53 protein-coding genes (2 of these 53 only partly in view) are annotated in these 56,565 nt (G+C 71.6%); 38 read left to right on the top strand and 15 right to left on the bottom strand.

The window, feature by feature from the left end; all coding sequences use genetic code 11:
• Positions 1-671, top strand: the final stretch of a protein-coding gene (locus tag ABB07_RS18310) for a tyrosine-protein kinase domain-containing protein (RefSeq protein WP_244189412.1). Its footprint begins 904 nt before the window's first position; 671 of the gene's 1,575 nt are visible here — the last part of the coding sequence; its start codon lies beyond the left edge, outside the window; it ends in the stop codon at positions 669-671.
• A 34-nt stretch (positions 672-705) separates the two neighbouring features.
• Positions 706-1,236 (top strand): arsenate reductase/protein-tyrosine-phosphatase family protein, encoded by a 531-nt coding sequence (locus tag ABB07_RS18305; RefSeq protein ID WP_208899712.1) that lies wholly within the window; start codon positions 706-708, stop codon positions 1,234-1,236.
• 74 nt (positions 1,237-1,310) lie between these two features.
• Here ABB07_RS18305 and ABB07_RS18300 read toward each other — a convergent pair whose 3' ends face one another.
• The 3 genes from ABB07_RS18300 to ABB07_RS18290 form a co-directional block, all read right to left on the bottom strand.
• Positions 1,311-3,185 carry a DUF4012 domain-containing protein gene (locus tag ABB07_RS18300; protein ID WP_208899711.1) on the bottom strand — a complete coding sequence of 625 codons (1,875 nt, stop codon included), beginning with the start codon at positions 3,183-3,185 and terminating at the stop codon, positions 1,311-1,313.
• On the bottom strand, positions 3,182-3,670 hold the full coding sequence (locus ABB07_RS18295) for a hypothetical protein (protein ID WP_208899710.1): 489 nt from the start codon (positions 3,668-3,670) through the stop codon (positions 3,182-3,184). Before ABB07_RS18295 ends, ABB07_RS18300 begins: the two co-directional genes overlap by 4 nt.
• A gap of 240 nt (positions 3,671-3,910) precedes the next feature.
• Positions 3,911-6,178: a (Fe-S)-binding protein gene (locus tag ABB07_RS18290; protein ID WP_208899709.1), complete on the bottom strand. Its 2,268-nt coding sequence runs from the start codon at positions 6,176-6,178 to the stop codon at positions 3,911-3,913.
• Positions 6,179-6,351: 173 nt separating this feature from the next.
• Here ABB07_RS18290 and ABB07_RS18285 point away from each other — a divergent pair, with 173 nt between their 5' ends.
• The 6 genes from ABB07_RS18285 (at position 6,352) to ABB07_RS18260 (ending at position 12,253) form a co-directional block, all read left to right on the top strand.
• Positions 6,352-7,395, top strand: a complete 1,044-nt coding sequence (locus ABB07_RS18285) for an MraY family glycosyltransferase (protein ID WP_208899708.1) — start codon at positions 6,352-6,354, stop codon at positions 7,393-7,395.
• A gap of 94 nt (positions 7,396-7,489) precedes the next feature.
• Positions 7,490-9,337, top strand: coding sequence for a molecular chaperone DnaK (gene dnaK / locus ABB07_RS18280; protein ID WP_055705133.1), 1,848 nt, complete (start codon positions 7,490-7,492; stop codon positions 9,335-9,337).
• Positions 9,337-9,999: a nucleotide exchange factor GrpE gene (grpE, locus tag ABB07_RS18275; RefSeq protein WP_208899707.1), complete on the top strand. Its 663-nt coding sequence runs from the start codon at positions 9,337-9,339 to the stop codon at positions 9,997-9,999. The genes dnaK and grpE overlap by 1 nt, the downstream gene beginning before the upstream one ends.
• 36 nt (positions 10,000-10,035) lie before the next feature.
• Positions 10,036-11,205: a molecular chaperone DnaJ gene (gene dnaJ / locus ABB07_RS18270; RefSeq protein ID WP_208899706.1), complete on the top strand. Its 1,170-nt coding sequence runs from the start codon at positions 10,036-10,038 to the stop codon at positions 11,203-11,205.
• 5 nt (positions 11,206-11,210) lie between these two features.
• Positions 11,211-11,675, top strand: coding sequence for a heat shock protein transcriptional repressor HspR (locus tag ABB07_RS18265; RefSeq protein WP_208899705.1), 465 nt, complete (start codon positions 11,211-11,213; stop codon positions 11,673-11,675).
• 131 nt (positions 11,676-11,806) lie between these two features.
• Entirely contained in the window at positions 11,807-12,253 is a 447-nt protein-coding gene (locus tag ABB07_RS18260; protein ID WP_208899704.1) for a hypothetical protein, read from the top strand.
• Positions 12,254-12,313: 60 nt separating this feature from the next.
• Here ABB07_RS18260 and ABB07_RS41995 read toward each other — a convergent pair whose 3' ends face one another.
• Positions 12,314-12,799, bottom strand: coding sequence for a hypothetical protein (locus tag ABB07_RS41995; RefSeq protein WP_425264733.1), 486 nt, complete (start codon positions 12,797-12,799; stop codon positions 12,314-12,316).
• 295 nt (positions 12,800-13,094) lie between these two features.
• On the opposite strand from ABB07_RS41995, the gene ABB07_RS18250 reads away from it, so the two are divergent.
• Together ABB07_RS18250 and ABB07_RS18245 are read left to right on the top strand one after the other, a co-directional pair.
• Positions 13,095-14,201, top strand: coding sequence for a sugar ABC transporter substrate-binding protein (locus ABB07_RS18250; RefSeq protein WP_208899703.1), 1,107 nt, complete (start codon positions 13,095-13,097; stop codon positions 14,199-14,201).
• A gap of 361 nt (positions 14,202-14,562) precedes the next feature.
• Positions 14,563-15,609, top strand: coding sequence for a helix-turn-helix transcriptional regulator (locus tag ABB07_RS18245; RefSeq protein WP_208899702.1), 1,047 nt, complete (start codon positions 14,563-14,565; stop codon positions 15,607-15,609).
• On the opposite strand, the gene ABB07_RS18240 is transcribed toward ABB07_RS18245, so the two are convergent.
• Genes ABB07_RS18240 through ABB07_RS18230 form a run of 3 tightly spaced genes read right to left on the bottom strand, consistent with a single transcriptional unit; the run spans position 15,572 to position 18,547 of the window.
• Positions 15,572-16,561, bottom strand: coding sequence for a helix-turn-helix transcriptional regulator (locus tag ABB07_RS18240; protein ID WP_208899701.1), 990 nt, complete (start codon positions 16,559-16,561; stop codon positions 15,572-15,574). The two genes, ABB07_RS18245 and ABB07_RS18240, sit on opposite strands and share 38 nt — an antisense overlap.
• Positions 16,558-17,550, bottom strand: a complete 993-nt coding sequence (locus ABB07_RS18235; protein ID WP_208899700.1) for a helix-turn-helix transcriptional regulator — start codon at positions 17,548-17,550, stop codon at positions 16,558-16,560. The genes ABB07_RS18240 and ABB07_RS18235 overlap by 4 nt, the downstream gene beginning before the upstream one ends.
• A gap of 25 nt (positions 17,551-17,575) precedes the next feature.
• Entirely contained in the window at positions 17,576-18,547 is a 972-nt protein-coding gene (locus ABB07_RS18230) for a helix-turn-helix domain-containing protein (protein WP_244189774.1), read from the bottom strand.
• A 182-nt stretch (positions 18,548-18,729) separates the two neighbouring features.
• Between ABB07_RS18230 and ABB07_RS18225 the strand changes: the two genes are divergently transcribed.
• Together ABB07_RS18225 and ABB07_RS18220 are read left to right on the top strand one after the other, a co-directional pair.
• Positions 18,730-18,978 (top strand): hypothetical protein, encoded by a 249-nt coding sequence (locus ABB07_RS18225; protein ID WP_208899698.1) that lies wholly within the window; start codon positions 18,730-18,732, stop codon positions 18,976-18,978.
• Positions 18,975-19,310: a Rieske (2Fe-2S) protein gene (locus tag ABB07_RS18220; RefSeq protein ID WP_055707997.1), complete on the top strand. Its 336-nt coding sequence runs from the start codon at positions 18,975-18,977 to the stop codon at positions 19,308-19,310. The genes ABB07_RS18225 and ABB07_RS18220 overlap by 4 nt, the downstream gene beginning before the upstream one ends.
• Positions 19,311-19,468: 158 nt before the next feature.
• Here ABB07_RS18220 and ABB07_RS18215 read toward each other — a convergent pair whose 3' ends face one another.
• Positions 19,469-19,861: a pyridoxamine 5'-phosphate oxidase family protein gene (locus tag ABB07_RS18215; RefSeq protein WP_208899697.1), complete on the bottom strand. Its 393-nt coding sequence runs from the start codon at positions 19,859-19,861 to the stop codon at positions 19,469-19,471.
• Between the two features lie 118 nt (positions 19,862-19,979).
• Between ABB07_RS18215 and clpB the strand changes: the two genes are divergently transcribed.
• Complete coding sequence (gene clpB / locus ABB07_RS18210) at positions 19,980-22,577, top strand: ATP-dependent chaperone ClpB (RefSeq protein ID WP_208899696.1); 2,598 nt, start codon at positions 19,980-19,982, stop codon at positions 22,575-22,577.
• Positions 22,578-22,708: 131 nt separating this feature from the next.
• The gene (locus tag ABB07_RS18205; protein WP_208899695.1) at positions 22,709-23,248 is read left to right on the top strand and encodes a type III secretion system chaperone family protein; all 540 of its coding nucleotides are present in this window, start codon (positions 22,709-22,711) and stop codon (positions 23,246-23,248) included.
• Positions 23,249-23,263: 15 nt separating this feature from the next.
• Here ABB07_RS18205 and ABB07_RS18200 read toward each other — a convergent pair whose 3' ends face one another.
• The 3 genes from ABB07_RS18200 to ABB07_RS18190 all read right to left on the bottom strand — a co-directional run bounded on the left by ABB07_RS18200 (position 23,264) and on the right by ABB07_RS18190 (position 26,534).
• Positions 23,264-24,457 (bottom strand): hypothetical protein, encoded by a 1,194-nt coding sequence (locus ABB07_RS18200; protein WP_425264732.1) that lies wholly within the window; start codon positions 24,455-24,457, stop codon positions 23,264-23,266.
• 167 nt (positions 24,458-24,624) lie between these two features.
• On the bottom strand, positions 24,625-25,809 hold the full coding sequence (locus ABB07_RS18195; protein WP_208899694.1) for a pyridoxal phosphate-dependent aminotransferase: 1,185 nt from the start codon (positions 25,807-25,809) through the stop codon (positions 24,625-24,627).
• Positions 25,810-25,892: 83 nt separating this feature from the next.
• Positions 25,893-26,534 carry a hypothetical protein gene (locus tag ABB07_RS18190; RefSeq protein ID WP_208899693.1) on the bottom strand — a complete coding sequence of 214 codons (642 nt, stop codon included), beginning with the start codon at positions 26,532-26,534 and terminating at the stop codon, positions 25,893-25,895.
• A gap of 1,125 nt (positions 26,535-27,659) precedes the next feature.
• Between ABB07_RS18190 and ABB07_RS18185 the strand changes: the two genes are divergently transcribed.
• The 20 genes from ABB07_RS18185 (at position 27,660) to ABB07_RS18090 (ending at position 48,260) form a co-directional block, all read left to right on the top strand.
• Positions 27,660-28,184, top strand: coding sequence for a DUF2617 family protein (locus ABB07_RS18185; RefSeq protein WP_208899692.1), 525 nt, complete (start codon positions 27,660-27,662; stop codon positions 28,182-28,184).
• A 97-nt stretch (positions 28,185-28,281) separates the two neighbouring features.
• A complete protein-coding gene (locus tag ABB07_RS18180; RefSeq protein WP_208899691.1) occupies positions 28,282-29,919 on the top strand; it encodes a polyamine aminopropyltransferase in 1,638 nt (545 codons plus the stop codon).
• Between the two features lie 53 nt (positions 29,920-29,972).
• Positions 29,973-30,782, top strand: a complete 810-nt coding sequence (locus ABB07_RS18175) for an SRPBCC family protein (RefSeq protein ID WP_208899690.1) — start codon at positions 29,973-29,975, stop codon at positions 30,780-30,782.
• 114 nt (positions 30,783-30,896) lie between these two features.
• Positions 30,897-31,685, top strand: a complete 789-nt coding sequence (locus ABB07_RS18170) for an aldose epimerase family protein (RefSeq protein WP_208899689.1) — start codon at positions 30,897-30,899, stop codon at positions 31,683-31,685.
• 10 nt (positions 31,686-31,695) lie between these two features.
• Positions 31,696-32,244 carry an orotate phosphoribosyltransferase gene (pyrE, locus tag ABB07_RS18165; protein ID WP_208899688.1) on the top strand — a complete coding sequence of 183 codons (549 nt, stop codon included), beginning with the start codon at positions 31,696-31,698 and terminating at the stop codon, positions 32,242-32,244.
• A 144-nt stretch (positions 32,245-32,388) separates the two neighbouring features.
• A complete protein-coding gene (gene fbaA, locus ABB07_RS18160) occupies positions 32,389-33,411 on the top strand; it encodes a class II fructose-bisphosphate aldolase (protein ID WP_208899687.1) in 1,023 nt (340 codons plus the stop codon).
• 69 nt (positions 33,412-33,480) lie between these two features.
• Entirely contained in the window at positions 33,481-34,935 is a 1,455-nt protein-coding gene (locus ABB07_RS18155; protein WP_208899686.1) for an MFS transporter, read from the top strand.
• Positions 34,936-35,078: 143 nt separating this feature from the next.
• A complete protein-coding gene (locus tag ABB07_RS18150) occupies positions 35,079-35,492 on the top strand; it encodes a DUF3151 domain-containing protein (RefSeq protein WP_208899685.1) in 414 nt (137 codons plus the stop codon).
• A 151-nt stretch (positions 35,493-35,643) separates the two neighbouring features.
• On the top strand, positions 35,644-36,492 hold the full coding sequence (locus ABB07_RS18145; RefSeq protein ID WP_208899684.1) for a tryptophan 2,3-dioxygenase family protein: 849 nt from the start codon (positions 35,644-35,646) through the stop codon (positions 36,490-36,492).
• On the top strand, positions 36,485-37,669 hold the full coding sequence (gene kynU, locus ABB07_RS18140; RefSeq protein WP_208899683.1) for a kynureninase: 1,185 nt from the start codon (positions 36,485-36,487) through the stop codon (positions 37,667-37,669). The genes ABB07_RS18145 and kynU overlap by 8 nt, the downstream gene beginning before the upstream one ends.
• Before the next feature lie 172 nt (positions 37,670-37,841).
• Complete coding sequence (locus ABB07_RS18135) at positions 37,842-38,738, top strand: alpha/beta hydrolase (RefSeq protein WP_208899682.1); 897 nt, start codon at positions 37,842-37,844, stop codon at positions 38,736-38,738.
• A gap of 155 nt (positions 38,739-38,893) precedes the next feature.
• Positions 38,894-40,114 (top strand): alpha/beta hydrolase, encoded by a 1,221-nt coding sequence (locus ABB07_RS18130; protein ID WP_341845889.1) that lies wholly within the window; start codon positions 38,894-38,896, stop codon positions 40,112-40,114.
• A gap of 379 nt (positions 40,115-40,493) precedes the next feature.
• Positions 40,494-41,606 (top strand): acyltransferase family protein, encoded by a 1,113-nt coding sequence (locus tag ABB07_RS18125; RefSeq protein ID WP_244189411.1) that lies wholly within the window; start codon positions 40,494-40,496, stop codon positions 41,604-41,606.
• Positions 41,599-43,200 (top strand): sensor histidine kinase, encoded by a 1,602-nt coding sequence (locus ABB07_RS18120; protein ID WP_208899680.1) that lies wholly within the window; start codon positions 41,599-41,601, stop codon positions 43,198-43,200. The genes ABB07_RS18125 and ABB07_RS18120 overlap by 8 nt, the downstream gene beginning before the upstream one ends.
• The gene (locus ABB07_RS18115) at positions 43,197-43,877 is read left to right on the top strand and encodes a response regulator (RefSeq protein WP_208899679.1); all 681 of its coding nucleotides are present in this window, start codon (positions 43,197-43,199) and stop codon (positions 43,875-43,877) included. Before ABB07_RS18120 ends, ABB07_RS18115 begins: the two co-directional genes overlap by 4 nt.
• Positions 43,878-43,986: 109 nt before the next feature.
• Entirely contained in the window at positions 43,987-45,321 is a 1,335-nt protein-coding gene (locus ABB07_RS18110) for a sensor histidine kinase (RefSeq protein ID WP_208899678.1), read from the top strand.
• On the top strand, positions 45,318-45,983 hold the full coding sequence (locus tag ABB07_RS18105; RefSeq protein WP_208899677.1) for a response regulator: 666 nt from the start codon (positions 45,318-45,320) through the stop codon (positions 45,981-45,983). Before ABB07_RS18110 ends, ABB07_RS18105 begins: the two co-directional genes overlap by 4 nt.
• Before the next feature lie 42 nt (positions 45,984-46,025).
• A complete protein-coding gene (locus tag ABB07_RS18100) occupies positions 46,026-46,502 on the top strand; it encodes a hypothetical protein (RefSeq protein ID WP_208899676.1) in 477 nt (158 codons plus the stop codon).
• A gap of 2 nt (positions 46,503-46,504) precedes the next feature.
• Positions 46,505-46,993 carry a hypothetical protein gene (locus ABB07_RS18095; RefSeq protein WP_208899675.1) on the top strand — a complete coding sequence of 163 codons (489 nt, stop codon included), beginning with the start codon at positions 46,505-46,507 and terminating at the stop codon, positions 46,991-46,993.
• Between the two features lie 43 nt (positions 46,994-47,036).
• The gene (locus ABB07_RS18090; RefSeq protein WP_208899674.1) at positions 47,037-48,260 is read left to right on the top strand and encodes a cytochrome P450; all 1,224 of its coding nucleotides are present in this window, start codon (positions 47,037-47,039) and stop codon (positions 48,258-48,260) included.
• A 109-nt stretch (positions 48,261-48,369) separates the two neighbouring features.
• Here ABB07_RS18090 and ABB07_RS18085 read toward each other — a convergent pair whose 3' ends face one another.
• Positions 48,370-49,941, bottom strand: coding sequence for an ABC transporter permease (locus ABB07_RS18085; protein WP_208899673.1), 1,572 nt, complete (start codon positions 49,939-49,941; stop codon positions 48,370-48,372).
• The gene (locus ABB07_RS18080; protein WP_208899672.1) at positions 49,938-50,840 is read right to left on the bottom strand and encodes an ABC transporter ATP-binding protein; all 903 of its coding nucleotides are present in this window, start codon (positions 50,838-50,840) and stop codon (positions 49,938-49,940) included. The genes ABB07_RS18085 and ABB07_RS18080 overlap by 4 nt, the downstream gene beginning before the upstream one ends.
• A 74-nt stretch (positions 50,841-50,914) precedes the next feature.
• On the opposite strand from ABB07_RS18080, the gene ABB07_RS18075 reads away from it, so the two are divergent.
• A complete protein-coding gene (locus ABB07_RS18075; protein ID WP_208899671.1) occupies positions 50,915-51,403 on the top strand; it encodes a GbsR/MarR family transcriptional regulator in 489 nt (162 codons plus the stop codon).
• Between the two features lie 118 nt (positions 51,404-51,521).
• Here the strand turns inward: ABB07_RS18075 and ABB07_RS18070 are convergent, their stop codons facing one another.
• Both ABB07_RS18070 and ABB07_RS18065 read right to left on the bottom strand, forming a co-directional pair.
• Positions 51,522-53,033, bottom strand: a complete 1,512-nt coding sequence (locus ABB07_RS18070; RefSeq protein ID WP_208899670.1) for an APC family permease — start codon at positions 53,031-53,033, stop codon at positions 51,522-51,524.
• Positions 53,034-53,291: 258 nt separating this feature from the next.
• On the bottom strand, positions 53,292-54,119 hold the full coding sequence (locus ABB07_RS18065; protein ID WP_208899669.1) for a diacylglycerol kinase family protein: 828 nt from the start codon (positions 54,117-54,119) through the stop codon (positions 53,292-53,294).
• A gap of 212 nt (positions 54,120-54,331) precedes the next feature.
• Between ABB07_RS18065 and ABB07_RS18060 the strand changes: the two genes are divergently transcribed.
• From ABB07_RS18060 to ABB07_RS18050, 3 genes are all read left to right on the top strand, one after another.
• Positions 54,332-55,615, top strand: a complete 1,284-nt coding sequence (locus ABB07_RS18060; protein ID WP_208899668.1) for an adenylosuccinate synthase — start codon at positions 54,332-54,334, stop codon at positions 55,613-55,615.
• Between the two features lie 38 nt (positions 55,616-55,653).
• A complete protein-coding gene (locus tag ABB07_RS18055; protein ID WP_208899667.1) occupies positions 55,654-55,866 on the top strand; it encodes a hypothetical protein in 213 nt (70 codons plus the stop codon).
• Between the two features lie 174 nt (positions 55,867-56,040).
• A protein-coding gene (locus tag ABB07_RS18050; RefSeq protein WP_208899666.1) for a bifunctional metallophosphatase/5'-nucleotidase crosses the window boundary here: on the top strand, positions 56,041-56,565 show its 5' portion. Its footprint extends 1,293 nt past the window's final position; the window shows 525 of its 1,818 coding nt (coding positions 1-525); it begins with the start codon at positions 56,041-56,043; its stop codon lies off the right edge, out of view.

The following is a 56,565-nucleotide window of genomic DNA, read 5'->3' as shown; positions in this document are numbered from 1 at the left end:
AGTTCGCGCAGGTCGACGACCAGCCGCAGGTGATCGTCGTGACCAGCCCGGTGCCCGGCGAGGGCAAGACCACCACCTCCGTCAATCTGGCGCTCTCGCTCGCGGACGCGGGCATGCGGACCTGCCTGATCGACGCCGACCTGCGCCGCCCCTCCGTCGCCGACACCTTCGGGCTGGTCGCGGAGGCCGGACTGACGTCGGTGCTCATCGGCCAGGCCGGTGTCGAGGACGTGGTGCAGCAGGCCTGCGGCAAGCTGACGGTGCTCACCAGCGGTCCCCTGCCACCCAACCCGACCGAACTGCTCTCCTGCGGCCGGATGGCCGAGCTGTTGCGCGAACTCGCCGACACCTACGACGTGGTCGTCGTGGACAGCGCCCCCCTGCTGCCGGTCGCCGACACCGTCGGCCTCGCCCCGCTGGCCGACGGCGTCCTGCTCGTCGTACGGGCCTCCAAGACCGGCCGGGACCAGATCCGCAACGCCGCGGAGTCGCTGAACCGGATCGGCGTACGCGTGCTGGGTGCCGTTTTCAGCATGTCCTCCGCCTTCAAGGGCAAGGGCTACGGCTATGGCTACGGATACGCGGCGGCCGAAGTGCCCGTGCCCCGACCGCCGGCCCAGGGCGAGAAACCCGCCGAGGCCGCACCGCTGTCTCCCACCGGCGAGAAGTGAACCGTCCCACCGCCGTCCACGAGGTGAGGCTCCGGTGAGTGCCTTCGAAGTGCTGTTCATCTGCACGGGCAACCGCCATCGTTCACCGGTCGCGGAACGGCTCCTGGCCGCCGCGCTGCCGGAACACCGCTTCAGGGTCGGCAGCGCGGGCACCGACGCCCGGCCGGCCCGGCTGGACGCCGTGACGCGCGCGATCATCGCCGAACTCGGCGGCAGCACAGGGGAGTTCACCGCACGGCGGCTGGAGTCCGCGCATGTCGAGCGGGCCGACCTGGTGCTGGGCCTGGAGCGGTGCCACCGGGAGGCCGCGGTGCGGCTCTTCCCGGTGGCGCTGCGCCGGTGCTTCACGCTCCGGGAGTTCGTGCGGCTCACGGACGGAACCACGGCCCGTACGCCGCACGAGGCGGTCCGGATGGCCGCGTCCCGGCGCGGCGAGGCGGTTCCCGCGCCGGAGGAGAGGGACGGCATCGCCGACCCGGTCGGCGCCCCGCCGGACGTGCACAGGGCACGGGCCCTCGAGGTCCGAGAGGCGGTCCTGGCGCTGGCCGGGGTCCTGGCGCCCTGAGACCCGATGCACGAAGCGGCCGCTGCCGCCGCACCCCGGTTCGGGTGCGGCGGCAGCGGCCGCTTCGACGGTGCTCAGCTGTGGCAGGGTGCCGCGGGCTTCACCTCGGTCCGCAGCGGCGTCACCAGGGGCTGCCGCAGAATCGTCGGCGGGCGGTCGGCGTCCGGCTCGCGCAGCTGCAGCACGAGTGTCCGGCTGGACTGCCGGGGCAGCTCCAGATCGAGGGTGTACGCCGGGTGGCCGCGTTCGGCGCCGGTGACCGGGGTGACCGGGCGGCCGTCCAGAGCGGCCCCCTTCAGCCGGGCCCCCACACCGGCGTAGTAGGTCAGGAGCAGCCGGTTGTCGCCCGGCCGGGTCCGGTAGGGCGGGGCGTCCACTCGCTGGGTGACGTACTGGGGCAGCCCCGAGACCGGTGCCCGGTTGGTGAGGGTCACGGTCACGGTGACGGCACGTCCGTCGTCCGTGCAGGCACCCGGCGCCCAGACGAGGCCGCGGTCGAGGTAGTAGTCCAGCTTGGTGCCGGCCGCGTTGTTCACGACGAGTCCCGCGAAGGGTCCGGGGGTGTCGGGGAGCACGCCTGAGAACGGGCGTGTCTGGAGCAGGCGCTGTTCGTCCGGGTGCGCGCTCCACACCTGGAGCCGGCCCTCCCGCTGGACGTCGTGGACGGCACTCAGCAACGCGGGGATCATGTGCGGGTCGCCGGACGCCTTCATCAGCCGTCCGGCGGCGGCACGGGCGGTCTCCACGAAGTACGCCTTGCGCCGGGCGACGTCGTCGTACTTCGCATAGGCGGCCCGCTCGGTGGTGTCCACGGCGTTGTCGGCGCTGAGTTCGGTGCCGTCGGGCAGCCGGGCGGGCCCGGTCGCGCGGAGCAGGAGGCCGAGCCCCGAGGGATCGATGGCGATCGCACCGTCGAGGCGCTCACCGCTGCGGCTCTGCCAGTCCGCGGTCCAGATGCGGGCCGCGTACGGGAAGTGCGGGCTCATGTTGGAGTTGGCCCACAGGCTCTGGGGTCCGTTGTTCCCGTACTGAGCCGCGAAGTCGGCTCCGAGGTCGACGTCGGCGTGGGTGCCGTCCATCTCGGTGTTGTTGCCGAAGTGCTCGAAGGCCAGCCGGCCCCGGTCCGCCCGCAGCACGGCGAAGGCTCCGGGGAGACCTCCGGTGCCGCGCGCCTCCGCCGTGTTCTGGAAGGCGAAGAGGTAACGCCGCGGCCCATGAGCCCCCAGCATGGACGGCACCACACGGGCCGCGACGGCCACGTCACGGGTCTGCGGCACCAGGCGGTCCAGCTGGTCCGACAGCTGCGCTCGGGCGTGGTCGGCCGCCGGCAGCCAGGTGGAGCCGGGCAGGCGGTGGGCGTCGGACTGCACCTCGGACGCGATGCGCGACGCACGGGTGAACGCGGGGGCCTGGGCCTCCAGTTCGGTGAGGACATGCGGGATGCCGCCCGCGTGCGCGCCCGCCGAGAAGCGGGGTACGGCTTGCACGAGCGGCGGCAGCACGGCTCCGGTCAGCCGGTCCGAGAGCCGGGCGATGCCTCGTACGGTCTCGAAGGGCCTGCCGATGTACGGCAGTTGCGCGGCGGTGTACCAGGCGGGTCCGGTGGTCAGTTCATGGGCGGACGCGGCGTGTTCGGCCGCGGAACGCATCAGTCGCTCCTGCAGGGATTCCGCCGGTGCTCCCGCGGCGGCAGGGGCGGGGTGGGACGTCGCCGCTGTCGCGACCGACTTCCGGAGTGCGTCCAGGTCGTCCTGGGCGGCGCGCAGCTCGTGGTGGGCGAGCAGGCCGGTGACACCGATCCAGGCGACCGCCGCCGCTGGAACAGCGGCGGCGGCCAGCAGCGCGTTCCTGACCCGGGGGCCGGGAACGCGCTGATGTGCCCGGCGGGCGTCCGGCGTGCGACCGGGACGCTTCAGGGGCAGGGACAGCCGTGGTGCGGACAGCGTCATGAGTTGCTGCGACGGCGCGCGACCACCATGGTGCCGGCACCCGCTGCGATCAGGGCGGCGGCCACACCACCCAGGACCATGTCCCGTGTGTGGTCCTGGGCACCGGTGTGTGCGAGGTGCTGCCTCTCCGAGCCGCCTTCGCCGACGTCGTCGCAGTGCTCGTCGTGGTCGCCGTGCTCCTTGTGTTCGCCGTGTTCCTTGTGTTCGCCGTGATCGCCGTGCTCGTCGTGATCGCCGTGCTCGTCGTGCTCGCCGTGCTCGTCGTGGTCACCGTGCTCGTCGTGGTCACCGTGCTCGTCGTGGTCGCCGTGTTCGTCGTCGTCACAGTCGTGCGGCGGCTTCGGCGGGTACGGCGGCTTGGGCGGATAGGGCGGGTACGGCGTGTGCGTCGGATGCGGGGGGTAGGGATTGCCGGCGGCGTGCGCGGTCGCCGCGCCTGCCAGAGGTGCGGCAACGAGTGCCGCGACCACGGCGGCTGACGCCACGGCAGATCGCCATCTAGGCGATGTCGTCATCTTTTCCACTCTCCTCGACTTGGGACGCCCGGACTCGATGAGGGCAGCTCCAATACCTGGATAGTGGAATAAACAGGAAATCAGTGGCACAAATAGCATGAAGCCGCACATAAGCCACCGGATGGTGTAGCGGATGGGGAGCGCGGACAGCACACCGACGCCCCCCTGCCCGGTGCGGGCAGGGGGGCGTCGTACGGCGTGGAACCGCTGTTACTTGACCGGCTCGGGCTCCGGCTCGTTCTCGGCCTCCGCCTCGCCGGCCGGGTCGACCGGGGTCTTCACCGAGTCGAGGAGCAGCTGGGCCACGTCCACGACCTGGATGGACTCCTTGGCCTTGCCCTCGTTCTTCTTGCCGTTCACCGAGTCGGTGAGCATGACCAGGCAGAACGGGCAGGCCGTGGAGACGATGTCGGGGTTGAGGGAGAGGGCCTCGTCGACGCGCTCGTTGTTGATGCGCTTGCCGATGCGCTCCTCCATCCACATCCGGGCGCCGCCGGCGCCGCAGCAGAAGCCGCGCTCCTTGTGGCGGTGCATCTCCTCGTTGCGCAGGCCCGGGACCTTGCCGATGATCTCGCGCGGGGGCGTGTAGATCTTGTTGTGGCGGCCCAGGTAGCACGGGTCGTGGTAGGTGATGATGCCCTCGACCGGGGTGACCGGGACCAGCTTGCCCTCGTCCACCAGGTGCTGCAGCAGCTGGGTGTGGTGGATGACCTCGTAGTCGCCGCCGAGCTGCGGGTACTCGTTGCCGATGGTGTTGAGGCAGTGCGGGCAGGTGGCGACGATCTTCTTCGCCGACTTCGGCTTCTTGGTCGACTCGTCCTCGTCGTCCTCGCCGAAGGCCATGTTCAGCGCGGCCACGTTCTCCATGCCGAGCTCCTGGAACAGGGGCTCGTTGCCGAGGCGGCGGGCGGAGTCACCGGTGCACTTCTCGTCGCCGCCCATGATCGCGAACTTGACGCCCGCGATGTGCAGCAGCTCGGCGAAGGCCTTGGTGGTCTTCTTGGCGCGGTCCTCCAGGGCGCCGGCGCAGCCGACCCAGTACAGGTACTCGACCTCGGAGAGGTCCTCGATGTCCTTGCCGACGACCGGGACCTCGAAGTCGACCTCCTTGGTCCACTCCAGGCGCTGCTTCTTCGCCAGGCCCCAGGGGTTGCCCTTCTTCTCCAGGTTCTTGAGCATCGTGCCCGCCTCGGAGGGGAAGGCACTCTCGATCATGACCTGGTAGCGGCGCATGTCGACGATGTGGTCGACGTGCTCGATGTCCACCGGGCACTGCTCGACGCAGGCGCCGCAGGTGGTGCAGGACCACAGGACGTCCGGGTCGATGACGCCGTTCTCCTCGGCGGTGCCGATCAGCGGGCGCTCGGCCTCGGCGAGCGCGGCCGCCGGGACGTCCTTCAGGGCCTCCTCGGAGGCCTTCTCCTCGCCCTCCATCGTCTTGCCACCGCCGGCCAGCAGGTACGGCGCCTTGGCGTGCGCGTGGTCGCGCAGGGACATGATCAGGAGCTTGGGGGAGAGCGGCTTGCCGGTGTTCCAGGCGGGGCACTGCGACTGGCAGCGGCCGCACTCGGTGCAGGTGGAGAAGTCCAGCAGGCCCTTCCAGGAGAACTGCTCGACCTGGGAGACACCGAAGACGTCGTCCTCGCCGGGGTCGGTGAAGTCGATCGGCTTGCCGCCGGAGGTCATCGGCTGCAGCGCGCCCAGCGCGGTCGAGCCGTCGGCGTTGCGCTTGAACCAGATGTTCGGGAAGCCCAGGAAGCGGTGCCAGGCCACACCCATGTCGGTCTTCAGCGAGACCACGATCATCCAGGTGAAGGAGGCCGCGATCTTCACGCCGGCGAAGAAGTAGGTGAGGTTCTGGAGCGTGGAGACGTCCATGCCCTTCAGCCAGGACACCACCGGGTACGAGATGAAGAACGAGGCCTCGTAGCCGTCCACGTGGTGCTGGGCGCCTTCGAGGGCGTGCAGCATGAAGATGCAGACGCCGACGATGAGGATGATCGCCTCGACGAAGTAGGCCTGGCCGGTGTTCGAGCCCGCGAAGCGGGACTTGCGGCCCGGCTTGCCCGGCCGGGACAGCTGCCGGATGACGACCAGCGTCGCGATGCCGACCACCGTCATGGTGCCGATGAACTCGACGTAGACGTTGTACGGCGCCCAGTCGCCGATGACCGGCAGGATCCAGTCGGCCTTGAAGAGCTGGCCGAAGGCGTTGAGGATCGTCAGGAGCAGCGTGTAGAAGCCGATCGCGACGAACCAGTGCGCGATGCCGACGATGCCCCAGCGGTTCATCCGGGTGTGCCCCAGGAACTCCTTCACCAGGGTGACGGTGCGCTGGTAGGGGTCGTTGGTCCGGGACCCGGCGGGCACCGACTGGCCCAGTCGCATGAAGTGGTAGATCTGGAGGAGGGCGCGGCCGAACAGTGCCACGCCGACCACGATCAGGACCAGCGACACGATGATCGCGGCGAGTTGCATTGGGGCTCCTGAGGCGGCCTCGAACTTACTAAGCGGTAACTTATGCAGTCCGTCTGAGACTACCCCCATCTTCCGTCGGGATGCAGCTGAGCGCGGGGTGATGCGCATCATCCCAGGGTCATCGGATCGTGTTATTCGTACCGAATTGATACTTTCGCCCCTACCTTAGAGCCGTGCTCTACGGGATCGCCGCCGCCACCGCCTCCCTGCTCCTCGCCGCGCTGCTCGCGGCGCTGCTCAGGGTGCCCGCGCTGCGGGCGGGCATCCTCGACCGGCGCCGGCAGCGGCGGCTGCCGCTGCTCGGCGGGCTCGCGGTGGTGTCCGTCACCTGCCTCGTCGCCTGGGTGGGGCAGCGCACCGGGGTCGCGCAGCTCGGGGAGGGGGTCGTGCAGCTGCTGTACGCCGCCGCCGCGATGGCCGCGCTGGGCCTGGTCGCGGACATCTGGCGGCTCCGCCCGCGCGTGCTCTTCGCCGGTACGGCCCTGGCGGCGGCCTGGGTGGTGCCGTACGACGAGACGGGCGTGCTGGGCGGCCTGCTCGCCCTCGGCTGGATCGTGCTCGCCACCTTCGCCTTCAAGGGGCTCGACCACGCGGACGGGCTGGCGGGCACCGTCGGGGTCGTCACCGCCTTCGGGGCCGGGGCCTGCGCCGCCGCCGAGATCATGGACGGGCTCGCCGTGCTGCTGAGCGTCCTCGCCGCCGCCCTCACCGGCTTCCTGATGCACAACTGGCACCCCGCGCGGATCGGGCTCGGCGCCTGCGGCTCGCTGTTCACCGGCTTCCTGCTGTCGTCGTCCGTGGTCTTCACGCGCGCGGGGTACGCCCTCGCGCCGAGCGCGGCGGTGGTGTTCTGCCTCGCCGCGGTCGCCCTCGCCGACGCCACCCTGGTGGTCCTCGCCCGGGGCCTGGCCCGCCGTCCGCTGTGGAAGCGCGGCCCCGACCATCTCGCGCACCGGCTGCGAGGGCTCGGGCTCACCCCCGCCGGGACGGTCGTCCTGCTCGGTGCGGGCTCCTTCTCCGCGGTGCTCGTCGGGGTGCTCGTGCACACCGGGTGGACGGGGGAGGGGGCGGCGCTGTGGGTGGGCGCAGGGGCGCTGCTCGCCGTTCTCGTACTCCTTCGCATCCGTGTCCGTATCCCCGCCCAGGCGCCCCGGAGAGGGCCATCGACGCAGGTCAGGGGGCAGGTGACCAGCCAGTTGCGTGTAAGGAACGGATAAGACTTGAGCCCCGTCGACTCAGGTCTGTTGACCCCACGCGAGCCGTCATGCACACTTGAGTCCGTTCCACTCAAGTCAGCTGGAGGAATCAACCATGGCACGTGCGGTCGGCATCGACCTGGGCACGACTAACTCCGTCGTCAGCGTTCTGGAGGGCGGCGAGCCCACCGTCATCACCAACGCCGAGGGCGCCAGGACCACGCCGTCCGTCGTCGCCTTCGCCAAGAACGGTGAGGTGCTCGTCGGCGAGGTCGCGAAGCGGCAGGCCGTCACCAACGTGGACCGGACCATCCGGTCCGTCAAGCGCCACATGGGCACCGACTGGAAGATCCAGCTCGACGGCAAGGACTTCAACCCGCAGCAGATCTCCGCGTTCATCCTGCAGAAGCTGAAGCGGGACGCCGAGGCCTACCTGGGTGAGAAGGTGACCGACGCGGTCATCACCGTCCCGGCGTACTTCAACGACTCCGAGCGCCAGGCGACCAAGGAGGCCGGTGAGATCGCCGGTCTGAACGTCCTGCGCATCGTCAACGAGCCGACCGCCGCCGCGCTGGCGTACGGCCTCGACAAGGACGACCAGACGATCCTCGTCTTCGACCTCGGTGGCGGCACCTTCGACGTGTCCCTGCTGGAGATCGGCGACGGCGTCGTCGAGGTGAAGGCCACCAACGGTGACAACCACCTCGGTGGTGACGACTGGGACCAGCGCGTCGTCGACTACCTGGTCAAGCAGTTCCAGTCCGGTCACGGCGTGGACCTGTCCAAGGACAAGATGGCCCTGCAGCGTCTGCGCGAGGCCGCCGAGAAGGCGAAGATCGAGCTGTCCTCCTCCACGGAGACCTCGATCAACCTGCCCTACATCACCGCGTCCGCCGAGGGCCCGCTGCACCTGGACGAGAAGCTCACCCGGGCCCAGTTCCAGCAGCTGACGGCCGACCTGCTGGAGCGCTGCAAGACGCCGTTCCACAACGTCATCAAGGACGCCGGCATCTCCATCAACGACATCGACCACGTCGTGCTCGTCGGTGGCTCCACCCGTATGCCCGCCGTCGCCGAGCTCGTCAAGGAGCTGACCGGCGGCAAGGAGGCCAACAAGGGTGTGAACCCGGACGAGGTCGTCGCCATCGGCGCCTCGCTCCAGGCCGGTGTCCTCAAGGGCGAGGTCAAGGACGTCCTGCTGCTCGACGTCACCCCGCTGTCCCTCGGCATCGAGACCAAGGGCGGCATCATGACCAAGCTGATCGAGCGCAACACGACGATCCCGACCAAGCGCTCGGAGATCTTCACCACGGCCGAGGACAACCAGCCGTCGGTGCAGATCCAGGTCTACCAGGGCGAGCGCGAGATCGCGGCGTACAACAAGAAGCTCGGCATGTTCGAGCTGACCGGTCTGCCGCCGGCGCCCCGCGGCGTCCCGCAGATCGAGGTCTCCTTCGACATCGACGCCAACGGCATCATGCACGTCACGGCGAAGGACCTCGGCACCGGAAAGGAGCAGAAGATGACCGTCACCGGCGGCTCCTCGCTCCCGAAGGAAGAGGTCGACCGCATGCGCGAGGAGGCCGAGCGCTACGCGGAGGAGGACCACAAGCGCCGCGAGGCCGCCGAGGCCCGCAACCAGGGCGAGCAGCTGGTCTACCAGACCGAGAAGTTCCTCAAGGACAACGAGGACAAGGTCCCCGGCGAGATCAAGACCGAGGTCGAGGCCGCGGTCGGCGAGCTGAAGGAAGCCCTCAAGGGCGAGGACACCGCCGAGATCCGCACCGCCACCGAGAAGGTCGCGGCCGTCTCGCAGAAGCTGGGCCAGGCCATGTACGCCGACGCCCAGGCCGCGCAGGCCGCAGGCGGTCCCGAGGGCGCCGCCCAGGGCGGCAAGGCCGCCGACGACGACGTCGTGGACGCCGAGATCGTGGACGACGAGCGCAAGGACGGTGCCGCGTAATGACGGAGGAGACCCCGGGCTTCGAGGAGAAGCCCGACGTCCCCTCCGGCGCGACCCCCGACGACGCCGAGCCGAAGGCCGCTCCCGAGGAGGGGGCGGCCCCGGCCGGGGACGGAAACGAGAACGTGGGTCTGGTGGCCCAGCTGGACCAGGTGCGCACCGCGCTGAACGAGCGCACGCTGGACCTCCAGCGCCTCCAGGCCGAGTACCAGAACTACCGCCGCCGGGTCGAGCGCGACCGGATCGCGGTCAAGGAGATCGCCGTCGCGAACCTCCTGACCGAGCTCCTGCCCGTGCTCGACGACATCGGCCGCGCGCGGGAACACGGCGAACTGGTCGGCGGCTTCAAGTCGGTGGCCGAGTCGCTGGAGACCGTCGCGGCCAAGATGGGCCTGCAGCAGTTCGGCAAGGAGGGTGAGCCCTTCGACCCGACCATCCACGAGGCCCTGATGCACAGCTACGCGCCGGACGTCACCGAGACGACCTGCGTGGCGATCCTGCAGCCCGGGTATCGCATCGGCGAGCGCACCATCCGCCCCGCGCGGGTGGCCGTCGCCGAGCCGCAGCCCGGCGCGCAGACGGTCAAGGCCGAGGGCGCCGAGGAGAAGTCCGAGGCGGCGAAGGCCGACGACAAGGAGAGCGGTGGCCCGGACGAGGGCTGACGTGAAGACCACTGAGGGGAAGGAGGGGCGTCGGGGATGAGCACCAAGGACTTCATCGAGAAGGACTACTACAAGGTCCTCGGCGTCCCCAAGGACGCCACCGAGGCCGAGATCAAGAAGGCGTACCGGAAGCTCGCCCGCGAGTTCCACCCGGACGCCAACAAGGGCAACGCCAAGGCCGAGGAGCGCTTCAAGGAGATCTCCGAGGCGAACGACATACTCGGCGACCCCAAGAAGCGCAAGGAGTACGACGAGGCCCGCGCCCTGTTCGGCAACGGCGGCTTCCGCCCCGGACCGGGCGCCGGCGGCTCCTTCAACTTCGACCTGGGCGACCTCTTCGGAGGCGGCACGACCACCCAGGGCGGAGGCTTCGGCGGCGGACTCGGTGACGTCTTCGGGGGCCTGTTCAACCGCGGCGGCGCGGGTACGACCCGTACCCAGCCCCGGCGCGGCCAGGACATCGACACCGAGGTCACGCTGAGCTTCACGGAGGCCATCGAGGGCGCCACGGTACCGCTGCGGATGTCCTCCCAGGCGCCCTGCAAGGCCTGCTCCGGCACCGGCGACAAGAACGGCACACCGCGCGTGTGCCCGACCTGCGTCGGCACCGGCCAGGTCGCGCGGGGCTCCGGCGGCGGCTTCTCGCTCACCGACCCCTGCCCCGACTGCAAGGGCCGCGGACTGATCGCCGAGCACCCCTGCATGGAGTGCAAGGGCAGCGGCCGCGCCAAGTCCTCGCGCACCATGCAGGTCCGCATCCCGGCCGGGGTGACCGACGGGCAGCGCATCCGGCTGCGCGGCAAGGGCGCGCCGGGCGAGCGGGGCGGCCCGGCGGGCGACCTCTATGTGGTCGTCCACGTCGGCGCGCACCCGGTGTTCGGGCGCAAGGGCGACAACCTCACGGTGACCGTCCCGGTGACCTTCGCCGAGGCCGCGCTCGGCGGCGAGGTGCGGGTCCCCACCCTGGGCGGCCCGGCCGTCACCCTGAAGCTGCCGCCCGGCACGCCCAACGGCCGCACCATGCGCGCCCGCGGCAAGGGCGCGGTCCGCAAGGACGGCACCCGAGGCGACCTGCTGGTCACCGTCGAGGTGCGTGTGCCCGAGGACCTGTCGGGGAAGGCTCGTGACGCGCTCGAGGCGTATCGCGAGGCGACCGCGGGCGAGGATCCGCGGGCGGAGCTGTTCGAGGCCGCGAAGGGAGACTGAGAGAGATGGACGGCCGTCGACGCAGTGACAATTTTCGCGGGCCGTATGAACTGACCGAGGAGACCCCGGTCTACGTCATCTCGGTGGCGGCCCAGCTCTCCGGACTCCACCCGCAGACGCTGCGCCAGTACGACCGCCTGGGGCTGGTCTCCCCGGACCGCACCGCCGGGCGGGGCCGCCGCTACTCGGCCCGTGACATCGAACTGCTGCGCACCGTCCAGCAGTTGTCGCAGGACGAGGGCATCAACCTGGCCGGCATCAAGCGCATCATCGAACTGGAGAACCAGGTCGCCGCCCTGCAGTCCCGCGTCGCGGAGCTGGAGGCGGCCCTGGACGGCGCGGCGGCCGCGATGCAGCAGCGCGAGGCCGCCGTCCACGCCTCCTACCGCCGCGACCTGGTCCCGTACCAGGAGGTCCAGCAGACCAGCGCGCTGGTGGTGTGGCGGCCCAAGGGGCGGCAGCAGGACTGAGGGGAACCTCACCCGAAGGGGCCGGTCGGAAGCAATCCCGACCGGCCCCTTCGCCGTACCACCGGCCCCGATCTCGAAGTCGCACCCGCCGCCGCTTGGCATTATCGTCTCGGTGACGATAATAAGAGATCATGATGACGGATGAGGAACTGGCCCAGCGGGCAGCGGAACTGGCCACGAGTTGGATCTCGGCCACCATCCCCTTGTCGCAGACCCAGGGGTGGCAACTGGTAGCCCTGCAGCACGCCGGCTCCGGACACCAGGAGATGCGGGTCTGGGAGGTGGTCGAGACCTGGGCGCGACAACTGGCCGCGGTGCTCGCGACGGCCGATGACTCCGACGAAGGCCGCGACCGTGTCGCCAGGGCGAGGAGCGAGGCAGAGTCCCGGATGCGTGACATGGTCCTGGCCGGCATCCGTGGTGCGGAACTCTTCAACAGTGAACGGGAGGAACCGCGCCGCGTCGACCCCCGCGCCCGACTGCGCGAATTCATCAGCCGGAATCGCGTGAGCCCTCCTCGTCCGTGGCCGGAATACGCCGGTCGGCGCTACCGGGGGAAGCCGCCCGGCTGCCGCTGACCGGGCCAATTCGCGGGCGGTCCCTCGACCCGGGTGAGATGACGCGGCGGGCGGCCGGCCTCAGTAGCTCGCGAGGGCGATGTCGGAGGCGCCCGACTCGGTGCCGTCCGCGTACACCACGGTGACCCGGTAGGAGACGGTGGTCGCGGGCGGCATGGCGCGGTCGTACCAGTGGACGTCGCTGGTGTGCTCCCAGGGCTCGGTGCCGGCCAGGTCGAAGGCGGCGGCCGCGGGGTTCCAGCGGTAGACGCGGAAGCCGGTGACCTGGCGGGGGTCCACGTCGCCGGAGAGGAACCAGGTGCGGACGCCGAAGTTGTCCCTCGGCAGCCCCGGGGCGGGCGCGCCGGTCCAGCTCTGGGCGATGACGGTGTCGCAGTCCGTCTTCTTCGGCGTGCCGGAGAAGGTGGTGTTCGCGTAGAACATCCGCTTGTACACCGGTGAGGTGCAGGTCACCGCGGCGGAGGCGGGCGTGGTGACCGCGGTCAGCAGGGCGCCGGCGGTGGCGAGTACGACGGCCGTGGCGGTCGCGCGGCTGGCTGGGTTCATTCGGTCCTCTGCTCGAGTCGGAGAAGCGGCGCACGGCCGCCGGCGATCACGACTCGCCGGGAACCTTGGTGGTTGTACCGGTCTTTGCCGATCCATGAACCGGCCTTGAATGGAGGGTCCGTAAAGAGAGTTTGGAGGTGATTCCGCCGCCCCTTCACAGAGTCAGCCGAGCGTGGTGTTGCGGACTCGTTAAGTAGTTCTCCTTGACGCCGGGTGTGGCGTCCGCGTTGGCTTTTCAGACACCTGGGTCGTATAGCAGCCCTACGTCCGGAACGCACCTGAAGTGAGCCCTCGAATGCGTCGTATCGCCATGTCCGTGGCCGCATCCACGATGACCCTCTCGCTCGCCGGCTGTGGCGTGCTGGGAGCGACGGGGAGCGGCGCGAGCGCGAGCCCGAGCAAGGGTGACGACATCACCGTGGGCCTGCTGCTGCCGGAGAAGGCGAACACCCGTTACGACCGGTTCGACTACCCCATCATCAAGAGCAAGGTGGCCGAACTGACGGGCAAGAAGGGCAAGGTCGAGTACGCCAACGCCGACGCGGACGCCTCCCGGCAGGCCTCGCAGATGCAGAAGATGATCGACGAGAAGGTCGACCTCATCATGATCGACGCGGTGGACTCGCACTCCATCGCCGACGAGGTGAAGAAGGCCAAGGACGCGGGCATCCCGGTCATCGCCTACGACCGTCTCGCCGAGGGCCCGATCGACGCCTACGTCTCCTTCGACAACGAGCTCGTCGGCGAGGTGCAGGGCCGCACCCTGCTGGAGGCCCTCGGTTCGGGCGCCGACACCTCCAGCAAGGTCGTCATGGTGAACGGCTCGCCCACCGACCCGAACGCCAAGCAGTTCAAGCAGGGCGCGCTCTCCGAGCTGACCGGCAAGGTGACGATCGCGGAGACGTACGACACCACGGACTGGAAGCCGGAGCTCGCCGAGACCGAGATGGCCAAGGCCATCGCCGCGATAGGCAAGAGCAACATCGCCGGTGTCTACGCGGCCAACGACGGCATGGCGGGCGGCGTCATCAAGGCCCTGAAGGCCGCCGGTGTCACCAGCCTGCCCCCGGTCACCGGCCAGGACGCCGAACTCGACGCGGTCCAGCGGATCGTGGCCGGCGAGCAGTACATGAGCGTCTACAAGGCCTACCCGGACGAGGCCCAGGCCGCGGCGCAGATGGCCGTCGCCAAGGTCCAGGGCAAGGACATCCAGTTCGACGCGCTCACCCAGGACAAGGTCGACAGCCCCACCATCAAGAGCATCCCGGCCAAGCTGATCCAGCCGGTCGCCCTGACCAAGGGCAACATCAAGTCCACGGTCGTCGCGGACGGCATCTACACCGTGGGCGACATCTGCACGGCCAAGTACAAGGCGGCGTGCCTGGCGATCGGCCTGAAGTAGGGCGCGTCCCCGCGCCCCTGAGGGCGGCACCCGAGGGGCGCGGGGCCCTTCCCGCCGGGGAGTCCACCGCGTCACCCCCGTGGACGCGGTGCGACCGCCCTGCGGCCTTCCCTGCGGGCGTCACCGTGTCCGGTGACCCGGTGATCCGGTGACACCCGGGGAAGCTGTGACCAACGATGCCGTGACGCGGTCCGCCCCACCACCATCAGCTTGTTGCAATGCGAAGGGCGGAGCCTGGTCGATACCCGGGCATAACGGCGTTTTACGGCGGCCCTGTTGTGGTGAGCCGTGTTGCGGACCCGGTCGCCGCCGCGCATAGTTGCGCTGCGGAAGGGGCAGCACACCGGGGGTGAAATGGGCGATGGCCGGGCGCGTGGCGGAGGAGCATCCACACGGCGCCGACCGACTGTGCGCGGCCGGCGACCGGGTCTATTCCCGGGCCGTACGCCGGGGGCGCGTGCCGCGCACTGACGCCGAGGCGGTGCCCTGTCTGCTGGAGCTGGCCCTGCTGCACCCCGACCCCGACGACATGGACTGGCTGGTGCCGACCTCCCCGCAGGAGGTCATGACCAGGCTGCTGCGCGGGGTCTACGACGAGGTCAGCGCGAGCCAGCGGCGGGTGGGCTCGGCGGTGGCCGCCTTCGAGTGGTACGCCGGACTCGGCCGCCGGCTCGGCGCGCCCGCCGCACCGGCCGAGGGCAGCGCGATCCGGGTGCTGGACGGGCTCTCCCGGATCCAGGCCGCGATGGACGAGGCGACCGAGGCGTGCACGACCGAGGTGCTCACCGTCCAGCCCGGCGGCATCCGCCGGGAGGCGGAGCTGACCGAGGGGCTGCACCGGGCGCTGGCCCTGCGCGGCCGGGGCGTGCGCATGCGCGACCTGTACACGCACGTGGCCCGCCACGGGCAGGGCCTGCTCAACTACCTGGAGCTGATGGGCGACACGGTGGAGGCGCGCACCCTGGACGAGGTGATCGACCGGCTCATCCTCTTCGACCGCACGGTGGCCTTCATCCCCGCCAACGCCGACCGCACGATGGCCCTGGAACTGCGCCACCCGGCCCTCGTGGAGTATCTGGGGACCGTCTTCGAACGCCTCTGGCGCCTGGCCATCCCGCTCACCGCCCCGCTGCCCGACACCGGCATCGAGGGCATCTCGCACCGCGAGCAGTCCATCGCCGCGCTGCTCGCCGAGGGCCACCAGGACGCCGTGATCGCCGAGCGGCTCGGCATCAGCGTGCGCACCTGCCGCGCCCATATCGCCCGGCTGTCGGAGACCCTGGGCGCGGCCAGCCGCACCCAGCTGGGCGTCCGGATCGCCCAGGTCGGCCTGGACGGCCACCGCGGGTCCGGGCTGCCGGCCGGCGCGCTCACGGCTCCTGATCAAGGATCCCCGAGCGTGCGATGAGATAGCCGAGCTGGGCGCGGCTGTCGCTGCCGAGGGCCGCGGCGAGCTTGGCGATGTGCAGCCGGGCGGTACGGACGTTCATGCCGAGCCGGTCGGCGATGACGGCGTCGGTGTGGCCCTCGACCAGGAGGGCGGCGATGGCGCGCTGGCGGGGCGTGACGCCGTTCACCGAGGGCGGCCGCACCGCCTCCGGGAACATCGGCGTGGCCAGCCGCCACAGCCGCTCGAAGGTCGTGACGAAGTACTTGATCAGTGCCGGGTGGCGGACCTCCAGGGCGAGGGTGCCGTCGTCGTCGGCGGGCAGGAAGGCGACCTTGCGGTCGATGACGATGAGCCGGTCCGGCACCTCGTCGAGGCTGCGGGCCTCGGTGTCGCCGCGCCGGAAGTGCTCCAACGGGCCGTACACCTCCGGCACATGGCGCAGGGTGTGCTGGTAGAGGGTGCGGATCCGGCCGCCGCGGTCCAGCAGCGCCTGATCGCGCCCGAAGGCGGTGTCGCGGGCCACCGCGCCGCGCCGGCCGGTGAGACCGGCGTGCGGCTGGATGGTCAGGGACTCCTCGGTGGCGTCGACCATCGCGTCCGTGATGGCCCGGTTGATCTGCTCGGTGCCGCTGAGCAGCCGCAGCATCGCCGGTTCGGTGCCCGTGCCGGGCGTCTGCGGCACGTCCATCCGCAGCAGCGGGCCGAACCGTTCCACCAGCCGGTCCTCGCGCCGCCGTTCCTCGGCGACCCGGGCCGCGGAGGCGCGCAGCAGCCGGTGCAGGGCCGCGGTGGGCGTGACCGGTTCGAGCAGGCCGATGTCGTCCAGGGCCGGGTGGAGCAGCCCGAAGTCGGTCAGACAGGGCACGTCGGCGGCGTCGTCGGCGGGTATCCGCCCCTCCCGCAGGGCTCGCCCGTACACCTCCTCCCCGGCGGCACACAGCTCCTCCACCCCGTGCTCCCGGTGCTTCACCGGTCCACCTCCCCCTGCTGGTCGAGGATGCCGGACCGCCCGATGAGATAGCCGAGCTGGGCGCGGCTGTCGCTGCCGAGGGCCGCGGCGAGCTTGGCGATGTGCAGCCGGGCGGTACGGACGTTCATGCCGAGCCGGTCGGCGATGGCGGCGTCGGTGTGGCCCTCGACCAGGAGTGCGGCGATGGCGCGCTGGCGGGGGGTGACACCGCTCGGGGCGGGGGGCTGGGCGGCCTCGGGGTGCATGGGGGTGGCGAGGCGCCAGAGGCGGTCGAACACGGTGGACAGGTACGTCACGACCGGTGGATGGCGTATCTCGGCCGCGAGGGTGCGGTCGGCGCTGGCGGGCATGAAGGCGATCGTGCGGTCGATGACGAGCAGGCGCTCGGGTGTCTCGTCGAGGGTCCGCACCTCGACGTCACCGTTCAGGAGCTCGTAGTGCGCGAGGACGGCGGGATCATGACGGCTGGTGTGCTGGTAGAGCGTGCGCATCCGGCAGCCGCGTGCCAGTATCGCCTGTTCCCGGGGCAGGGCCACGGCCAGCTGGTCCACCGGGCGTCTGCCGCCCGGCTGGACGGTGAGCACCTCGGTGGCGGCGCGGCTCAGCGCGTTGCCGATCGCCTCGTTGATCCGGTCGAGACCGCTGTGGATGCGTATCGTCGATGTCTCGCCGAAGGTGCCGGCGCGGTCGGCGCTCGCCCGCAGCAGCGGCTCGAAGGCCTGGGCGAGACGGGCCTCCCGCCGGCGTTCGTCGGCGATGCGCTGCGCGGAGGTGCGCAGCAGTTCCTGCAGGGCGACGGCCGCGGGGACGGGCTCGAACCGGTCCAGGTCCGCCACGGAGGGCTGAAGCAGCCCCAGGGCCGCAAGACAGGGGGCGGCCTCCGTCTCCGCACGGCTGAGGTGCCCTTCACGCAGGGCACGTGCGTACAGCTCCGCTCCCGCCGGACACAGCTGTTCCGCCCCGTGCTCCGGGTGCGGCGGCGCGGTCACCGGGATCCCCTGCGCCGTGCGCGGTTCACCGGTGCCCGTCCGGTTCCGGCCGCGTGTACTCCTTGTCCAGGAGTCCCGACTGGGCGATGAGATAGCCGAGCTGCGCCCGGCTGCCGCTGCCCAGGGCCGTCGCGAGTTTGGCGATGTGCGCCCGGCACGTGCGGACGTTCATGCCCAGGCGCCGGGCGATGGCCTCGTCGACGTGCCCCTCGACCAGCAGCTTGGCGATGGAGTGCTGGATCTCGGTGATGCCGTCGGGGGCGGTCTCGTAGGGGGCGCCGGCGCTCAGCGGGACCGCGCGGGCCCACATGAACTCGAAGACCTTGACCAGATAGCGGACGAGGCCAGGATGCCGGAGTTCGAGGGCGATCTCCCCGTCGTCGCGCGTCGGGATGAAGGCCACGGTCTCGTCGCAGATGATCAGCCGCTCGACGAGTTCGTCGATGGTGCGGTACTCCACCTTGCCGTCGGTGAACTGGGCCACGTAGGCCAGCGTCTCCGGGCTGTAGCGGGCCGGGTGCTGGTAGAGGGTGCGGATGCGGCAGCCGCGTTCGATCAGCGGCCGGTCGCGCTCCAGGGCCTTGTTGAGGGTGTGTTCGAGCCGCCGGCGGCTCGGCTGCACGGTCAGCATCTCGGTCTGGCACTGGGACGTGGCCAGATCCAGGGCCGCGTTGATCCGGTCCAGGCCCTCCAGCACGGTGATCGAGTGCGTGGTCGCCGTGGGCTGGGCACTGATGCTCATGAACGGCTCGAAAGCGTCGGCGAGTTCGATCGACTGGCGCCTGCGCTGGCTGATCTCCTGCTCGATGGGGTTGAGCCGCTGGGCCAGGGCAATGGATGGGGGGACCGGACGCAGCCAGTTCGGGTCGTCGGGGTCGGGATGAAGGAGGGCGAACTCCATCAAGCAGGGTGCCGGCTCCACATCCGCACGGGCTAGGCGTCCCGTCCGGAGAGCGTTCCCGTAAAGGCGGCGCCCGTCCTCGCACAGGTCGGTCAGCCCGTGGGGATGTGTCCGCTTAGTCTCATTTATCGCCAAATCTCCACCCCCCAGGGTCCTGAACGTGCAGGAACATGATGCATCGATTGTGTGGCCATGACGTGCCGGAATGGGCCATCGTCGTATTCGGACGGGGGAGAGGTGACCTTCAAATGAGGACGAAGCCGACTATGCATAAGAGAATGCTTCGCTCGGCGCTTGTCGCCGCCTTCTCCGCCGTGCTGGCCTTCGGAGTGATGACCGGTCATGCGGGGGCGAGGAGTGATGCCGCGCAGGACAGCAGCTGGCTGGTGAAGGCCGCGCCCGGCGACAGCAGTTGGCTGGTGAAGGCCGCGCCCGGTGACAGCAGTTGGGTGATCACGGCGCCGGCCGCTCAGGGCGACAGCTCGTGGGTCGCCCCGACGGACAGCAGCTGGGCCGTGCGGTCATGACCACTCCACCCGACGACCGCTCCTTCCGCCGCGAAATGGCCACGGCCTACCGCTCCGGCTGGCACTTCATCGACCTGGTCACCGCCATCCCCCACAGCGGCGACTCGTTGATGGTGACCGTGTTCGGTGAGCCGGTGGTCGTGACGCGGGACGAGGACGAGGACGTGCGGGCGTACCGGTGTCTGCGCAAGCCGCGTGGCGCGCCGCAGCCGGTGCGGTGTGCCATCCGGTACGGAATGATCTTTGTGAACCTCGACCAGCGCGACCACCGGCTCGCCGAGCCGACGGACCAGGACCTGAGGACCATCTCAGCCACCCCCCGCAGTGCCTGACGCGATTCCCCCGTCGTAAAAGATCGCTCAGGTGCTTCCCCCCGCAGCGGCGTCACCGTGACCTGAACACGGTGACGCCGCTGCAGTTTTCTGGGGATTTTCCATGGCATTTCCTGGTATGGGTTGCCTGTCAGGGTGGCTGAAAGTTTTCGGTCGGCTCAGTCGTTCCCCAAGGTCCGCTCCACGGCGATCTCGATCACCACGCGCGCGGGATTCGGCCGCGGAGTCCGCTCGTAGCGCTCGGCGTAGCGCCGTACCGCCTCCGCCACGCGCTCCGGTTCCGTCCGCACCCGTGCCCGCCCCTCCAGCGTGGCCCAGCGCCGGCCGTCCACCTGGCACACCGCGACCCGGGCGCCCTCGGGTCCGGCCGCGCGCACATGTCCCGCCTTCGCGCTGGTCCCGCTGGTGATCACCCTGGCCAGCCCGGCCTCCGCGTCGTAGGTCACCCCCACCGGCACCACGTGCGGGCTGCCGTCGGGGCGGAGTGTCGTCAGGGTGCACAGGTGCCGTTCTCGCCAGAACGCCAGGTACTGCTCGGAGTCGATCGCCATGCCCGCAACCTAGTCCCCGCAAGACCTCCACCGTCCTCCTTGAGCGGAATAGACTCAACTTTGTGTACGCTGGTTAAGTCAGCAGCGAAGAGAGTGGCCGAGGAGGAGAACGGACAAGGTGGACGCCGAGCTGACCAACAGGAGCCGGGACGCGATCAAGGCGGCCGGCAACCGGGCCGTGACCGAGGGGCACCCGGACCTCACCCCTGCTCACCTGCTGCTGGCACTGCTCCAGGGGCAGGACAACGAGAACGTCACCGACCTGCTCGCGGCCGTCGAGGCCGACCAGGCCGCCGTACGCGCCGGCGCGGAGAAGCTGCTGGCCGCGCTGCCCAGCGTGACCGGCTCCACGGTCGCGCCGCCGCAGCCCAACCGCGAGCTGCTGGCCGTGCTCGCCGACGCCGACGAGCGGGCGAAGGGGCTCGGTGACGAGTACGTGTCGACCGAGCACCTGCTCATCGGCCTCGCCGCCAAGGGCGGCCGCGCCGCCGAACTGCTCCAGGACCAGGGGGCCGACGCGAAGAAGCTGCTGGAGGCCTTCAAGAAGGCCAGGGGAGGACTCCGCGTGACCACCGCCGACCCCGAGGGCCAGTACAAGGCCCTGGAGAAGTTCGGCACCGACTTCACCGCCGCCGCCCGCGAGGGCCGGCTCGACCCGGTCATCGGACGGGACCAGGAGATCCGGCGGGTCGTCCAGGTGCTGAGCCGCCGCACGAAGAACAACCCCGTCCTCATCGGTGAGCCCGGCGTCGGCAAGACCGCCGTCGTGGAGGGGCTCGCCCAGCGGATCGTCAAGGGGGACGTGCCGTCCTCGCTGAAGGACAAGCGGCTGGTCGCGCTCGACCTCGGCGCGATGGTGGCCGGCGCCAAGTACCGCGGCGAGTTCGAGGAGCGGCTGAAGGCCGTCCTCGCCGAGATCAAGGACTCCGACGGGCAGATCATCACCTTCATCGACGAGCTGCACACCGTCGTCGGCGCCGGCGCGGGCGGCGACTCCGCCATGGACGCGGGCAACATGCTCAAGCCCATGCTGGCCCGCGGCGAGCTGCGCATGGTCGGCGCCACCACCCTGGACGAGTACCGGGAGCGGATCGAGAAGGACCCCGCGCTGGAGCGGCGCTTCCAGCAGGTGCTGGTCGCCGAGCCGACCGTCGAGGACACCATCGCGATCCTGCGTGGCCTGAAGGGCCGCTACGAGGCCCACCACAAGGTCCAGATCGCTGACTCGGCGCTGGTCGCCGCGGCCACCCTCTCCGACCGCTACATCACCTCCCGCTTCCTGCCCGACAAGGCCATCGACCTGGTCGACGAGGCCGCCTCCCGCCTGCGCATGGAGATCGACTCGTCCCCCGTCGAGATCGACGAACTCCAGCGTGCCGTCGACCGGCTGAAGATGGAGGAGCTGGCGATCGCCAAGGAGACCGACCCGGCCTCCGTCGCCCGCCTGGAGAAGCTGCGCCGCGACCTCGCCGACAAGGAGGAGGAGCTGCGGCACCTCACCGCCCGCTGGGAGAAGGAGAAGCAGTCCCTGAACCGGGTCGGCGAGCTGAAGGAGAAGCTGGACGACCTGCGCGGCCAGGCCGAACGGGCCCAGCGCGACGGGGACTTCGACACCGCCGCCAAGCTGCTGTACGGCGAGATCCCGCAGCTGGAGAAGGAGCTGGAGGCCGCCTCCGAGGCCGAAGAAGAGGCCGCCAGGGGCACGATGGTCAAGGAGGAGGTCGGTTCCGACGACATCGCCGACGTCGTCGCCGCCTGGACCGGCATCCCGGCCGGCCGCCTGCTGGAGGGCGAGACGCAGAAGCTGCTGCGCATGGAGGACGAGCTGGGCAAGCGGCTCATCGGCCAGACCGAGGCCGTACGGGCGGTCTCGGACGCCGTGCGCCGCTCGCGCGCCGGGATCGCGGACCCCGACCGCCCCACCGGCTCCTTCCTGTTCCTCGGTCCGACCGGTGTCGGCAAGACCGAACTCGCCAAGGCGCTCGCGGACTTCCTCTTCGACGACGAGCGGGCCATGGTCCGCATCGACATGTCGGAGTACGGCGAGAAGCACAGCGTGGCCCGGCTGGTCGGCGCGCCCCCCGGCTACGTCGGCTACGAGGAGGGCGGCCAGCTCACCGAGGCCGTCCGCCGCCGCCCGTACTCCGTCATCCTCCTGGACGAGGTGGAGAAGGCCCACCCCGAGGTCTTCGACATCCTGCTGCAGGTGCTGGACGACGGCCGCCTGACGGACGGTCAGGGTCGCACGGTCGACTTCCGCAACGCCATCCTGGTGCTCACCTCCAACCTGGGCAGCCAGTTCCTGGTCGACCCGACGACGAGCGAGGCGGAGAAGAAGGAACAGGTCCTGGAGGTGGTCCGCACGTCCTTCAAGCCGGAGTTCCTCAACCGCCTCGACGACCTGGTGGTCTTCTCCGCCCTGACCAAGCCCGAGCTGGAGCGGATCGCGCAGCTCCAGATCGGCCGGCTGGGCAGGCGGCTCGCCGAGCGGCGCCTGACCCTGGACGTCACCCCCGAGGCGCTGGCCTGGCTCGCGGAGGAGGGGCTCGACCCGGCCTACGGCGCGCGTCCGCTGCGCCGCCTCGTCCAGACCGCCATCGGCGACCGCCTCGCCAAGGAGATCCTCGCCGGCGAGATCAAGGACGGCGACACGGTCCGCGTCGACCGCTTCGGCGAGGGGCTGCTGGTAGGCCCGGCGACGGGGAAGACGCTGTGACGCCGGGCGGGGGCGCGTAGCCGCCCCCGCCGGATCATGTCGGCCAAAGGCTGACAGGCGGGCGTCGGGGCTTGCACCCCCCCTCCCCCCGTGAGGGAGGATGGCGGAATCCGCATGAAGGGAAATACACGGTGAGCATCGACCCGTCCTCGATTCCGAACTTCGGGGGCCAGCCCGAACCGCAGCCCCAAGGACCGGCGGGCCCCGTCGTCCCGGATCAGGACCTCGTGAAGCAGCTCCTCGACCAGATGGAGCTCAAGTACGTCGTCGACGAGGAGGGTGACCTCGCGGCTCCGTGGGAGCAGTTCCGTACGTACTTCATGTTCCGCGGGGAGGCCGAACAGGCCATCTTCTCGGTGCGGACGTTCTACGACCGGCCCCACAAGATCGACGAGAAGCCGCAGCTGCTGGAGTCCGTCGACGACTGGAACCGCCGCACCCTGTGGCCCAAGGTGTACACCCACACCCACGACGACGGCACCGTCCGGCTGATCGGCGAGGCCCAGATGCTGATCGGCACGGGCGTCGACATCAACCACTTCGTCTCCTCGACGGTCAGCTGGGTGCGGGCCGCGATCGAGTTCGACCGCTGGCTCGTCGAGCAGCTCGGCCTGGAGCAGGAGGTCAACGAGTCGGACGAGCGCGAGAACCCCGAGGGCGACGGCGAGTAGGCCCCGTCCCGGCGGCTACAGCGGTGCCTGCGCGTACACCACGAGGTACGCGCCGTAGCCATGACTGAGCCCGGCCAGGGCCGCGACCAGCACGGTCGCGTGCCAGGGCCGGGCTCTCGCCGTGCGCGCCAGCCCCTGGGCCAGCGGCAGCAGCAGCGGGAACGCCGGCAGCAGGAACCGTGGCTTGGACTCGAAGAACCCCGACCCGCCGAGCGCGATCAGCAGCAGCACCCCGCTGAACACCAGCAGCGGCAGGGGAGCGCGGTCCAGCAGCAGCAGCGCGTACAGCACCGTCGCGGCCGCGACCAGGACCAGCGCCATCGGGAACACGAACGGGCTGCCGTGCAGCAGCATCGCCCGCACGAACCGCAGCGAGCCGCGCCCGAAGTCGAACGTCGACCCCCACAGCCGCTGCACCTCGAAGTAGCCCCCGAACAGGTCGCCCTTGCGCCGCCCGACCCACAGCACATACGCCGTCCAGCCCAGCGGGGCGAGCGCCGCGCCCGTCCACAGCCTGGGGGAAACCCTGCCGCGCCGCCGCCACACCTCGGCTCCGGCCGCGGCCAGCACCGCCGCGGCGACCGCGAACCCGTTCGGCCGGGCCAGTCCCGCGACCGCCGCCAGTGCGCCCGCCCACAGCCACTTCCGGGCCAGCAGCGCGTACAGCGACCAGGCCGCGAACGCGGCCAGCACCGGCTCCGTGTACGCCATCGACAGCACCACCGAGTGCGGCAGCAGCCCCCACAGCAGCACCAGCGCGATACCGGTGGCCCGCCCGTGCAGCCGGGAGCCGACCGCGTGGATTCCGGCCGCGGCCACGGCGGCCGCCGTCCACGAGATCAGCAGCCCGGCGATGCCACCGCCGACCGGGGCCAGCGCGGTCACCGCCCGCAGCAGCACCGGGTACAGCGGGAAGAACGCCAGGTCGCTGTGCGGGCCGGGGTCGGAGGAGGGCAGGTCGTGACCGTAGCCGTGCGCCGCGATGCCCAGGTACCAGACCGAGTCCCAGGACCGGCCGAGCAGGGTCAGGGGATGCCGGCCGGCGACGTGCGCCACGAGGGCGAGCACGGTGACCCCGGTGAGCCGGACCCCGAGGAACAGCCCCACGGCGACCCCGCCCGCCCGCGCCAGGGGCGGCCCGGGGCGGGCGCGCTGCGCCGGCTTGGCCGGGGCTACGGGCGGGGCGAGGGTGGTGCTGGCGTGGGTCACACCTGAGCACCATGCGTGAGGGAGTGGTTCGGCCGCACGGTGAAGCGCCGTTGTGGTGTCCGTCGTCACCCGTCTGCGGGTGCGTCTCGGTCGCTCGCGCCCACGCGGCGGAAGCCGCATGCCGATACGGCCCCGCGCCCCCTTGGGGCGCTACCGCCGCGGACTGCTCACATCGCTCGCAACCGCTCAGCCGCCTCCCGCAGTACGTCCTCCCGCTTGCAGAACGCGAACCGTACGAACGGCGCGCCCGCCTCCCGGTCGTCGTAGAACACGGCGTTGGGGATGGCCACGACGCCGGCGCGGTCCGGCAGGCTGCGGCAGAAGGCGAAGCCGTCCTTCTCGCCGAGCGGGCGGATGTCGGTGGTGATGAAGTAGGTGCCGGCCGGCCGGAAGACCTCGAAGCCCGCCTCCGTCAGGCCCTGCGCGAGGATGTCCCGGCGGGCCAGCATGGACCGGCGGAACTCCTCGAAGTAGGCGTCGGGCAGGGCGAGCGCCTCGGCGACCGCGTACTGGAAGGGGCCCGAGGAGACGTACGTCAGGAACTGCTTCACCGAGCGGACCGCGCTCACCAGCTCCGGCACGGCCGTGACCCAGCCGACCTTCCACCCGGTGAAGGAGAACGTCTTGCCGGCCGAGCCGATCGTCACCGTGCGCTCGCGCATCCCGGGGAAGGACGCGAGCGGCAGATGCACGGCGTCGTCGAAGACCAGGTGCTCGTAGACCTCGTCCGTGACGACCAGCAGGTCCCGCTCGACCGCCAGCTCGGCGATCGCGGCCAGCTCCGCGCGCGTGAGGACCGTACCGGTCGGATTGTGCGGCGTGTTGATCAGCAGGAGGCGGGTGCGGCCGGTGACCGCCGCGCGCAGCTCGTCCAGGTCCAGGCGGAAGCTGCCGTCGTGCGGGCGCAGGGTCACCGGCACGCGCGTGCCGCCCGCCATGGCGATGCTCGCCGCGTAGGAGTCGTAGTACGGCTCCAGGGCCACGACCTCGTCGCCCGGCTCCACCAGCGCCAGCAGCGCGGCCGCGATCGCCTCCGTCGCGCCCGCCGTGACCAGCACCTCGGTGTCGGGGTCGTACGAAAGGCCGTACCGGCGCTGCTGGTGCGCGGCGATCGCGGTGCGCAGCTCCGGGATGCCCGGCCCCGGCGGGTACTGGTTGCCGCGGCCGTCGCGCAGTGCCCGTACGGCCGCCTCCCTGACCTCCTCCGGGCCGTCGGTGTCGGGGAAGCCCTGGCCCAGGTTGATCGACCCGGTCGACAGGGCGAGCGCGGACATCTCGGCGAAGATCGTCGTCCCGAACTCGGCAAGCCGCCGATTGAGGTGAGGGCGTGCGCTGGAGGTCATGGCGGCCATCCTGCGCCCAAGCCCTGCAGTTCCTCAAGGAGGGGCCGTGAGGGATGCGGTCGTCGGTGATGCTGAGGCTTGCACCAGATCGTTCAGTCGATCCTGACGCAGTAGACGAACGGGACGCTGGCCGTGCTTCGACCCGACGTCAGATCGATCGCGCGAACGTGGGCATTCGGGTTTCCGGGAGCGCACCGTCCGGGGAAGCCAGGGGCGAAACCGAAGCTCCCGCCGGCGAATCCCGAGTTCCTGACGGCCGTGACCGTCCGGGACGTGTTGACCGCGCCGGAGAACACGAGGCGGACCGGGCCGTTCACGTTGAAGTGGTCGCCGCTGACTTTGAGGGTGCCGCTTGCCGTACTGGTCCACAGCCGCACCGCCAACCGCCGGTCATCGGCCCGACTGTTGTCGTATCGCGCCTGCGCGCGGGTCTGCGGGGTCACGCAGGTGAGGTCGTCGGAGCCCCATGCCTCACGCCAGACATAGCCCTGCTCGCAGTAGCCGTTGGAGAGGGTCCGGCCGGGGGCCAGAGCGTTGTCGTTGGCGGTGTCCGTACGCGTCTGCGGTGTGACGCACACGAGATCGCTGGCCCGCGCGACCCGCCAGACATATCCCTGTCTGCAGGTGTTGGGCCCGTAGTCCTGGGCGTGGGCGGCCGACGGCGCGCTCAGCCCGCCGCCGATCCCGGCGGCAACCACCATCACCGAGGCCGTGAATCGCCTGAACATGGTCATACCTCCACGGTTGCGAGGTCGCTATGGTTCTGTCGTGATGGTTCTGTCGTGCGTGGCGCTGTAACCGCCGCTTCCGGTAAGGGGGAGGCTGCCGGCCGCCGTGCCCGGCCGTGTCGGCGCGGTACCACATCGGCGCCGGGTTCGGACCCCGCGTCGCGCGCCTCGAAGGGCCTGCTGGTGACGTGGGTTTCAACGCACTACCGCGCGCGGCCTCAGGTCCGACGCGCCGGGCTGTTGTGTGACGGCCCTCGTAACGAGGTTCTCACCGTGGCCTGTGTGGTGCATCTCGGAGGGCGGTCCGACCGCCATGGGCCGGCACCCGGCGTTGCGTTGTCCGCGAGTTGACGCTCAGAAGTTCCTCAACTCCGCTTTGAGCCCGGGGACGGCCGGGCATTCGCCGGTCACCGCGGTCCATGGGGGGCCGCTTCGGGGGAACGGAAGGTGGGTGGCGCCATGATCGTCGGCATCATCTGCGTCGCTGTGGTGTGGGCTCTGTGGGGTTGCCTCCTGGCCGAGCGGCGGAAGGGGCGGCGGAAGGTGTCGCTCGGCAAGCGCGGCGGCGGCCGGTCCCGGTCGTACCGCTCGTCCTCGTCCTCGGCATCGTCGTACGACGGCAGCGGCAGCTGGTGGGCGGGCGAAGTCGACTCCGGTTCGTCGGGCGGGCACCACGGGGGCCACCACGGGGGTCACCACGGCCACTCCTGCGGTGGCGGTCATTCCTGCGGGGGCCACTCCTCCTGCGGGGGTTCGTCCTGCGGCGGGGGTTCGTCGTGCGGCGGGGGCGGATGCGGGGGAGGCAGCTGACACGGGGCAGCCGAGCTCACGGGGAACCGTGTCCGGGCCGCCGCACGCGGGCGCCCGCCGGGCGGGAACAGCCGGCGGGCGCCCGCCGTTCCTTTCCCGCGCCCGGCGCACGCCATGGTTGAACAGTTGAGCAAAGGAGCCCCCTGAGGGATGGAAACCCCACGAAGTTGGGTAAAAACGCTGTGGGGGCGCCTCTTTTCATGATTCCCTCGAAACCGCCAACGCAGCCCCTCGGACGTCCCTGAGACTCCCGCCCCGGCCGAGCCGACTGGGCTGACATGGCCGATCTCCCCCCTCATCGCGTGTTAGCGGAGCCGATCCATGCTCACGACCCTGAACACCTCCTACACCGATACGCGCGCTGCCGACCTAGCCTGGGCCCTGGGGCGCGAGCCGCTCCCGGCCCTGGCCACCCTCGACCTGGAACTCACCGGTGCGAAGCTCCAGTTGAGACTGCTCGGCGCGTCCCACCAGGTGCTGCTCGACGAGGAGCGCGGCCGCTGTTCGGAGACGGTCGCCTGCATCCCCGGCTCCAGCACCCCGCTGCCGCTCGGCGTCGCCAAGCGCGTCGGCGACTGGGAGTACGAGTTCGCCGCACGCGTCGAGGTGCTCACCCCCGGCTCGTTCGCGGGCCGCGCCCAGGAGTTGCTGGCCCTCGTCTCCGACCATCCGCACGGCCTCGCCGGCGTCTTCCCGGGCAGCCCGCACGCCTTCACCGCGATGCTGGCCCAGCGCCACGAGGGCCAGGTGCACTGGCGCACCTGGCACGCCTACCCGCAGGACGGGCAGTTGGTGGCCACCCGGACCCGGGTCGGGGTGCGGGTGCCGTCCGCACAACTGCGCTGAGCACGCCCTGAGGAGATAAACCCCCCGACGTCAACCGCCTCCAGATCCACACGTGTGGGTGACGAAGCGTACCCATCGTGTGACGTAACGTCGCAGAGTGATCGAACCGCACGCTCCCGCGCCCCCGGGTTGCCAGCCGTCCTGGACAGCCCCCGCCCGGCTGCCCGTACGGCCCGGCACCGGGCGGTTCCTGGTCCTCGGGTGCGTCTTCGTCTGCGCGGCCTGCGGGCTCGTGTACGAACTCGAACTCGTCGCGTTCGCCTCGTACTTGATGGGCGACTCGGTCACCCAGGCCTCCGTCGTGCTGTCCGTGATGGTGTTCGCGATGGGCATCGGCTCCCTCGGCGCCAAGCGGCTGCGCTGGCACGCGGCCGCCGGCTTCGGCGCGATCGAGACCCTCCTCGCGCTGGTCGGCGGGTGCAGCGCGATGGCGCTGTACGCCGTCTTCGCCTGGACCGGCGGCTGGGGCGGGGTGTGGGCCGAGGGCCCGCGCTGCCTGCTGGTCGCCTTCTCCCTCGCCATCGGCCTGCTCATCGGCGCCGAAGTCCCGCTGCTGATGGAGCTGATCCAGCGCATCCGCCGGCAGGACGCGGGCGGCGCGGTGGCCGACCTGTTCGCGGCGGACTACGTCGGCGCGCTGGTCGGCGGCCTGGCCTTCCCCTTCCTTCTCCTGCCCGTCCTCGGCCAGTTGACGGGCGCCCTGCTCACCGGCACGGTCAACGTCGTCGCGGGCGGTGCCCTGGTCCTCGGTCTCTTCCGCCGCGACCTCACCCGCCGGGCCCGCTGGACCCTCCTCCTCGTCGGCCTCACCGTCCTCGGCGTGCTCGCCTCCGCCGCGGCCCTCGCCGACGAGTTCGAACGCGCCGCCCGGCACGCCGTCTACGGCAAGGACGTCCGGGTCGCCGAACAGACCGGCGTCCAGGAGGTCGTCCTCGCCGGCGGCACCGACGGCAAGCCCCTCGACCTCTTCCTGGACGGCCGGCTCCGCGTCGGCGGCCGCGACGAACGCCGCTACCACGAGGCCCTCGTCCACCCGGCCATGTCCGGCGGCCCGCACGCGCGCGTGCTGATCCTCGGCGGCGGCGACGGCCTGGCCGCCCGCGAGGTCCTGCGCCGTCCCGGCGTGCGCCGCCTCGACATCGTCGAGCTCGACCCGGGCCTGCTCGACCTGGCCCGGCACGACCCCGGCCTCGCGGCCGTCAACCGCCACGCCTACGACGACCCCCGCGTTCGCACCACCACCGCCGACGCCCTCGACTGGCTGCGCCGTGCCCCGCCCGCCCGGTACGACGTGGTGATCGCCGATCTCCCCGACCCCGGCATCACCGCCAGCACCAAGCTGTACTCCCAGGAGTTCTTCGGCCTGGCCCGCCGGGTCCTCGCCCCCGGCGGACGGCTCGTCGTGCACGCCGGATCCGTCACCGCCCGCCCCCGCGTCTTCTGGACGGTCGCCGCGACCCTGCGCGCCGCCGGCCTCGCCGGCACCCCCTACCGGGTCCTCGGCCACGACTCCGGCTTCCCGGCCGGCCCCGACCGCTCGGCGGGCGCGTCCGGGGCCCCGCACGACTGGGGGTTCCTGCTGGCGAGCCCGGGAGCCACCCCGCCCCCGCTGCGGCTGACCGCCGTGCCGTTGCGCACCCTGACGCAGGCGGGCCTGACGGCGGACGCGCGGGCGGCGCAGCGGACCCGCATCGGGGGACTTCCCGCGTCGACGCTGGTGCACCCCCGGTACTGACGAGCCGGTCGGGCGGGGTGATTTCCGGTCACACCTGGGTAGGCTCACCGGACATGGAGCACCAGGTCTTCGTCCCGGTCCCGCCCGAGCCGCTCAGAGCCGCCCTCGCCGACCCCGCGCGCATCGCCCGCGCGGTCCCCGGCCTGCAACAGGACGCCGGTGCCGACCCCGTCGCCGGACGCCTGAAGCTCCGCGTCGGCGGACACTCGGTCACCTACCGGGGTACGGCACGCGTCGTCGCCCGCGCCGACGGCACGTACGCCGTCGAGGCCGACGCCACCGAGGCCCGCGGCACCGGCGCCGTCAAACTCGCCCTCACCCTGCGCCTCGCGGACACCGAGGGCGGTACGACGGTCACGGCCGAGGGCACGGCCGGCGCGGACGGCCGTATCACGGAGCTGCCGCCGGACGCGGTGCACGCGGCGCTGACCCGCCTGCTGAACCGTTTCGTGGAGAACCTGGCGACGCCCCAGGCGGAGCCGGAGCCCGAGCCCCGGAACGAGGCCGAGCCCGAGCCGGAACCTGAGCCCGAGGAGGAGGCCGAGCCCGAGCCTGGGGCCGACCGCGCCTCGGTGTTCGACACCGAGATCCCCCCGCCGTCCCTGGACCCGGCAGCCGACCGCCTCTCCGACGACTTCGCCGACACCGGCGAGCCCCCCGCCGAGGCCGCCCACGCCCGCCGCACGATGATCGGCCGCAGCGCGGAGGAGGTCGACCATGCCCCGCCGCGGGGGCGATACGCGCCGGTCCCGGCACCGCAGACGGTGACCGCGACCTCCGCACTGCGCTGGGCGGCACCGGCCGCGGCCCTCGTGGTGGCGTCGGCGATCGTCGTCAGCAGGGCACTGCGCAAACGCCGCTGAACGCAAGCGCGCCCCGAAGGGGCGCGGGGAACCGCGCGGCCGGCCACAACGGACGAGCGGCCAGGGCGCGGCGCTCAGCCCCTGCGGCGAGTCGCCCCCAAGTAGCCTCTTCCCGTGAGTAACGAAGACATCACGCTGACCGCAGGCACCGCAGAAGTACACCTCAGCCCCGTTAACGGCGGCCGTATCAGCAGCCTCAAGGTGGGCGCCCTGGAACTGCTCAGGCAAGGGCACCGCTACGGCTGCTTCCCGATGGTGCCCTGGTGCGGCCGCACCAAGGACGGCCGCTTCCTGGACGGCGGCACCGTCCGCCAGATGCCGCTCAACTCCCCTCCCCACGCCATCCACGGCACCGCCCGCGACGGCGCCTGGCGCACCGCGCGCGTCTCCGACAGCGAGGCGGTGATCACGTACGACCTGGTCGACCCCTGGCCGCACCCCGGCCGCGTCACCCAGGTCGTCACGCTCACCGAGGACGGCCTGACGCTGACGATGTCGGTGGAGGCACGGGACGACTCCTTCCCGGCGCAGATCGGCTGGCACCCCTGGTTCAACCGGAACCTGGGCGGTGCGGACGTGACCGTCGACTTCAAGCCCGCCTGGCAGGAGGAGCGCGGGGACGACCATCTGCCCACCGGCAACCGGATCGACCCGGAGCCCGGCCCCTGGGACGACTGCTTCGGCATGCCCGGCGGCGTCGACGTCACCCTCACCTGGCCCGGACAGCTTCAGCTGAAGGTGACCAGCCGCGAGGAGTGGGTGGTCGTCTACGACGAGCAGGCCGAGGCGGTGTGCGTGGAGCCGCAGACCGGCCCGCCCAACGGCCTGAACACCCTCCCGCGCCTGGTCACCCCGCTGGAGCCGCTGGAGGCGACGACGACCTGGAGCTGGCGGCGCCTTTAAGCTGGTCGGCATGACGGACGTACGTGGCGCGCTGCTGCAGCAGATCAAGGACAAGGCCGTGGTGCACGGCAAGGTGACCCTCTCCTCGGGTCTGGAGGCCGACTACTACGTCGACCTGCGCCGCATCACCCTCGACGGCGAGGCCGCCCCGCTGGTCGGCCAGGTGCTGCTGGACCTGACCGCGGACCTGGAGTTCGACGCCGTCGGCGGCCTCACCATGGGCGCCGACCCGGTCGCCGCCGCCATGCTGCACGCCGCCGCGGCGCGCGGGAAGCGGCTGGACGCGTTCGTCGTACGCAAGGCGGCGAAGGCGCACGGGCTCCAGCGGCGGGTCGAGGGTCCCGAGATCGCGGGCCGCCGGGTCCTGGTCGTCGAGGACACCTCCACCACCGGCGGCTCCCCGCTCACCGCCGTGGAGGCCGTGCGGGAGGCCGGCGCCGAGGTCGTCGCCGTCGCGACCATCGTGGACCGCGCCACCGGCGCCGCCGAGAAGATCGAGGCCGGCGCGGGGGTTCCGTACCGGTTCGCCTTCTCGAAGGATGAACTGGGTCTGGACTGACGACGCGGATTGACCTGGACTTGACCGGCGCATGGACCAGGGGTCCATGTCTGGAAAGATGGGGACGACGATGACGTCGCACACCCAGGTCTAGGTCAGGGCCGTAACGCACCACATCCAACCCGCAACACAAGGAGCGGACAGATGCCCATCGCAACCCCCGAGGTCTACAACGAGATGCTCGACCGGGCGAAGGCAGGCAAGTTCGCCTACCCGGCCATCAACGTCACCTCGAGCCAGACCCTGAACGCGGCGCTGCGCGGCTTCGCGGAGGCGGAGAGCGACGGCATCGTCCAGATCTCGACCGGCGGCGCCGAGTTCCTCGGCGGCCAGTACAGCAAGGACATGGTCACCGGCGCGGTCGCCCTCGCCGAGTACGCGCACATCCTCGCCGAGAAGTACCCGGTCAACATCGCGCTGCACACCGACCACTGCCCGAAGGACAAGCTCGACGGGTACGTACGTCCGCTGATCGCGGTCTCCGAGGAGCGCGTGAAGGCCGGCAAGAACCCGCTGTTCCAGTCCCACATGTGGGACGGTTCCGCCGAGACCCTCGCCGACAACCTCGCCATCGCCCAGGAGCTGCTGGAGCGCACCCGCGCCGCCCACATCATCCTGGAGGTCGAGATCACCCCGACCGGTGGCGAGGAGGACGGCGTCTCCCACGAGATCAACGACTCCCTCTACACCACGGTCGAGGACGCGATCCGCACCGCCGAGGCCCTGGGCCTGGGCGAGAAGGGCCGCTACCTGCTGGCCGCCTCCTTCGGCAACGTGCACGGCGTGTACAAGCCGGGCAACGTCGTGCTCCGCCCCGAGCTGCTGAAGGAGCTGAACGAGGGCGTGGCGGCGAAGTTCGGCAAGGCCTCCCCCTTCGACTTCGTCTTCCACGGCGGCTCCGGCTCCACCGAGCAGGAGATCCTCACCGCGCTGGAGAACGGCGTGGTCAAGATGAACATCGACACGGACACCCAGTACGCCTTCACCCGTCCGGTCGCCGCCCACATGTTCCAGAACTACGACGGCGTCCTGAAGGTCGACGGCGAGGTCGGCAACAAGAAGGCCTACGACCCGCGCACCTGGGGCAAGCTGGCCGAGGCGAGCATGGCCGCGCGTGTCGTCGAGGCCACGCAGAACCTGCGCTCGGCGGGCAACAGGATCAAGTAGGCGGTACGTCCGCTCCGCGGCGGGCCCGGCGGCTGTCCTCGGTCGCCGGGCCGCTGTATACCTGGGTGGGTGCCCGACGTCCGGCTGGCCTCGCCCCAGGGCAGGTGGATCCTGTTCACCACGGTCCTCGGCTCCAGCATGGCGCTGCTGGACTCGACCGTCGTCAACGTGGCGCTGCCGCGTATCGGTGAGGACCTGGGCGCGAGCCTGGCCGCCCTGCAGTGGACGGTCAACGCGTACATGGTCACGCTGGCCGGGCTGATCCTGCTGGGCGGCTCGCTCGGGGACCACTACGGCCGCCGGAAGATCTTCGTGCTGGGCGTGGTGTGGTTCGCCGCCGCGTCCCTGCTGTGCGGCCTGTCGCCGAATCCGGGGATCCTCGTCGCCGCGCGGGCGTTGCAGGGCGTCGGCGGCGCGCTCCTGACCCCCGGCTCCCTGGCGATCATCCAGGCGTCCTTCCACCCCGACGACCGCAGCCGGGCCGTCGGCCTCTGGTCCGGCTTCGGCGGCATCGGCGCGGCGGTCGGCCCGTTCCTCGGCGGCTGGCTGGTGGCCGGGCCCGGGTGGCGCTGGGTGTTCCTGCTGAACGTCCCGCTGGCCCTGCTGTGCGTACCGGTGGCGCTGCGGCACGTGCCCGAATCCTCCGACACCGGCAGCCGGGGCCGCTTCGACGTGCTCGGTGCCGTCCTGGGCGCCCTGGCCCTGGCCCTGCTGACGTACGCGCTGATCGAGGCGCGGTCGGGATCCCCGGCGGTGCCGCTGACCGGAGTGGCCGGGGTGGCGGCGGCGGTGGCCTTCGTGCAGGTGGAGCGGCACCGCCCGGAGCCGATGCTGCCGCCGGACATCTTCGCCTCGCGCCAGTTCACGGCGGTCAACCTGGTCACCCTGTGCGTGTACGCGGCGTTCGGCGGCTTCTTCTTCCTCACCGCGCTGCAGTTGCAGGTGGTCGCGGGCTACTCGCCGCTGGCCGCCGGTACGGCCCTGCTCCCGACGACGGCCCTGATGCTGCTCTTCTCCGCCCGCTCGGGCGCCCTGGCCGACCGCACGGGCCCGCGCCTGCCCCTGACGGTCGGCCCTCTCCTCTGCGCGGCGGCGATGCTGCTGATGCTGCGGGTGGGCAGGGACGCGGACTACCTGACGGACGTGCTCCCCGCCCTGCTGGTGATGGGCGCGGGCATGGTGACCCTCGTGGCCCCGCTGACGGCGACGGTGCTCGCCTCGGTCGACACCGCACGTGCGGGCCTGGCCAGCGGCATCAACAACGCGGCGGCCAGAGCGGCGGGCCTGATCGCCGTCGCCGCGCTGCCCCTGCTCGCGGGGATGGGCCCGGAGGCGTACCGGGTGCCCGCGGCCTTCGACGCGGCGTTCCGCCGGGCGATGCCGATGTGCGCGGCGGTCCTGGTGGCCGGCTCCCTGCTGGCCTTCACCCTGGTCCGCCGCCCGCCCCCGGAGTGCCGGCACCCCGAGTGCCGCGTGCACGGCTGTGTGACGGCGCCGCCGCTGGAGGGGGAGCGGAGGGGGTAGGCGCGGGCACCTCCCCGCGAGCAGCGGCCCGACCCCGCCCGGCACCAGTTCACGGCCACCGATCGGCACGCGCCGGCCGCACATGACGACAGCACAGGACACCGGGCGGGAAACCGGTGGACGGGAGCGGCAGACTGGACCCCATGACGATTCACGAAAACCTCCTCGGCGGTCCGCCCCCCACCCACCTCCCCGACGACCCCGAGCCCCGCGAACAGCTCGCGGCCGGCACCGCACCCGCGGACGTCGCCGCCAAGTACCCCACCTCCTCCCTCGCCTGGGCCCAGCTGGCCGACGAGGCGTTCGAGCGCGGCGCGGTCGTGGAGTCGTACGCCTACGCCCGTACCGGCTACCACCGCGGCCTCGACGCCCTGCGCCGCAACGGCTGGAAGGGCCACGGCCCGGTCCCCTGGGAGCACGAGCCCAACCGCGGCTTCCTGCGCGCCTTGCACGCCCTCGCCCGCGCCGCGCAGGCGATCGGCGAGCAGGAGGAGTACGAGCGCTGCGCGCAGTTCCTGAAGGACTCCTCCCCGACGGCGGCCCAGACCCTCGGCTAGCCGAAACGCACGTGACCGGTGTGGCCCGTCTGGCAGCGGACGGGCCTTGCCGGATCCGGGTCCATTGCGGAGGATGCCGGTGGGGACCGGGGCCCCCGTGCCGGCATCGGCAGGGGCGGACCGCTACCCGGAGCTACAACAGGAGACAGCGATGTCCCAATCGGCTCAGCAGTCCTTGGAGACTCAGGAGCCCGAGACTCCGCATCTCGATTTCGCGGGCACGACGCCGTACGAGGACTACGTCAGGGCGGACGTGCTCACCCACCTCCAGCACACCCTCTCCGACGATCCCGGAGAGATGGTCTTCCTGGTCACGACCCAGGTCATGGAGCTGTGGTTCACCGTCATCGTCCATGAGTGGGAGACCGCGGCGGCCGCCCTGCGCGGTGACGACGTACCGGCCGCGATCGCCGCGCTGAAGCGTTCCGTACGGGAACTGGAGGCCCTCAACGCCTCCTGGACGCCCCTCGGTCAGCTCACCCCGGCGCAGTTCAACTCCTACCGCAGCGCCCTCGGCGAGGGCTCCGGCTTCCAGTCGGCGATGTACCGGCGCCTGGAGTTCCTGCTCGGCGAGAAGTCCGCGTCCATGCTGGTCCCGCACCGCGGCGCCCCCCGCGCGCACGCGGAGCTGGAGAAGGCGCTGCACGAGCCGAGCCTGTACGACGAGGTGCTGCGGCTGCTCGCCCGGCGCGGGCACGCGATCCCCGGGTCCGTCCTGCACCGGGACGTCTCCCAGCGCTACGAGCCCTCCGACGCGGTCGAGCGGGCCTGGGCGGCGGTCTACTCCGGCGACCCGGACGCCGAACTCGCCCGCTTGGGCGAGGCGTTGACCGACGTGGCCGAACTGGTCTGGCGCTGGCGCAACGACCACCTCGTGGCCACCCGCCGTGCGATGGGCGCCAAGCCCGGCACGGGCGGCTCGGCCGGTGTGGCCTGGCTGGAGAAGCGCGCCCGCAAGAACGTCTTCCCGGAGCTGTGGACGGCGAGGTCCCATGTCTGAACTGGCCCTGGAAGCGGAGAAGTCGGACGCGGCGGACCAGCTCGCACCGCTGCGTTCCCGTTTCGTCCTCGACGATGTGATCTACCTGGACGGAAACTCCCTGGGAGCCCTCCCGGCGAACGTCCCCGACCGGGTGGCCGACATGGTCCGCCGCCAGTGGGGCGAACTGCGCATCCGCTCCTGGGAGGAGAGCGGCTGGTGGACGGCGCCCGAGCGGATCGGCGACCGGATCGCCCCGCTGGTCGGCGCGGCGGCCGGGCAGATCGTCGTGGGCGACTCCACGAGTGTCAACGTGTTCAAGGCACTGGTGGCCGCGGTACGGATGGCGGGCGAGGGCCGGACCGAGATCCTGGTGGACGCCACGACCTTCCCCACGGACGGCTACATCGCCGAGTCGGCGGCCCGCCTGACCGGCCGTACCCTGCGCCCGGTGACGCCGGCGCGGGTGCCGGAGGAGCTGGGCGACCGTACGGCGGCGGTGCTGCTGAACCACGTCGACTACCGCACCGGCCGGCTGCACGACCTGCCGTCCCTCACGTCGGCGATCCACGCCGCCGGTGCCCTCGCCGTCTGGGACCTGTGCCACAGCGCGGGCGCGCTGGAGGTGGGCCTGGACGAGCACGGGGTCGATCTGGCGGTCGGCTGCACCTACAAGTACCTGAACGGCGGCCCGGGCTCCCCGGCGTACCTGTACGTCCGCCGCGATCTCCAGCCCCGCTTCGACTCCCCGCTGCCCGGCTGGAACTCGCACACCGACCCCTTCGGCATGAGCCCGGCCTACGCCCCGGCGCCGGGCGTCCTGCGCGGCCGCGTGGGCACCCCGGACATCCTGTCCATGCTGGCCCTGGAGGCGGCCCTGGACGTCTGGGACGGCGTGTCCGTCGCCGCCGTCCGCGCCAAGTCCCTCGCGCTGACGGACTTCTTCCTGCGGTGCGTGCGGGCGTACACCGAGCCGGGGCGCGTGGAGTCCGTGACCCCGGAACGCCACGAGGAGCGCGGCAGCCAGGTCGCGCTGCGCTGCGACGACGCGGGCGAGGTGATGAAACGCCTGATCGCCCGGGGTGTCGTGGGCGACTTCCGGCACCCCGACGTCCTCCGCTTCGGCTTCACCCCGCTGTACGTCGGCTTCGGCGAGACCGAGCGGGCGGCCCGGATCCTGGCCGAGGAGCTGGCGTAGGGGAGGGGGCCTGGAGGAGGCGACCGCACCTCCAGGCCCCCCACAGAACCGTTTGTCCCTCACCCTGCGTGACATCCCCATGTCCCCGCACGTCACCGGCCTGATACCGTCCCGCCAACGGCGAACTGGTCGGTCAGACGCCAAAAGGGTTCCCTCGCTGAGAGGTTGGAGCATGCCGGACGACGCCGCAGCAGCCCGCGCCGCCGCCGAAGAGGAGTCGGCCTTCTCGCACGCCCCGGTCGACCCCGACGCCACCTCCGCGTACGGCAGCCACCCCGACCAGGTGATCGACTTCTACGCCCCCCGGACCGCCCCGGAGTCCCCGGCCCCGCTGGTGGTGGTCCTGCACGGCGGCGCCTGGCGCGCCCGCTACGACCGCCGCCACATCACCCCCTTCGCGGACTTCCTGGCCCGCCGGGGCTTCGCCGTGGCCAACGTCGAGTACCGGCGTGGCGGTGACCCGCTGATCCCCGGGCAGAACAAGGGCGGCGGCGACGCCACCCCTCCGGCCGGCCGCTGGCCCGACACCTTCGACGACATCGCGGCCGCCCTGGACGCGCTGCCCGCTCTGGTCCGGCAGGCGCTGCCGCAGTCCGACCCCCGCCGCACCGTGCTGACGGGCCACTCGGCCGGCGGCCACCTCGCCCTGTGGGCAGCGGCCCGCCACGTCCTGCCCGCGGGCGCCCCCTGGCGCACCGAAAGCCCGGCTCTCCTGCGGGGTGTCGTGGCCCTCGCCCCGATCGCGGACTTCGAGGTCGCCGAGAAGCTGGACGTCTGCGGCAACGCGAGCCTGCAACTCCTCGGCGGCCACGACACCTTCGCCGAGCGCCGCCCCTGCGCCGACCCCGTCCTGCTCCTGCCGACGGGCATCGCGACCACGCTCGTCCAGGGCCGTACGGACCTGGAGGTGCCGCAGGCGGTGGCCGAGTCGTACGCGGACGCGGCGGCGAAGGCCGGCGAGGTCGTGGGCCTGACGCTGCTGGAGGACGTCGGCCACTTCCCGCTCATCGACCCGGCGGCGGACGCGTGCGCGGTGGTGGCGGAGGAGATCGCCCAACTGGCCTGGTAGCCGCCCCTCTTGAGGGGCGGTCCCGGTGATACCCGTAGTACTTGAGAGCTACCCCGCAGAACAGCTCCCTGGCGGGACGCGGGCGACACGCCCCCATCCATAACTTCCTTGTCGGACAAGCCCGATGGCCGGGCAATCCGAAAGGAAGCCCACCCATGGGGCACACCCACGAGACCACGCATCCGAAGCCGCCGACGGACATCGCTCCTTGCTCCATGGCGGGGCAGCTGCTGCCGACGGACACGGACTCCCTGCCCACGGACCCGCGGTCGCCGACGGCGCTGTCGCCCCACGAGGGCCACCCGCAGCCGACGACGAAAGCTGCACGGGTGGTGCGGGTGGGAAACCGGACCCGGCCGGAGGCCGGGTGCCCGCCCACGGACCCGCAGCCGAACACGCACAACACGCACAGAACTCACCGCACCCGGACATGGCGCCGCGCCCTCCTCCCCACCCTCCTCACCGTCGCCATCGCCGCCCCCCTCTCCGGCGTCGCCCGCCCCCGGATCCCCGCACCGCCCCCCGCCGCCCTCCCCCCGATCACGGCGACGACCCTCCAGGCGACCTACGCCGCCAACCGGGCCGACGCCACCCGCGCCGCCGACATGGCCGCCGCGCACGGCGACACCCACCGAGCCGCCGCCGACCGCACCCTGGCCGCCCCGTCCCGCCACCTCCTCACCTTCGACGGCCGAGGCTCCGGCCGGGCCACGGAGGTGCTCGGCGACCTCGCCCACGCCGACCACATCGCCGTCCTGGTCCCCGGTTCGGACACCTCCCTGGACACCTACGCCCGCTTCCACAAGGCGGCCGCGGCCCTGTACACGGACCTCACCCACCGCGCCCCCCGGGGCACCAACACCGCGGTCGTCGCCTGGCTGGGCTACGAGACACCGGCCACGGTCAGCACCACGGTGACCACCACCACCCGCGCCGAGGAGGCGGCCCCCCGCCTACGGGCTTTCATACGCCGGCTGCGCGAGGCGACCCCGGCGCAGGCGCACATCTCACTCCTCTGCCACTCCTACGGCACGGTCGTCTGCGGCCGGGCAGCCGCCGGTCTGGACGCCGACGCCCTCGTCGTCGTCGGCAGCCCCGGCACCGGGGCCGACTCCGTCGCGGCCCTGCACACCCGCGCGAGGGTCTGGGCGGCCCGCGGCAGCGAGGACTGGGTGGCGAACGTCCCGCACGTCAGCGCCACCCTCTTCGGCACGACCGTCGGTCTCGGCGCCGACCCGGTCTCCCGCGCCTTCGGCGCCCGGGTCTTCGACGCCGGCGACGCCAGCCACAGCGGCTACTTCACCCCGGGCTCGGCCTCCCTCACCAACCTGGCCCGGATCACCCTCGGCCAACCCCCGGAGGCCCCCCATGCCTGACCCCACCCCAACCCACCCCCACAACACCCCACCGATCCCGGCACCCCGACCTGCCCCCGGCGACTCCGCAGCGCCCCTGGCTACCCGCCACCCCTCCCTCAACTCCCCAGCCCTCACTGCCCCCACCGCCTCCCACACGGCCCCGCAGCCGCCGACGGTGATTGCGCCCCACGGGGGCCACCCGCACCCGCCGACGAAACTGTCACGGGTGGTGCGGGTGGGAACCCGAATCCCGCCGAAGCCCCCCCGCACCCGCACCCGAAATCGGTTCCGCACCCAAACCCGCCCCCGACCCCACCCCCACCCCCAACTCCTCCCCGCCCTACGTCAATCCGCCCGCCACCTCGACACCGTCACCCCCGTCTCCCGAGACCGAGCCGTGGACGCGCTCCGGGCGATCGCCATCCTCGGCGTCGTCCTGGGCCACTGGCTGGTGACCGCACTGGTCGCCAAGGACGGCGGCCTGCACACCACCAGCCCGCTGCAGCACATGCCCCAGCTCGCCCCGATCTCCTGGCTGTTCCAGACCCTGGCCGTGTTCTTCCTGGTCGGCGGCCACGTGGCAACCCGAAGCCTCGCCACCGCCCGCGCCAGAGGCGACACCTACCGCTCCTGGCTGCGCGCCCGCCTGACCCGCCTCCTCCGCCCGGTCGCCGCACTCCTGTGCCTGTGGGCGGTGACCGCCACGGCCCTCCTCCTCACCGGCACCCCGCTCGCCACCACCGAGGCGCTGCTCAAGCTGGCCCTGTCACCGCTGTGGTTCCTGCTGGTCTTCGCCGGCCTGACGGCCGCCACCCCGCTGCTCACCCGCCTCAACCCGCTCTGGCCCCTCGCCGTCGTCCTGCACGTGGACCTGCTCCGCTTCGGCCTGCACACCGGCCCGTCCTGGCTCGGCTGGCTGAACCTCCCGGCGGGCTGGCTGGTCCCGTACACCCTGGGCGCCGCCTGGACCCGGGGCGAACTGGACAGCCGCCGCGCGGCCCGGGTCCTGTTCCTCGGCGGTACGGCGGCCACGGCCGTGCTCATAGCCTGCGCCGGATATCCGGCGTCCATGGTCGGCGTCCCCGGCGCACGGATCTCCAACCTCGACCCCCCGACCCTGGCGGCCGTCACCTTCGGCCTGGCCCAGTGCGGTCTCGCCCTCCTCCTCCGCGACAGGCTGCGCCGCGCGATGGCCCGCCCGCTGCTGTGGGCGGCGGTGGCCCTGGTCAACCTCTCCGCGATGACGATCTACCTCTGGCACCAGACAGCCATGATGGCCACGACGGCCACCGGCCTCCTGGCCGGCCGGCTGCCCGGCCTGCACACCTCACCGGACTCCGTGGGCTGGGTGGCGTACCGCCTCGCCTGGCTCCCCGTCTTCGGACTGGTCCTCGCCGTGTGCCGGACGGCCTTCCGGCACCACGAACAGGGCCCCCGCCGACCGCGGAACCGCAGGTCCCCAGTGGTCCGCCGCCATCTGCCCCCAGCGAAGAAACCCCGCAATGCCTAGTGTTGACCTCGTGAAGCCCGCGGCCGCCGACGGTGAGAACGCCCCCCAGGGGCCACCCGCACCCGACCACGCCCCCGCGCCGGCCGGTGCACCCACCCCCAAGGCCACCCGGCGCCGACTGCGCGCCTGGCTCGGCGAGAACCCGTCGTCCCAGTCACCCCCCTTGTCCCGGCACCGCTGGGCCCGTCTCCTCACCTACCTCGTCACCTTCTACTTCGCGCTGGCCATCGCCCTCGGCGGCGGCGAGGAGCTGGCCAACACCTACGGCTTCACCCCGGCCGTGGCTTTCTTCAGCACGTTCCTGCAGGCCGCAGCCGTGCTGCTGGCCCTGTGGCGCCCGATGCCCGCCTGGGCCCTGTCCCTGACCGGCGCCGTCACCACCGCGCTGCTCGCCCGCCAGCAACTGGCGGCACTGGAGCTCCGGCCGTCCGGCCCCAGCTGGCCCTGGACCACACCCGTCCTGCTGGCCCACATGGCCGTACTGCTGCTCCTGGCCCTGCGCCTCCGGTTCCGTGGGACGGTCGCCGCGCTCGCTACGACCGCCCTGGTGACCGCCGTCGTGGAAGGCGGCTTGGGAGCCGTGCGCTACTCCCCGACAGGCACCGTCGCCGTCGGCCTGTTCGCGATCACCACCGCCGTCGGCGCCGCCCTGCGCAGCCGCAGCGAGGCCCGTACCGAACTGGTCCAGCAGACGACGATCACCGCGGAGGAACGGGCCCGGCGCACCCTCCTGGAGGAGCGCAGCCGTATAGCCCGTGAGCTGCACGACGTGGTCGCGCACCACATGTCGGTGATCTCGATCCAGGCGCAGGTGGCCCCGCACCTGGTGGAGAACCCCTCGGAGGAGCTGAAGGAGAACCTCGCCGGCATCCGCAGCAACGCCCTGGAGGCCCTGACCGAGCTGCGCCGGGTCCTCGGGGTGCTGCGGTCGGAGGGCCCCGACGACCCCGAGGCCCTCGAGGAGACGCACCGGCTGTCCGCCCCCGGCACGGGCCCGGCACCCGACGCCCCGCAGCCGAACCTCGCCCGCCTGGACGCCCTGATGGAGAACACCAGGGCGGCCGGCCTGGACGTGGTCAAGACGGTCGAGGGCGAGCCGCGCGGCTATCCACAGGGTGTGGAACTGTCGGCGTACCGGATCGTCCAGGAGGCCCTGAGCAACGTCCTGCGGCACGCCCCGGGCGCACGGGTCAGCGTCGAGGTCCTCCACCACCCCCACGGGATATGCCTGGACATCACCAACTCCCGGCCCAGCCGTCCGGCCCCGCCGTCCCCGGGCGGCGGGCACGGTCTGCTCGGCATGCGGGAGCGGGCGGCGATGCTGGGCGGGCACGTGGTCGCGGCGGGGGAGCAGGACGGCGGCTTCCGGGTGACCGCGTTCCTGCCGCGCGACGGCACCCCGGTGCCGGCCGGCCTCCCCCTGCCCGCCGCCTTCCGGCGCCGACCGGCCCCCGGCTCCACCCCTGAGCCCGCCCCCGGCTCCACCCCTGAGCCCACCCCTGAGCCCGCCCCCGGCTCCGCCCCCGAGTCGGCCCCCGGCTCCACCCCCGATCCGTACCCGCCCGAGCCCCCGACAGGAGAACAGGACCCATGACGAGCGGCGCCGGTCCCATCCGCGTACTCATCGCCGACGACCAGCAGATGGTCCGGCAGGGCTTCAGCGTGCTGCTCGGCGCGCAGCCCGGCATCGAGGTGATCGGGCAGGCGGTGGACGGCCTGGACGCGATCGCGCAGACCGCCGAACTCGCCCCGGACGTGGTGCTGATGGACATCCGGATGCCCGAACTCGGCGGCATCGAGGCGACCCGCCGGATCACCGCCGAGCATCCCGCCATCAAGGTGCTGGTGCTGACCACGTTCGACCTGGACGAGTACGTGTACGAGGCGCTGCGGGCCGGGGCCTCCGGCTTTCTGCTCAAGGACGCCTCCGCGGACCAGCTGGCCGAGGCCGTCCGGGTCGTGGCCGCGGGCGACGCCCTGCTCGCGCCCGGTATCACCCGCCGTCTCATCGCCGAGTTCTCCCGTCTGGACGGCAGCCACCGGGCCCCGCTCAAGCAGCGCGTCGGCGACCTCACCGAGCGGGAGACGGAGGTGCTGGCGCTGATCGCGCAGGGCCTGTCGAACGCGGAGATCGCCGAGCGGCTGGTCGTGGCCGAGCAGACCGTGAAGACGCACGTGGGCCGGATCCTGGTGAAGCTGGGCCTGCGCGACCGCACCCAGGCGGCGGTCTTCGCCTACGAGTCCGGCCTGGTCCGCCCCGGTGGCCGCTGAGCCCCGAGCGCGAACCCCTCAGGGGCGACCCGTAGTACCTGAGGGGGACCCGTGAGAACCCCTCTCCAAGGTGACGACCGCGCCCCGCCGGCCGCCTACCGTTTCGTACGTGACCCAGACGACGCACACGCAGACGACACCGCCGGGCCCGGCCGGCCGGCCGCGCAGCCCGGAGTTCCGGCTGGCCGCGGACGCCTGGCGAGGGCTGCGGCAGGACCTGTTCCAGGACGCCTTCGCCTACGATCCGCTGCCCCGCCTGAGCGCCGACGGCCCGGTCACCCGCCGGCTGTCCGGCGCGGTCTGGCTGCCGCACACGGTGGTGGCCGCCCTGGGCCTGATCGCGATGTCCCTCGCCGTGGCGGGCTCCTTCGAGTCCGGTCCGGCCACCCTGCTGTGCGGGCTGCTGGCGCTGGCACCGGTCCTGCTGACCCTGGCGCGTCCGGTGGGGGCGTTCTGGTTCTCGCTCGGCGCGAGCACGGCCACCGCCCTGATCGGCCAGGGCGACTTCAGCGACTGGCCCTGGCTGCCGGGCAGCTTCCTGTCCCACCTGGTCGTGCTCACGGTCGTCGCGCTGCGCACCCGCCCGCGCACCGCGGCCTCGATGTGGGTGATGACCGCGGTCTACGGCTTCGTCACCGGAGGCGTCTGGCACCGCTACGCCACCAACGTGACCCCGATGCTGCTCGTGTCGGCCCTGCTCCTGCTGGCCGTCACGGTCCGGCACATACGCCGGCAGGCCCAGCAGGAGGTGACCGCCCAGCAGACGGTCACCGAGCACGAACGCTCCCGCCGCACCCTCCTGGAGGAGCGCACGACGATCGCCCGTGAGCTGCACGACGTGGTCGCCCACCACATGTCGGTGGTCGCCATCCAGGCGGAGGCCGCGCCCTACCGGGTGGAGAACCCGCCGGAGGAGCTTCAGAAGGCGTTCGCCACCATCCGGGAGAACGCGGTGGCCGCCCTGACCGAGCTGCGCCGGGTCCTCGGGGTCGTGCGCGCGGAGGACTACGAGGCGCCGGACGCCCCCCAGCCGACCCTGGCCGATCTCGACGGGCTGCTCGCCAATGTGCGGGAGGCCGGCCTGGCGGTGGACAAGGCGGTGACCGGCGCGGTGCGCGAACTGCCGCAGGGCGTGGAGCTCTCGGCGTACCGGATCGTCCAGGAGGCCCTCAGCAACACCTTGCGGCACGCACCGGGGGCGAGCGCCCGCGTGGAGATCGGCTATGTGCTCGGCGGTCTGGGCCTGCGCATAGTCAACACCCCGCCGCCCGCGCCGCGTCTGACCAAGCCCTCCCCGGGCGCGGGGCACGGCATCACGGGCATGCGGGAGCGCGTGTCGATGCTGAACGGCGAGATGACGGCGGGCCCGGCGCAGGACGGGGGGTACGAGGTGACGGTGTTCCTGCCGGCGCCGACGGTGACCGAGAGCGAAGGGGACGCATGACCATCCGCGTACTCATCGCCGACGACCAGATGATGGTCCGCGAGGGCTTCTCCGTCCTGCTGAACGCGATGCCGGACATCGAGGTCGTCGGCGAGGCCGTCAACGGAAGGGAGGCGGTGGACCGGGTCCGTGAACTCGCCCCGGACGTCGTGCTGATGGACATCCGCATGCCGGAGCTGAACGGCATCGAGGCGACCCGGGAGATCGTGGCGGCGGACGCGGCGGCGAAGGTGCTGGTCCTGACGACCTTCGACCTGGACGAGTACGTGTACCAGGCGCTGCGCGCGGGAGCCTCCGGTTTCCTCCTGAAGGACGCCTCGGCCCGCCAACTGGCCGACGGAGTAAGGGTGGTTGCCGCGGGCGAGGCCCTCCTGGCCCCCTCGGTCACCAAACGCCTGCTCACGGAGTTCTCCCGCCTCTCGGATCCCCCGAGCCTGGTCCCGTCGGCCCACGCGGCCTACGGCGAACTCACCGAGCGCGAGACCGAGGTCCTGGTCCTGATCGCCCAGGGCCTGTCCAACGCGGAGATCGCCGAGCGGCTGGTGGTCGCGGAGTCGACGATCAAGACCCACGTCAGCCGAATCCTCGTCAAACTCGGGCTCAGGGACCGCACCCAGGCAGCGGTGTTCGCGTACGAGGCCCGCCTGGTGACACCCCGCTGACGCCGTTGGCGCACCATGGGCCATCGACGTTGAGGAGCGCACATGGATGTCGACATCCGACCACACGCCGGCGTAGGGCCGTTCCGGCTCGGCATGCCGTTCGACGAGGCGATGGGTATCGCCCAGACGCTGGGCCGCGTCAGCCATCGGCCCGGAGCCGAGCAGCCCCCGGGCAAGTACGTGGTGAACTTCGACGACTCCGCGTTTCAGTACGTCTTGTCGTTCCCCGAGGCCGCCACGCTCACCAGCGTCGAGCTGTGGCGCTTCCGTGACGAGGCGGCCGACATCAACGTCACGTTCGACAAGCTGGACGTCTTCCGCACTCCCAGCGAGGACTTGGTCGAGCGGCTCGAGGAGCGCGGTCACTCGGTCTCCTACGACGACGACCTCAGGATTTACGCCCTGCCCGAGCTGAAGACGTCCTTCGCCAGCAACAGTTCTTTCGAGTATCCCGTCGACGACGAAGGCGCTCCCCTCTACTTCGACTACGTCCTGGTCTCCACCGAGCTGGTTGCCTGACCATGGATCTCGTACTCGACCCACCGCACGGAGTCGCACCGCTGCGTCTGGGGATGACGCTCGACGAGGCGATCGCGGCGGTGTCCGGCTGGGGCGAGCCCAGGGTGTTCAGGCGCCGGAGTTCGGCGCGGGCCTCCTGGTCCCTGGACGGGGTCGGTGTGCAGGCCCTCCTGGAGAGCAGCCCCACGGTCACCGCGATCGAGCTGTGGTGGCCCGGCGAGGGCCGGATCTCCGGCACCCGGGTCCTGCTCGACGGGGACGACGTCTTCGGCACACCGGCGCGGGACCTCTTCCGCCGGGCCACCGCGCGGGGATGGAGGGTCGACCGGTCGCGGCCCGAGCAGCCCGTGCTCCCCGGTGTGTCCCTGGGGTTCACCCGGCAGACCGCCCAGGAGGTGCCCCGCGACGCCGACGGTCTGCCGTTGTGTGTGACGTCCGTGCTCGTCGGCGGGAAGGACTACTACGACTTCCGCTCCGCAGGCCTGGGCTGAGCACCCCTGGTCAGCGCACGGTCCGGCAGGTTAGCGTCCCGGCATGGCAGGCCCCACAGATCTCGGTTTCGACCCCTGGGACCCGGCGTTCCTCGTGGACCCGTACCCGGCCTACGCGGAGCTGCGCGCACGCGGCCGGGTGATCCGGTACGAGCCGACCGACCAGTGGCTGGTCCCGCACCACGCGGACGTCTCGGCGCTGCTCCGGGACCGCCGGCTGGGGCGGACGTACCAGCACCGCTTCTCGCACGAGGAGTTCGGCCGGACCCCGCCCATGCCGGAGCACGAGCCGTTCCACACCCTCAACGACCACGGCATGCTCGACCTGGAGCCGCCGGACCACACCCGGATCCGGCGCCTGGTGTCGAAGGCGTTCACGCCGCGCACGGTGGAGCGGCTGAAGCCGTATGTGCAGGGCCTTGCGGGCGACCTGGTCGCGGCGCTCGTCCGCAAGGGCGGCGGTGATCTGCTGGCCGAGGTGGCCGAGCCGTTGCCGGTCGCGGTGATCGCCGAGATGCTGGGCATCCCGGAGGCGGACCGGGGGCAGCTGCGCCCCTGGTCGGCGGCCATCTGCGGGATGTACGAGCTGAACCCGTCGGAGGAGACCGCCGCGCGGGCGGTGCGGGCGTCGGTGGAGTTCTCGGACTACCTGCGCGAGCTGATCGCGGCCCGCCGCAAGGAACCGGGCGAGGACCTCGTCTCCGGACTGATCGCGGCCCACGACGAGGACGACGACCGGCTGACCGAGCAGGAGATGATCTCCACGGCGGTCCTGCTGCTCAACGCGGGCCACGAGGCCACGGTGAACGCCACGGTGAACGGCTGGTGGGCCCTGTTCCGCAACCCCGGCCAGCTGGCCGCCCTGCGCGCCGACCACTCCCTGGTCCCGTCCGCGATCGAGGAGCTGATGCGCTACGACACCCCGCTCCAGCTCTTCGAACGCTGGGTGCTGGACGACATCGAGATCGACGGCACGACGATCCCGAGGGGTGCGGAGATCGCGATGCTCTTCGGTTCCGCCAACCATGACCCGGCCGTCTTCACCGACCCCGGGCGACTCGACCTGACCCGCCCCGACAACCCGCACATCTCCTTCAGCGCGGGCATCCACTACTGCATCGGCGCCCCGCTGGCCCGCATCGAGCTCGCGGCCTCCATGACGGCCCTCCTCCGGCAGGCCCCCACACTGACCTTGGCGGCGGAGCCGCGGCGCAAGCCGAACTTCGTGATCCGGGGGCTGGAGGGGCTGAGCGTCGAGGTGGGGTGATCATCCGTTCGGCTGATCGCAGCGGCGACCTGACCCGTACTCGCGGGCGGCTCGGCACACTGGCATCGAACTCGGCACCGAGAGGCTGAAGCAGTACGCCGACTGAGCCTCAGCCCGCCAGATCACGCCGCCGTACGCCCGCCAGGCCGCCGGCCACCAGCACCACGGCCAGCCCCAGCAGCACCCCCACCGGCCCCCACTCCATCCCCCCGCCCGGCAACTTCGGCAGATGCCCGAACGGGGACAGGTCCAGCACCACGCGCGGCGCGTTCAGTGCGGGCCCGATCCAGCCGATCAGCAGGGCCGCCCCGGCCACGCCCCACGCCGCGACCGCGCCCCGCGGCAGGACGCCGAACAGGAGGACGGCGACCCCGCCGATCACCCATACCGCGGCGACCTGGAGCAGGCACGCCCCCAGCACCGGGCCGATCTGCCGGCCGTAGCCGACGGCGAAGCCCAGGCCGGCCAGCAGCATCAGCAGGGCCGAGCCGCCGAAGGCGATCAGCAGATGGCCGGCCGCCCAGCGCAGCCGGCCCACGGCCGCGGCCAGCACCGGCTCGGCCCGGCCGGAGGTCTCCTCACCGCTCAGCCGCAGCACGGAGGAGACGATGTAGAGCGCGGCGACCAGACCGAGCATGCCGACCATCGCGGCGAGGAACGCGTCCGTCAGCCCCGACCGGCCGCCCATCCGCTGGAAGATCTCCCGTGCCCCGGCGTTGTCGCCGACGAGCCTGGCCGCGCCGTCCGTCATCCCGCCGTAGACGACTCCGGCGAGGAAGAAGCCGGCCGACCAGCCGAGCACGCTGCCGCGCTGCAACCGCCAGGCCAGCGCGCCCGCCGTGCCGAGGCGGCCGGACGCCGGTCCCGGCCGGGTCGGCAGGAAGCTCATGCCGAGGTCCCGCCGCCCGGCCAACGCGTAGGCGATCAGGGCCTGGAGGGCTACGGCGGCGGCGAACAGCGGCAGCACCCACCAGCGTTCGCCCGCGAAGGCGCGCACGTTCTCCAGCCAGCCCAGCGGGGACAGCCAGGTCAGCACCGACGAACCGTCGTCGCACGCGGAGTCGCCCGCCGCCCGCAGGACGAAGGCCGCGCCCAGCAGGGCCGCCGTCAGCCCCCGGGTCAGCCGGGCGCTCTCCGTCAGCTGGGCGACGATCGCCGCCATCGTGGCGAAGACCATGCCCGTGCCCGCCACCCCGAGCCCGAAGGCCAGGGCACCCGAGCCACCCTGTCCGGCGAGTCCCGCCACGATCAGCACGCACAGCGCCGCGTTCGCGACGGCCGCCGCCACCAGGGCCGCCGTGAGCGGTGCCCGGCGCCCCACCGTCCCGGAGGACAGCAGCTCCTGCCGCCCGCTCTCCTCCTCTTCCCGGGTGTGCCGTACGACGACGAGCAGGCTCATGGCGGCGGCGAGCGCGCCCGCGTACACCCCGACCCGCCAGGCCGTCAGCGCGCCCAGCGAGTCGCCGAAGACGGGGCCGACCATGGCGCGCAGGGAGGTGTTGGTCGCCATCTGGTGCATCAGCCCGGCGCGGGCGGCCGGGGTGCCGTACAGGGTGTTCAGGGTGTTCGGCATGGAGAGGACCATCAGCGCGTTCACCGCGACCCAGACGGGGATCAGCAGGCGGTCGCGGCGCAGGGCGAACCGCAACAGGGTGCCCGTGCCCTCCAGTTCACGCGTCATACCGCCACCTCGTCCGGCTCGTCCTGGTAGTGCCGCAGGAACAGCTCCTCCAGCGTCGGCGGCGTCGAGGTCAGCGAGCGCACCCCGGAGGCGGTCAACGAGCGCAGTACGGCGTCCAGTCGGTCGGTGTCCACCTGGAGCCGGACCCGGTGGCCCCGCACGTCGAGGTCGTGCACGCCCGGAAGGCGGGCCAACCCGTCGGGCGGACCGGCGAGTTCGGCGCTCACGCTGGTGCGGGTCAGATGCCGCAGGTCGGCCAGCGAGCCGCTCTCCACCGTGCGCCCCCTGCGGATGATGCTGACGCGGTCGCAGAGCTCCTCGACCTCGCTCAGGATGTGCGAGGAGAGCAGGACGGTACGGCCGCGCTCCCGTTCCTCCTCCACACAGCGCTGGAAGACCTCCTCCATCAGCGGGTCCAGGCCCGAGGTCGGCTCGTCCAGGATCAGCAGGTCCACGTCCGAGGCGAAGGCGGCGACCAGGGCGACCTTCTGCCGGTTGCCCTTGGAGTAGGTGCGGCCCTTCTTGGTGGGGTCCAGCTCGAAGCGGTCGATCAGCTCGGCGCGCCGCCGCCGGTCCAGTCCTCCGCGCAGGCGGCCGTAGAGGTCGATGACCTCGCCGCCGGTGAGGTTGCGCCACAGCGTCACGTCACCGGGCACGTAGGCGATCCTGCGGTGCACCCGCAGCGCGTCCCGCCACGGGTCGTGGCCCAGCACCTGCGCGGCGCCCGCGTCGGCGCGCAGCAGGCCGAGCAGCACCCGGATCGTGGTCGACTTGCCGGCGCCGTTCGGGCCGAGGAAGCCGTGCACCTCACCGGCCTCGACGTCCAGGTCGAGGCCGTCCAGCGCGTGCGTACGGCCGAAGGACTTGTGGAGTCCGGAGACCGTGATTGCCTTCGTCATGGCTCCGAACGTACGCTTCTTTCAGAAATTTGTGAAGTTACCGAAGCTCCCTAAGGATGGGTACGGTGGGACCCATGACGGATGAGGCGGGGCGAGACCCGGAGGCGGTCTCCAGGTTCGTGGAGCACTTCGCGGCACAGTTGGTCGAGGCGGGGGTACCACGCATGCCGGCCCGGGTCTTCGCGGCGCTGCTCGCCTCCGACGACGGCACCCTGACCTCCGCCGAGCTGGGCGAACAGCTCCGGATCAGCCCGGCGGCCGTCTCCGGCGCGGTCCGCTACCTCGCCCAGGTCCACCTGGTCTCCCGGGAACGCGAGCCGGGTTCGCGCCGGGAGCGGTACCGGGTGCACAGCGACCAGTGGTACGAGGCGCTCACCAACCGCGAGGCGATCATCAAGCGCTGGGAGGACGCCCTGCGGGAAGGGGTCTCCAGCCTCGGAGCCGGCACCCCCGCGGGACGCCGGCTCGCCGAGACGCTGGACTTCTTCGAGTTCGTGGAGAAGGACGTGGCCGAGATGATGGAACGCTGGCGGGTGTACCGGGAGCGGAAGTACGGACGGTAGGGCCGTGCCCTGAAGGGGCGCGGGGCTCTGTCGACGTGCGGCTCCGCCGCGTGGGCGCGACCAGCCACGACGACGCCGCAGCCGAACGACGACCGGACCCGGCGCCCCCGGCGGAGCGTCAGCGTTCCTTCGTCTCCTCCAGCACCGTCCGCCCCAGCAGCGCGTACCGCTCGGGTGCCCGGCGCTTCAGGTACTGCGCGTAGCCCACGCCCGTCGCCGCGACCAGCGCCACCAGCCACGGCGTCGCCTTCAGCAGCAGTGAGCCGGACTCCGCCCCCGCCGCCACCCCCATGTTGGACACCAGCAGGACGACCACGCCGAGCATCGCGATGCCGCCGACGAGCGGCGCGGTGAACGTCCGGAACCAGTGCCGGCTCTCGGGGTGGTTCCTGCGGAAGTAGACGAGGACCGCGAAGGAGCACACGGCCTGCACGACCAGGATCGCCATCGTGCCGAGGATGGCCAGCAGGACGTAGAGCGCGTTGTACGGGTCCTTGCCCGCGATCCAGAACGCCGCGATCAGTACGGCGCTCACCACCGTCTGCACCAGCCCGGCGATGTGCGGCGAGCCGTGCCGGGCGTGGGTCCGCCCGACGGTGTTCTTCAGCGAGGGCAGCACGCCCTCCCGCCCGAGGGCGTACAGATAGCGGGCGGCGCAGTTGTGGAAGGCCATGCCGCAGGCCAGCGAGCCGGTGATCATCAGCCACTGCATGACGTCGACGGCCCAGTGGCCGACGTACCGCTCGGTGGGGTTGAAGAACAGGGCGAGCGGGTTCGCGGAGGAGGCCGCCTTCACGGCTTCGGCCTCACCGTTGCCCGTGATGGCCATCCAGGACACGAAGACGTAGAAGACGCCGACGCCCAGGACGCTGATCATCGTGGCCTTGGGGATGATCTTCTTCGGGTCGCGGGACTCCTCGCCGTACATCGCGGTCGACTCGAAGCCGACCCAGGACCAGAAGGCGAAGAACAGCCCGAGCCCGGCGGACGTGCCTTTGAAGGCGTTGACCGGGTCGACCGGCGCGAGGCTGAACCCGTGCGGCCCGCCGCCGTGGAAGGCGACCGAGACCGCCATCGCCGCCAGCACGGTCACCTCGGTCGCCAGCAGCGCCACCAGCAGCTTCTCGGCGACGCTGATCCCGAACCAGGTGCCGGTCGCGTTGATCGCCAGCATCAGGATCGCGAAGGCCCACCAGGGCAGGTGGATGCCCGTCTGGTCCTTCAGCGTCGTCGTGGCGAAGGTGGAGAAGATGCCGATGAGGGCGGGCTCGAAGACGACGTACGCGAAGGTCGCGAGCAGCCCGGAGGCGAGGCCGGCGGTCCGTCCGAGGCCGTAGGAGATGAACCCGTAGAAGGCCCCGGTCGACGTGATGTGCTTCGCCATCGACGTGAAACCGACGGAAAAGATTGCCAGGACGACCATTGCCACGAGATAACTGGCGGGTGCGCCGATCCCGTTGCCGGCCGACACCATGAAGGGCACGTTGCCGGTCATCGCGGTGATCGGCGCGGCGGTGGCGACAGCCATGAAGACCACCCCGAGCAGCCCCACGGCGTTGGGTTTGAGCCGGTGAACCGCTTCCCCGTCCCCCGTGTCGGCCGCTGGGGCGACGCCCTCGTCTATTGCCATCGGGTGGCCCCCTCCGTGTCCGGTCCATGAGTCCTGGTGGGTCCTGACTCAGCAGGATGGTGGACGACACGGGGGCACGGGAAGGGGTCGGCGGGGTTAAATATTTGTCACCAGACCATTAGATGGGTTCTGCTGAGGTCTCCGTGGCGACACGCGTGCGGTCCGCTACTCTGAGCGACGATGACGAGCTTCGAGAAGCTGCACATCCCCGCCCCCCTTCGCCTGCACCCTCGACACCTCCGGCTTCGAGGCCCCGCCTCACGCTGAAGGCAGCACCAACCCCCAGGCCCTCTCCGCCACCCGCCAGGTCCGTCGCCGTACCGGGCCCGTCACCCCCGTGTCCGCCCGGTAGCGGAAGTCCGCGCCGATCACGGTCACCGTCCGGCCCGAGGCCCGTACCGGGGTCGCCTCCGCGCCCACCGACAGGGGCCGTACCTCCACCTCCGCGAGCCCGCCCGTGCCCGGTGTCACCGACACGGCCTCCACGGGCTGGCCCAGGTCCACCACCGTCTCCCCGTCGACCTCGACCCGGAGCCGGGAGGGGCCCGGGGCCGGTACGGCGGAGAGCCGGGGCGGGCGGGGGGCGAGGGTGCGGACCAGGGAGCGGTACCAGGGCCGGCCGGAGGAGGCCGCGGTCACCGGCTCGGCGACAGGCGCCCGCACCGCCGGCCCCGGCGGAATCCCCAGCCCGCTCAGCACGACCCCGTCGCTGTCGTCGACCAGCAGGTCCAGCCGCCGCTCGGCCCCGTCCAGCACCGCGCGCGCCGCCGCCACCGTGCCGCCGGGCACGCCCAGCGACTCGGCGAGCCGGGTGTCACCCACCGGGACCACCGACAGCGCGCATCCGGCCAGCTCGCGCGCCCGGTGCAGCACGGTCACGGCCCGTACCAGAGCGTGACCGTCGCCCACCACGACCGGCCGCCGCGCACCCCGTCGGCCCAGCGCGCGGGCGAATTCCTCCGGCCCGTCCGGGAGACACACCTTGGCCGCCGCACCCGCGCTGAGCACGTCTTTCGCGATCCGTACGGACTCTCCGTCCGTCTGCCGTGCCGCCGGATCGATGATCACCAGCAGCTGTTCGGACATCGCGAAGGTCGCCACCTCGGTCCTGCCTCGCTTCCTCGGGTAGCATCTTTGTGCAAGAGCCCCTTGCGCTATTGCGCCAGGGGCTTCGTCTATTCCGGGGCATCCGGTCCGACGGTTGTGCGACCAACGGCGGTCGCTGTGGCACGCGGCGGTGAACCTTACGCCCACGCCCCCGACCTTGGACATGCCCCGCCCGGAAGGGGTGTACGCGCGTGCCCGCACTTGTGCTGCTCGGTGCTCAGTGGGGTGACGAAGGCAAGGGAAAGGCGACCGACCTGCTCGGTGGCTCGGTGGACTATGTAGTGCGGTACCAGGGCGGCAACAACGCCGGCCACACGGTCGTCGTCGGCGACCAGAAGTACGCCCTCCACCTCCTCCCTTCCGGAATCCTGTCTCCCGGTTGTACTCCGGTCATCGGAAACGGCGTCGTCGTCGACCCGTCGGTCCTGCTCTCCGAGCTGAGCGGTCTGAACGAGCGCGGCGTCGACACGTCCAAGCTCCTGATCAGCGGTAACGCGCACATCATCACGCCGTACAACGTGACCGTCGACAAGGTCACGGAGCGCTTCCTCGGCAAGCGGAAGATCGGCACGACGGGGCGCGGCATCGGCCCGACCTACGCCGACAAGATCAACCGCGTCGGCATCCGGGTCCAGGACCTGTACGACGAGTCGATCCTGACCCAGAAGGTCGAGGCGGCCCTCGACGTCAAGAACCAGATCCTCACCAAGCTGTACAACCGGCGCGCGATCGCCGTGAACCAGGTGGTCGAGGAGCTGCTGGGCTACGCCGAGCAGATCGAGCAGTACGTCGCCGACACCGTCCTGGTCCTCAACCAGGCCCTGGAGAACGACAAGGTCGTCCTGTTCGAGGGCGGCCAGGGCACGCTGCTCGACATCGACCACGGCACGTACCCCTTCGTGACCTCCTCGAACCCGACCGCCGGCGGTGCCTGCACCGGCGCCGGCGTGGGCCCCACGAAGATCAGCCGGGTCATCGGCATCCTCAAGGCCTACACCACCCGTGTCGGCGCCGGTCCCTTCCCGACCGAGCTGTTCGACGAGGACGGCGAGGCGCTGCGCCGGATCGGCGGCGAGCGGGGTGTGACGACGGGCCGCGACCGCCGCTGCGGCTGGTTCGACGCCGTCATCGCCCGGTACGCCACCCGCGTCAACGGCCTGACCGACTTCTTCCTCACCAAGCTCGACGTCCTCACCGGCTGGGAGCAGATCCCGGTCTGCGTGGCCTACGAGATCGACGGCAAGCGGGTCGAGGAGCTGCCGTACTCGCAGACCGACTTCCACCACGCGAAGCCGGTCTACGAGATGCTCCCGGGCTGGTCGGAGGACATCAGCAAGGCCAAGTCCTTCTCCGACCTCCCCAAGAACGCCCAGAACTACGTCAAGGCGCTGGAGGAGATGTCCGGCGCCCCGATCTCCGCGATCGGCGTGGGCCCGGGCCGGGACGAGACGATCGAGATCAACTCGTTCCTGTAGAGGATCCATGGCCATGGGTTCCGGTGGACAATCGAGGTATGAGCGTCCACCGGGACCTGCGGTGCCGGGGGCCCTACGGCGGTGAAGGCGCCGAGGCCGAGGGCACGGACTGCCTGGACCCCGCGGTCTTCGAGGTCGCCCGGCACCGGTTGCCCCCGCTGCACGTCTGCCCGGTGCATCTGGGCCCCTCACTGCTGATGGCGAGCGGGGTGCTGTGGCCGCCGGAGATCAGGCTCATCGGCCGTATCTGACATCGGCTGTTTCCCCAGTGTTCGCACCGGGCGCGTGCTGACCCATCCTTGACCTGGACATGGTCATTCCCTGGTTTTCCGGCAATCGTGGGCGCGAGCAGCATCTACGCGGGTAGCCTCCGCACTGCACCCGCCGCTGCTCGCCCCCCGTTCCAGCCACACCAGGAGCCCTGAATGCCCCTCAGTCCCATGAACCGCCGGGAGTTCGTGAAGAAGTCGGCCGTCACCGGGGCGGCGGTCGCCGCAGCCGGGACCGTCGGCACCGGCACCGCCCAGGCGGCCGAGCAGAAGCCGGACTGCCACCCGCGCACCTGGTCGTTCTCCATCCTCGGCACGACCGACCTGCACAGCCACGTCTTCGACTGGGACTACTACAAGGACGCCGCCTACACCGACAAGGCGGGCAACTCCGTGGGCGTGGCGCGCGTGGCCACCCTCATCAAGCAGCAGCGCGAGGCCAAGGGCGAGGACCACGTCCTCCTCGTCGACGCCGGCGACATCATCCAGGGCACCTCCCTGGCCTACTACTTCGCGCGCGTCGACCCGATCACGGGCACCGACGGCAAGAAGGGCCCCAGGCACCCGATGGCCGTGGCCATGAACCACATGCGCTACGACGCCGCCGCCCTCGGCAACCACGAGTTCAACTACGGCATCGACACCCTGCGCAAGTTCGAGAGCCAGTGCCACTTCCCGCTG

Origin of the sequence: Streptomyces incarnatus (genome assembly GCF_001027185.1) — a bacterium.
Classification (GTDB): Bacteria; Actinomycetota; Actinomycetes; order Streptomycetales; family Streptomycetaceae; genus Streptomyces; species Streptomyces puniciscabiei.
Note: the sequence above shows the minus strand (reverse complement) of the source record. Positions and strands in the feature narration are given on the sequence as shown.

Excerpts from the sequence above, each read along its gene's own strand:
- ABB07_RS18150 (WP_208899685.1), top strand. The coding sequence starts at position 35,079 with ATGACGATTCACGAAAACCTCCTCGGCGGTCCGCCCCCCACCCACCTC.
- kynU (WP_208899683.1), top strand. The coding sequence starts at position 36,485 with ATGTCTGAACTGGCCCTGGAAGCGGAGAAGTCGGACGCGGCGGACCAG.
- ABB07_RS18090 (WP_208899674.1), top strand. The coding sequence starts at position 47,037 with ATGGCAGGCCCCACAGATCTCGGTTTCGACCCCTGGGACCCGGCGTTC.
- dnaJ (WP_208899706.1), top strand. The coding sequence starts at position 10,036 with ATGAGCACCAAGGACTTCATCGAGAAGGACTACTACAAGGTCCTCGGC.
- ABB07_RS18290 (WP_208899709.1), bottom strand. The coding sequence starts at position 6,178 with ATGCAACTCGCCGCGATCATCGTGTCGCTGGTCCTGATCGTGGTCGGC.
- ABB07_RS18105 (WP_208899677.1), top strand. The coding sequence starts at position 45,318 with ATGACCATCCGCGTACTCATCGCCGACGACCAGATGATGGTCCGCGAG.
- ABB07_RS18070 (WP_208899670.1), bottom strand. The coding sequence starts at position 53,033 with ATGGCAATAGACGAGGGCGTCGCCCCAGCGGCCGACACGGGGGACGGG.
- ABB07_RS18085 (WP_208899673.1), bottom strand. The coding sequence starts at position 49,941 with ATGACGCGTGAACTGGAGGGCACGGGCACCCTGTTGCGGTTCGCCCTG.
- ABB07_RS18220 (WP_055707997.1), top strand. The coding sequence starts at position 18,975 with ATGACCACTCCACCCGACGACCGCTCCTTCCGCCGCGAAATGGCCACG.
- ABB07_RS18225 (WP_208899698.1), top strand. The coding sequence starts at position 18,730 with ATGCTTCGCTCGGCGCTTGTCGCCGCCTTCTCCGCCGTGCTGGCCTTC.
- ABB07_RS18055 (WP_208899667.1), top strand. The coding sequence starts at position 55,654 with ATGAGCGTCCACCGGGACCTGCGGTGCCGGGGGCCCTACGGCGGTGAA.
- ABB07_RS18145 (WP_208899684.1), top strand. The coding sequence starts at position 35,644 with ATGTCCCAATCGGCTCAGCAGTCCTTGGAGACTCAGGAGCCCGAGACT.
- fbaA (WP_208899687.1), top strand. The coding sequence starts at position 32,389 with ATGCCCATCGCAACCCCCGAGGTCTACAACGAGATGCTCGACCGGGCG.
- ABB07_RS18115 (WP_208899679.1), top strand. The coding sequence starts at position 43,197 with ATGACGAGCGGCGCCGGTCCCATCCGCGTACTCATCGCCGACGACCAG.
- ABB07_RS18080 (WP_208899672.1), bottom strand. The coding sequence starts at position 50,840 with ATGACGAAGGCAATCACGGTCTCCGGACTCCACAAGTCCTTCGGCCGT.
- ABB07_RS18095 (WP_208899675.1), top strand. The coding sequence starts at position 46,505 with ATGGATCTCGTACTCGACCCACCGCACGGAGTCGCACCGCTGCGTCTG.
- ABB07_RS18120 (WP_208899680.1), top strand. The coding sequence starts at position 41,599 with ATGCCTAGTGTTGACCTCGTGAAGCCCGCGGCCGCCGACGGTGAGAAC.
- pyrE (WP_208899688.1), top strand. The coding sequence starts at position 31,696 with ATGACGGACGTACGTGGCGCGCTGCTGCAGCAGATCAAGGACAAGGCC.
- ABB07_RS18260 (WP_208899704.1), top strand. The coding sequence starts at position 11,807 with ATGATGACGGATGAGGAACTGGCCCAGCGGGCAGCGGAACTGGCCACG.
- dnaK (WP_055705133.1), top strand. The coding sequence starts at position 7,490 with ATGGCACGTGCGGTCGGCATCGACCTGGGCACGACTAACTCCGTCGTC.
- ABB07_RS18135 (WP_208899682.1), top strand. The coding sequence starts at position 37,842 with ATGCCGGACGACGCCGCAGCAGCCCGCGCCGCCGCCGAAGAGGAGTCG.
- ABB07_RS18245 (WP_208899702.1), top strand. The coding sequence starts at position 14,563 with ATGGCCGGGCGCGTGGCGGAGGAGCATCCACACGGCGCCGACCGACTG.
- ABB07_RS18175 (WP_208899690.1), top strand. The coding sequence starts at position 29,973 with ATGGAGCACCAGGTCTTCGTCCCGGTCCCGCCCGAGCCGCTCAGAGCC.
- ABB07_RS18300 (WP_208899711.1), bottom strand. The coding sequence starts at position 3,185 with ATGACGCTGTCCGCACCACGGCTGTCCCTGCCCCTGAAGCGTCCCGGT.
- ABB07_RS18100 (WP_208899676.1), top strand. The coding sequence starts at position 46,026 with ATGGATGTCGACATCCGACCACACGCCGGCGTAGGGCCGTTCCGGCTC.
- ABB07_RS41995 (WP_425264733.1), bottom strand. The coding sequence starts at position 12,799 with ATGAACCCAGCCAGCCGCGCGACCGCCACGGCCGTCGTACTCGCCACC.
- ABB07_RS18075 (WP_208899671.1), top strand. The coding sequence starts at position 50,915 with ATGACGGATGAGGCGGGGCGAGACCCGGAGGCGGTCTCCAGGTTCGTG.
- ABB07_RS18195 (WP_208899694.1), bottom strand. The coding sequence starts at position 25,809 with ATGGCCGCCATGACCTCCAGCGCACGCCCTCACCTCAATCGGCGGCTT.
- ABB07_RS18265 (WP_208899705.1), top strand. The coding sequence starts at position 11,211 with ATGGACGGCCGTCGACGCAGTGACAATTTTCGCGGGCCGTATGAACTG.
- ABB07_RS18215 (WP_208899697.1), bottom strand. The coding sequence starts at position 19,861 with ATGGCGATCGACTCCGAGCAGTACCTGGCGTTCTGGCGAGAACGGCAC.
- ABB07_RS18065 (WP_208899669.1), bottom strand. The coding sequence starts at position 54,119 with ATGTCCGAACAGCTGCTGGTGATCATCGATCCGGCGGCACGGCAGACG.
- ABB07_RS18130 (WP_341845889.1), top strand. The coding sequence starts at position 38,894 with ATGGGGCACACCCACGAGACCACGCATCCGAAGCCGCCGACGGACATC.
- ABB07_RS18185 (WP_208899692.1), top strand. The coding sequence starts at position 27,660 with ATGCTCACGACCCTGAACACCTCCTACACCGATACGCGCGCTGCCGAC.
- grpE (WP_208899707.1), top strand. The coding sequence starts at position 9,337 with ATGACGGAGGAGACCCCGGGCTTCGAGGAGAAGCCCGACGTCCCCTCC.
- ABB07_RS18250 (WP_208899703.1), top strand. The coding sequence starts at position 13,095 with ATGCGTCGTATCGCCATGTCCGTGGCCGCATCCACGATGACCCTCTCG.
- ABB07_RS18190 (WP_208899693.1), bottom strand. The coding sequence starts at position 26,534 with ATGACCATGTTCAGGCGATTCACGGCCTCGGTGATGGTGGTTGCCGCC.